At 70.0% G+C, this 56,225-nt stretch carries 50 protein-coding genes and 2 pseudogenes; 17 read left to right on the top strand and 35 right to left on the bottom strand.

Annotated elements, in window-relative coordinates:
• Positions 1–95 precede the first annotated feature (95 nt).
• The 4 genes from IG08_RS0127085 to IG08_RS0127100 are packed head-to-tail and all read right to left on the bottom strand — an operon-like array spanning position 96 to position 3,163.
• Complete coding sequence (locus IG08_RS0127085; RefSeq protein ID WP_030607625.1) at positions 96–500, bottom strand: tautomerase family protein; 405 nt, start codon at positions 498–500, stop codon at positions 96–98.
• Positions 501–548: 48 nt separating this feature from the next.
• On the bottom strand, positions 549–1,283 hold the full coding sequence (locus tag IG08_RS0127090) for an SIR2 family NAD-dependent protein deacylase (protein ID WP_030607628.1): 735 nt from the start codon (positions 1,281–1,283) through the stop codon (positions 549–551).
• 60 nt (positions 1,284–1,343) lie between these two features.
• Positions 1,344–2,012 carry a response regulator gene (locus IG08_RS0127095; RefSeq protein WP_030607631.1) on the bottom strand — a complete coding sequence of 223 codons (669 nt, stop codon included), beginning with the start codon at positions 2,010–2,012 and terminating at the stop codon, positions 1,344–1,346.
• The gene (locus tag IG08_RS0127100) at positions 2,009–3,163 is read right to left on the bottom strand and encodes a sensor histidine kinase (RefSeq protein WP_078655774.1); all 1,155 of its coding nucleotides are present in this window, start codon (positions 3,161–3,163) and stop codon (positions 2,009–2,011) included. Before IG08_RS0127100 ends, IG08_RS0127095 begins: the two co-directional genes overlap by 4 nt.
• A gap of 178 nt (positions 3,164–3,341) precedes the next feature.
• Between IG08_RS0127100 and IG08_RS0127105 the strand changes: the two genes are divergently transcribed.
• Positions 3,342–3,974 carry a hypothetical protein gene (locus tag IG08_RS0127105; RefSeq protein ID WP_030607639.1) on the top strand — a complete coding sequence of 211 codons (633 nt, stop codon included), beginning with the start codon at positions 3,342–3,344 and terminating at the stop codon, positions 3,972–3,974.
• 89 nt (positions 3,975–4,063) lie between these two features.
• On the opposite strand, the gene IG08_RS0127110 is transcribed toward IG08_RS0127105, so the two are convergent.
• From IG08_RS0127110 to IG08_RS0127120, 3 genes are read right to left on the bottom strand one after another with little or no spacing between them, the layout of a single operon-like run.
• Complete coding sequence (locus IG08_RS0127110; RefSeq protein ID WP_030607641.1) at positions 4,064–4,558, bottom strand: NUDIX domain-containing protein; 495 nt, start codon at positions 4,556–4,558, stop codon at positions 4,064–4,066.
• 22 nt (positions 4,559–4,580) lie between these two features.
• Positions 4,581–5,309 carry a hypothetical protein gene (locus IG08_RS0127115; protein ID WP_158812285.1) on the bottom strand — a complete coding sequence of 243 codons (729 nt, stop codon included), beginning with the start codon at positions 5,307–5,309 and terminating at the stop codon, positions 4,581–4,583.
• A gap of 26 nt (positions 5,310–5,335) precedes the next feature.
• Positions 5,336–6,211, bottom strand: a complete 876-nt coding sequence (locus IG08_RS0127120) for a helix-turn-helix transcriptional regulator (protein WP_052424901.1) — start codon at positions 6,209–6,211, stop codon at positions 5,336–5,338.
• Positions 6,212–6,307: 96 nt separating this feature from the next.
• Here IG08_RS0127120 and IG08_RS0127125 point away from each other — a divergent pair, with 96 nt between their 5' ends.
• On the top strand, positions 6,308–7,174 hold the full coding sequence (locus tag IG08_RS0127125; RefSeq protein ID WP_052424902.1) for an SDR family NAD(P)-dependent oxidoreductase: 867 nt from the start codon (positions 6,308–6,310) through the stop codon (positions 7,172–7,174).
• Here the strand turns inward: IG08_RS0127125 and IG08_RS0127130 are convergent.
• Positions 7,171–7,665, bottom strand: a pseudogene (locus IG08_RS0127130) (ADP-ribosylglycohydrolase family protein); the annotation flags it as partial. The gene IG08_RS0127125 and the pseudogene IG08_RS0127130 overlap by 4 nt on opposite strands.
• 103 nt (positions 7,666–7,768) lie before the next feature.
• Positions 7,769–8,005 carry a hypothetical protein gene (locus tag IG08_RS0127135; RefSeq protein WP_030607657.1) on the bottom strand — a complete coding sequence of 79 codons (237 nt, stop codon included), beginning with the start codon at positions 8,003–8,005 and terminating at the stop codon, positions 7,769–7,771.
• A 99-nt stretch (positions 8,006–8,104) separates the two neighbouring features.
• Between IG08_RS0127135 and IG08_RS0127140 the strand changes: the two genes are divergently transcribed.
• Positions 8,105–8,341: a GntR family transcriptional regulator gene (locus tag IG08_RS0127140; protein WP_030607660.1), complete on the top strand. Its 237-nt coding sequence runs from the start codon at positions 8,105–8,107 to the stop codon at positions 8,339–8,341.
• A 536-nt stretch (positions 8,342–8,877) separates the two neighbouring features.
• Here IG08_RS0127140 and IG08_RS0127145 read toward each other — a convergent pair.
• The 9 genes and pseudogenes from IG08_RS0127145 to IG08_RS0127185 form a co-directional block, all read right to left on the bottom strand.
• Complete coding sequence (locus tag IG08_RS0127145; RefSeq protein ID WP_052424903.1) at positions 8,878–10,293, bottom strand: phage major capsid protein; 1,416 nt, start codon at positions 10,291–10,293, stop codon at positions 8,878–8,880.
• A 272-nt stretch (positions 10,294–10,565) separates the two neighbouring features.
• Positions 10,566–10,763 carry a hypothetical protein gene (locus IG08_RS0127150; protein WP_158812286.1) on the bottom strand — a complete coding sequence of 66 codons (198 nt, stop codon included), beginning with the start codon at positions 10,761–10,763 and terminating at the stop codon, positions 10,566–10,568.
• Complete coding sequence (locus IG08_RS55980; RefSeq protein ID WP_052424904.1) at positions 10,760–11,671, bottom strand: helix-turn-helix domain-containing protein; 912 nt, start codon at positions 11,669–11,671, stop codon at positions 10,760–10,762. Before IG08_RS55980 ends, IG08_RS0127150 begins: the two co-directional genes overlap by 4 nt.
• Positions 11,668–12,837 carry a hypothetical protein gene (locus IG08_RS0127160; RefSeq protein ID WP_030607681.1) on the bottom strand — a complete coding sequence of 390 codons (1,170 nt, stop codon included), beginning with the start codon at positions 12,835–12,837 and terminating at the stop codon, positions 11,668–11,670. Before IG08_RS0127160 ends, IG08_RS55980 begins: the two co-directional genes overlap by 4 nt.
• A 75-nt stretch (positions 12,838–12,912) precedes the next feature.
• Positions 12,913–13,143: a hypothetical protein gene (locus IG08_RS0127165; protein WP_030607684.1), complete on the bottom strand. Its 231-nt coding sequence runs from the start codon at positions 13,141–13,143 to the stop codon at positions 12,913–12,915.
• A gap of 46 nt (positions 13,144–13,189) precedes the next feature.
• Positions 13,190–15,301 (bottom strand): bifunctional DNA primase/helicase, encoded by a 2,112-nt coding sequence (locus IG08_RS0127170; RefSeq protein ID WP_030607687.1) that lies wholly within the window; start codon positions 15,299–15,301, stop codon positions 13,190–13,192.
• A 278-nt stretch (positions 15,302–15,579) separates the two neighbouring features.
• On the bottom strand, positions 15,580–15,762 hold the full coding sequence (locus IG08_RS0127175) for a hypothetical protein (RefSeq protein WP_030607689.1): 183 nt from the start codon (positions 15,760–15,762) through the stop codon (positions 15,580–15,582).
• A 139-nt stretch (positions 15,763–15,901) separates the two neighbouring features.
• Positions 15,902–17,368: a recombinase family protein gene (locus tag IG08_RS0127180; protein WP_030607692.1), complete on the bottom strand. Its 1,467-nt coding sequence runs from the start codon at positions 17,366–17,368 to the stop codon at positions 15,902–15,904.
• Positions 17,369–17,420: 52 nt separating this feature from the next.
• Positions 17,421–18,005 (bottom strand): annotated as a pseudogene (locus IG08_RS0127185) (ADP-ribosylglycohydrolase family protein); the annotation flags it as partial.
• Between the two features lie 190 nt (positions 18,006–18,195).
• On the opposite strand from IG08_RS0127185, the gene IG08_RS0127190 reads away from it, so the two are divergent.
• The gene (locus tag IG08_RS0127190; protein WP_030607699.1) at positions 18,196–19,317 is read left to right on the top strand and encodes a glycerate kinase; all 1,122 of its coding nucleotides are present in this window, start codon (positions 18,196–18,198) and stop codon (positions 19,315–19,317) included.
• A gap of 10 nt (positions 19,318–19,327) precedes the next feature.
• On the opposite strand, the gene IG08_RS0127195 is transcribed toward IG08_RS0127190, so the two are convergent.
• Complete coding sequence (locus IG08_RS0127195; protein ID WP_030607702.1) at positions 19,328–20,524, bottom strand: PucR family transcriptional regulator; 1,197 nt, start codon at positions 20,522–20,524, stop codon at positions 19,328–19,330.
• A 180-nt stretch (positions 20,525–20,704) separates the two neighbouring features.
• On the opposite strand from IG08_RS0127195, the gene IG08_RS0127200 reads away from it, so the two are divergent.
• From IG08_RS0127200 to IG08_RS0127220, 5 genes are read left to right on the top strand one after another with little or no spacing between them, the layout of a single operon-like run.
• The gene (locus IG08_RS0127200) at positions 20,705–21,505 is read left to right on the top strand and encodes an ABC transporter ATP-binding protein (RefSeq protein WP_030607704.1); all 801 of its coding nucleotides are present in this window, start codon (positions 20,705–20,707) and stop codon (positions 21,503–21,505) included.
• A gap of 5 nt (positions 21,506–21,510) precedes the next feature.
• Positions 21,511–22,275 carry an ABC transporter ATP-binding protein gene (locus IG08_RS0127205; protein WP_052424905.1) on the top strand — a complete coding sequence of 255 codons (765 nt, stop codon included), beginning with the start codon at positions 21,511–21,513 and terminating at the stop codon, positions 22,273–22,275.
• On the top strand, positions 22,272–23,162 hold the full coding sequence (locus IG08_RS0127210; RefSeq protein ID WP_030607710.1) for a branched-chain amino acid ABC transporter permease: 891 nt from the start codon (positions 22,272–22,274) through the stop codon (positions 23,160–23,162). The genes IG08_RS0127205 and IG08_RS0127210 overlap by 4 nt, the downstream gene beginning before the upstream one ends.
• A complete protein-coding gene (locus IG08_RS0127215) occupies positions 23,155–24,246 on the top strand; it encodes a branched-chain amino acid ABC transporter permease (protein ID WP_030607713.1) in 1,092 nt (363 codons plus the stop codon). Before IG08_RS0127210 ends, IG08_RS0127215 begins: the two co-directional genes overlap by 8 nt.
• Positions 24,243–25,505: an ABC transporter substrate-binding protein gene (locus IG08_RS0127220; RefSeq protein ID WP_030607716.1), complete on the top strand. Its 1,263-nt coding sequence runs from the start codon at positions 24,243–24,245 to the stop codon at positions 25,503–25,505. Before IG08_RS0127215 ends, IG08_RS0127220 begins: the two co-directional genes overlap by 4 nt.
• Positions 25,506–25,559: 54 nt before the next feature.
• Here the strand turns inward: IG08_RS0127220 and pssA are convergent, their stop codons facing one another.
• From pssA to IG08_RS0127260, 8 genes are all read right to left on the bottom strand, one after another.
• Positions 25,560–26,378 carry a CDP-diacylglycerol--serine O-phosphatidyltransferase gene (gene pssA / locus IG08_RS0127225; RefSeq protein ID WP_030607719.1) on the bottom strand — a complete coding sequence of 273 codons (819 nt, stop codon included), beginning with the start codon at positions 26,376–26,378 and terminating at the stop codon, positions 25,560–25,562.
• A gap of 22 nt (positions 26,379–26,400) precedes the next feature.
• On the bottom strand, positions 26,401–27,057 hold the full coding sequence (locus IG08_RS0127230) for a phosphatidylserine decarboxylase (RefSeq protein ID WP_030607722.1): 657 nt from the start codon (positions 27,055–27,057) through the stop codon (positions 26,401–26,403).
• A gap of 170 nt (positions 27,058–27,227) precedes the next feature.
• Positions 27,228–28,433 (bottom strand): acyl-CoA dehydrogenase family protein, encoded by a 1,206-nt coding sequence (locus tag IG08_RS0127235; RefSeq protein ID WP_030607725.1) that lies wholly within the window; start codon positions 28,431–28,433, stop codon positions 27,228–27,230.
• A 3-nt stretch (positions 28,434–28,436) separates the two neighbouring features.
• Positions 28,437–28,949, bottom strand: coding sequence for a MaoC family dehydratase (locus tag IG08_RS0127240; protein ID WP_030607728.1), 513 nt, complete (start codon positions 28,947–28,949; stop codon positions 28,437–28,439).
• Between the two features lie 2 nt (positions 28,950–28,951).
• On the bottom strand, positions 28,952–29,911 hold the full coding sequence (locus IG08_RS0127245) for an HpcH/HpaI aldolase/citrate lyase family protein (RefSeq protein WP_030607730.1): 960 nt from the start codon (positions 29,909–29,911) through the stop codon (positions 28,952–28,954).
• Positions 29,908–31,956 (bottom strand): protein meaA, encoded by a 2,049-nt coding sequence (locus tag IG08_RS0127250; protein ID WP_030607733.1) that lies wholly within the window; start codon positions 31,954–31,956, stop codon positions 29,908–29,910. Before IG08_RS0127250 ends, IG08_RS0127245 begins: the two co-directional genes overlap by 4 nt.
• A gap of 17 nt (positions 31,957–31,973) precedes the next feature.
• A complete protein-coding gene (ccrA, locus tag IG08_RS0127255) occupies positions 31,974–33,311 on the bottom strand; it encodes a crotonyl-CoA carboxylase/reductase (RefSeq protein WP_030607735.1) in 1,338 nt (445 codons plus the stop codon).
• A 392-nt stretch (positions 33,312–33,703) separates the two neighbouring features.
• Positions 33,704–34,840 (bottom strand): CdaR family transcriptional regulator, encoded by a 1,137-nt coding sequence (locus IG08_RS0127260; protein WP_030607738.1) that lies wholly within the window; start codon positions 34,838–34,840, stop codon positions 33,704–33,706.
• Between the two features lie 159 nt (positions 34,841–34,999).
• Here IG08_RS0127260 and IG08_RS0127265 point away from each other — a divergent pair, with 159 nt between their 5' ends.
• Positions 35,000–36,349 carry an MFS transporter gene (locus IG08_RS0127265; RefSeq protein ID WP_030607739.1) on the top strand — a complete coding sequence of 450 codons (1,350 nt, stop codon included), beginning with the start codon at positions 35,000–35,002 and terminating at the stop codon, positions 36,347–36,349.
• Positions 36,346–37,575, top strand: a complete 1,230-nt coding sequence (locus IG08_RS0127270) for an NAD(P)/FAD-dependent oxidoreductase (protein ID WP_030607742.1) — start codon at positions 36,346–36,348, stop codon at positions 37,573–37,575. Before IG08_RS0127265 ends, IG08_RS0127270 begins: the two co-directional genes overlap by 4 nt.
• 108 nt (positions 37,576–37,683) lie before the next feature.
• On the opposite strand, the gene IG08_RS0127275 is transcribed toward IG08_RS0127270, so the two are convergent.
• Both IG08_RS0127275 and IG08_RS0127280 read right to left on the bottom strand, forming a co-directional pair.
• The gene (locus IG08_RS0127275; protein WP_030607744.1) at positions 37,684–38,493 is read right to left on the bottom strand and encodes a TetR family transcriptional regulator; all 810 of its coding nucleotides are present in this window, start codon (positions 38,491–38,493) and stop codon (positions 37,684–37,686) included.
• A 136-nt stretch (positions 38,494–38,629) separates the two neighbouring features.
• The gene (locus IG08_RS0127280; RefSeq protein ID WP_030607746.1) at positions 38,630–40,435 is read right to left on the bottom strand and encodes a 3-hydroxyacyl-CoA dehydrogenase family protein; all 1,806 of its coding nucleotides are present in this window, start codon (positions 40,433–40,435) and stop codon (positions 38,630–38,632) included.
• A 404-nt stretch (positions 40,436–40,839) separates the two neighbouring features.
• On the opposite strand from IG08_RS0127280, the gene IG08_RS0127285 reads away from it, so the two are divergent.
• A complete protein-coding gene (locus IG08_RS0127285) occupies positions 40,840–41,415 on the top strand; it encodes an adenylosuccinate lyase (RefSeq protein WP_030607748.1) in 576 nt (191 codons plus the stop codon).
• Between the two features lie 9 nt (positions 41,416–41,424).
• Here IG08_RS0127285 and IG08_RS0127290 read toward each other — a convergent pair whose 3' ends face one another.
• The 4 genes from IG08_RS0127290 to IG08_RS0127305 form a co-directional block, all read right to left on the bottom strand.
• Positions 41,425–41,949, bottom strand: coding sequence for a GNAT family N-acetyltransferase (locus IG08_RS0127290; RefSeq protein ID WP_030607751.1), 525 nt, complete (start codon positions 41,947–41,949; stop codon positions 41,425–41,427).
• Entirely contained in the window at positions 41,946–42,344 is a 399-nt protein-coding gene (locus IG08_RS0127295; protein ID WP_030607752.1) for a RidA family protein, read from the bottom strand. The genes IG08_RS0127290 and IG08_RS0127295 overlap by 4 nt, the downstream gene beginning before the upstream one ends.
• A gap of 60 nt (positions 42,345–42,404) precedes the next feature.
• On the bottom strand, positions 42,405–43,982 hold the full coding sequence (locus IG08_RS0127300) for an alpha/beta hydrolase (protein ID WP_030607754.1): 1,578 nt from the start codon (positions 43,980–43,982) through the stop codon (positions 42,405–42,407).
• 135 nt (positions 43,983–44,117) lie between these two features.
• Positions 44,118–45,155, bottom strand: a complete 1,038-nt coding sequence (locus tag IG08_RS0127305) for an Rv2578c family radical SAM protein (RefSeq protein WP_030607756.1) — start codon at positions 45,153–45,155, stop codon at positions 44,118–44,120.
• 148 nt (positions 45,156–45,303) lie between these two features.
• Between IG08_RS0127305 and IG08_RS0127310 the strand changes: the two genes are divergently transcribed.
• From IG08_RS0127310 to IG08_RS0127330, 5 genes are all read left to right on the top strand, one after another.
• Complete coding sequence (locus tag IG08_RS0127310) at positions 45,304–45,747, top strand: SRPBCC family protein (protein WP_030607758.1); 444 nt, start codon at positions 45,304–45,306, stop codon at positions 45,745–45,747.
• Positions 45,748–45,900: 153 nt separating this feature from the next.
• The gene (locus IG08_RS0127315; protein ID WP_030607760.1) at positions 45,901–48,291 is read left to right on the top strand and encodes an MFS transporter; all 2,391 of its coding nucleotides are present in this window, start codon (positions 45,901–45,903) and stop codon (positions 48,289–48,291) included.
• 128 nt (positions 48,292–48,419) lie between these two features.
• Entirely contained in the window at positions 48,420–50,915 is a 2,496-nt protein-coding gene (locus IG08_RS0127320; protein WP_030607763.1) for an ATP-binding SpoIIE family protein phosphatase, read from the top strand.
• Between the two features lie 157 nt (positions 50,916–51,072).
• A complete protein-coding gene (locus IG08_RS0127325) occupies positions 51,073–51,798 on the top strand; it encodes a class I SAM-dependent methyltransferase (protein WP_030607766.1) in 726 nt (241 codons plus the stop codon).
• A gap of 121 nt (positions 51,799–51,919) precedes the next feature.
• The gene (locus tag IG08_RS0127330; protein ID WP_030607768.1) at positions 51,920–52,858 is read left to right on the top strand and encodes an SMP-30/gluconolactonase/LRE family protein; all 939 of its coding nucleotides are present in this window, start codon (positions 51,920–51,922) and stop codon (positions 52,856–52,858) included.
• A 69-nt stretch (positions 52,859–52,927) separates the two neighbouring features.
• Here IG08_RS0127330 and IG08_RS54500 read toward each other — a convergent pair whose 3' ends face one another.
• Both IG08_RS54500 and IG08_RS0127340 read right to left on the bottom strand, forming a co-directional pair.
• A complete protein-coding gene (locus IG08_RS54500; protein WP_043455303.1) occupies positions 52,928–55,543 on the bottom strand; it encodes an immunoglobulin domain-containing protein in 2,616 nt (871 codons plus the stop codon).
• An 88-nt stretch (positions 55,544–55,631) separates the two neighbouring features.
• The gene (locus tag IG08_RS0127340; RefSeq protein WP_030607774.1) at positions 55,632–56,159 is read right to left on the bottom strand and encodes a hypothetical protein; all 528 of its coding nucleotides are present in this window, start codon (positions 56,157–56,159) and stop codon (positions 55,632–55,634) included.
• Positions 56,160–56,225 lie beyond the last annotated feature (66 nt).

Raw genomic sequence — 56,225 nt, forward strand, 5'->3', positions numbered from 1 at the left:
CCACCCGCTACGAGAAACGGGCCTACACCTACCTCGGCACCGTCACCCTTGCAGCCCTCATCATCTGGCTCCGCACATGATCCGAGAAACAGCGCCTAGAGCCCCCGTTGGGGATTCCCGCGCCGGTGGTCGAACTGCGTCACACCGTTGTATCCGTAGCTCTCCGGATGCATCTCGTACAGCGCCACGCCCGCCACGGGCGGCAGCAACCCCAGTGTGGTGCGCAGGAGTTCATAGGTCTCCCTGATGAACCGGGCCTTCTCATCGGCACTGTTGGTGCCGGCCGTGATGCTGACCTCGACATGCGCTCCGGTGGCCTCACCGACGGGCTCACCCGCGACGAAGTACCGCTCGGCGGGCACGAGGTTGAGATGCACGCTGGTCCGCTCGAGCGGCTTGTCGAGGACCGCGACCGACAGTTGGGTCAGGCCCTTGGCGAGGGTCTCCTGAGTGGCTCGGTCGAGGTGGGGGTCGCTGATCGTGGCGCGAATGAATGGCATGCGCACACACTGTCCGGGCCGGCCACGGAACGTCCACCGAAATTCACGCTAGCGGCTGCTCTCCCGAAGCCCCCGCAGCAGCTCCGGCAGAGCGGTTCCAATCGGCTCGCGGACGATTTCGTCGGCGATCTCGTCGTACGGCGTCGGCTCGGCGTTGACGATGACGAGCCGTGCCCCGTGGTCGGCGGCGACACCCGCGAGCCCGGCGGCGGGCTGCACCTGCAGACTGCTGCCGACGGCGATGAACACCTGGCAGGCCTTGGTGATCGCGACCGCCTCACCGAGCACGACCGGGTCGAGCCGCTCGCCGAACATCACGGTCGCCGACTTGAGGATCCCGCCGCACTCCAGACACGGCGGATCGTCCTCCCCGGCCTCGACCCGGGCGAGCGCATCCTCCATCGGCCCGCGCGCATGACACTTCGTACACACGAAACTCCGCGCGCTGCCGTGCAGTTCGAGCACCTTGCGGGCGGGCATCCCGGCGAGCTGGTGCAGCCCGTCGACGTTCTGAGTGATCACTCTGACAGGCACCCCGGACTGCTCCAGCTCGGCCACGGCAAGGTGCGCGGCGTTCGGCTCGGCCTTCAGCGTCCGATTCTTCCGCCGCATCTGCCACGACCGTCGCCGGATCTCGGGATCGCCCATGTAGTACTCGTACGTCACGAGCTTCTCGGCCCCTGGATCCCGTCGCCACAGCCCGTTGGGTCCTCGATAATCAGGGATCCCGGAATCGGTGGAGATGCCTGCGCCACTGAGGACGGCGACGAGAGGCTTGTTCATGGGCTGAGGGTAGGACGCCTGCGCGCTCGGACGCGAACGGATATCAGGGCACCGGCCCGGCTACGGGCGGCCTGCCTCCCCGGGGTGGACGAGGGCGTGTTCATAGGCGTACACGACGACTTGTACCCGGTCGCGGAGGCCGAGTTTGGCGAGGATGCGTGCGACGTGTGTCTTGACGGTGCCCTCTCCGATGAACAGGCCGGTGGCGATCTCCTGGTTGGACAGTCCGCGTGCCACCTGGCGCAGTACGTCGAGTTCGCGACTGGTGAGGGTGCTCAGCTCTGCCGGGCGAGAGGCGTGGGGCGGGGGGCTTGCGAGGAAGCGTTCAATGAGCCGACGGGTGGTATCGGGCCCGAGGAGGGCGTCTCCGGCGGCGACGACGCGGACCGCGTCCACGATGCGGTCCGGCGGATCGGTCTTGAGAAGGAACCCTGCTGCGCCGGCCCGCAGTGCCTCATAGACGTACTCGTCGATGCCGTATGTGGTCAGCACAAGTACCCGGGTCGGGTTGGGTAGTGCGGCAAGCCGGCGGGTCGCCTCGATGCCGTCGACCACAGGCATACGGATGTCCATCATGACGACGTCGGGTTTCAACGCTTTGGCGAGCGTCACCGCTTCGGCACCATCGGCTGCCTCGGCGATGACCTCCAGATCCGCCCGGGCCCCCAGGATGGTGCGCAGGCCCGCACGTACGACGGCCTGATCGTCGGCGAGGAGGAGGCGGATCATGACGTGGTGGGGAAGGAGGCGTTGACCTTCCAGCCTCCTCGTGGATCGGGCCCGGCCTCGAACCGGCCACCGAACACCGCGACGCGCTCTCGCAGTCCGATCAGGCCCCTGTGGGCGCCGGGGCCCGGACTGGCGCCGGTGCCGTCGTCGGCGATCTCCACCTCGACGCCGTCGTGGCAGTAGCGCAGGACGACCCGCACCTCGGCCCGGCCGGCGTGCTTGAGCACGTTGGTGAGTCCCTCCTGGACCACGCGGTACGCGTTGAGCTCGACGCTCGCGGGCAGGTCACGCTCCATTCCCTCGGTCCGGAGCCGCACCGCGAGCCCTGCCGTCCTCGTCGTGGCGACCAACCGTTCGACGTCGCTCAGGGTCGGCTGAGGGTGGAGTTCCGGCCTCGGCTCGTCGCGTATCAGCCCGACCAGTGTGCCCAGCTCCGCGATCGCCTCCTGCCCCGTCGTGCGGATCAGCCGGAGAGCCTCGCGAGCCTTGCCCGGGTCGACGTCGAGGACCTGCTCGGCCGCGCCGGCATGGAGGACGACCACCCCGAGTCCATGGCTGATGACGTCGTGCAGTTCGCGCGCGATACGGCGTCGTTCCTCGTCGGCGACAGCCTCGGCCAGCGCCTGCTGTTCCCGCTTCAGAAGGTCGGCGCGGCGCTCCGCGGTCTGGACCCGGCTGCGCAGCCGCTGCGCCGTCAGACCGACGGCGAGCGGGAGGGACAGGGCGGTGAAGGTCCACAACAGGTCGGGAACCGCCTCCTGCGCGGGCTGTCCGAGCCCCGTGGTCGCGGCGAACCCCGCGAGCAGGGCCAGCGCGAAGGGCAGGTTGCCGCCGTAGGCACCTGCGGAGTACGCGGCCACGAGTGCGACCAGCACCGATGAGCCCGTCTCGTAGTGCCCGAGGGCCACATACACGGCCGCCAGTGCCCCGAGGGCACCGGTGAACGAGATCAGCGGACAGACACGTCGTACCGCCAGGAACGCGGCGGACGTCATGGCCAGCGCCGCCGACGCCCACCGAGGCTCGGGCCAGTCCGAGGTGTGGAGCGCGTCGAGACCGACGTAGGCGGTCAGCAGGAGCGCCAGGACGACATCGAGCAACGGCGACCTCGCCACGCCCCGCACAGCGGAACCGAGCCCTTGGGCCTGCATGAGCGAACCATAGTCCTGGCCCGTCGGCGCCGCGTCTGCCCTGAGAGGGATCCGGCGTAGCCCGTGCGGCGCGACTGCCCCTGTCCGCGGACTGACGACACGTCCGGTCCCACTTTCCTACCGTCCATACCGGTGGCCCGAGCGGGCCGGAGCCGACCCAGGGCAAGGGAGCTCGATGATGGACCGATTCATTCGCGCAGGGACCGTTGCCGCAGTCCTGGGAGGTCTGCTGCTGGCCGTCGGGGCCTTCCTCCGGCTTCTGCCGCCGCACTACGAGCACTTCTCCGACGAGGTCGTCACCGGCACGTTCGCCGTCTCCTCGGCGCTCCGCTTCGCGGGGGCGATCCTCATGACGTGGGGGCTGGTCGCGATCCATGCCCGCCAGGCCGACCGGGCCGGCCGGCTCGGGCTCGTCGCCGTCGCCGCATGCCTGGCCAACATGGCACTTCAAGGGGGATGGATGTTCGCGGACCTCTTCATCGCGCCGACCTTCGCAAACGACGCGGCCCAGGTCCTCGACGGCGATACTCCCGGACGCCTGGCAGCGGCGGCCATAGCCGCGTGGTTCGCCAACTCCACCTTCGTCCTGCTGGGCATCGCGACCCTGAAGGCACGGGTCCTTCCCAAGATCTGCGGCATCGCACTGATCGTCGCCGGTGCGTGCGCCATGGTTCCCCTGCCGGTCGACGGGCCCGTCTTCGAGGTCACCATCGGAATCGCCTTCACCGTGGCAGGCGTTCGGGCACGCGCGGTCCGGGGGCCCGCACGACTCGCAGTTGAGACGCCCACCTTGAGCCATCCGGCTGCCTAGCCGCGGCCGGGGGCGTTGCCGGGGGATGGGAGCAGACCGCTCTTCGCGGCGGTCTGCTCCCCCAACTCCGGGGGAGTGTCGTCCGTGGGTCAGCCCACTCGGTGGCCGTTCTCCAGTTCCGCCGTCCCCGAGCCCTCAACGAGGACATCAAGGGCGGCCAGCACCCGGCGGCCCGACGAGCCCGGCAGGTACTCGGGGAGTTCCTCGCGCGGGACGAGTCGCCAGGACAGCAGTTCCTCCTCCTGCAACCGGATCGCCTTGAAGTCGTCCTCGGCGAGGACGCCGCCGTCGTACAGGTACGCCACCAGGGGCGGGCGGGCCGTCCCGTGCACCCAGTCCACCGCGAGCAGCCGGCCGAGTTCGCGGTCGAGGCCGATCTCCTCGGTGGTCTCGCGGCGCGCGCCCTGGCGCGGGGTCTCGCCCTCGTCGGACTCGATCGTGCCGCCCGGAAGTGCCCAGCCCTCACGGTAGTTGGGCTCGACGAGCAGGACGCGGCCCTCGGCGTCGCGGAAGAGGGCGGCGGCGCCGGCGAGGACGCGGGGGAGACCCGCGATGTACGTGGCGAAGTCTTGGGTGGTGGTCATTGAGGAAGGGTAACCAGGCCGTTCAGCACGTGGTCGCCGCAACGACGGTGGCGGAGTGCTCGCTGTCGTCGGGGTCGATGCTGCGGGTGAACCGGTAGCACTGCTCGACCGTCGCGGGCGGGTCGACGTCGTCGTGCACGAGGACGTCGACGGTGGCCGTCTCCCCTTTCCGCACCACCTCCCTGACGTCGAAGGTGGGACCGAGAGCCTGCCTCACCCCCGTGCGGGTCAGATCGGCGGCGTACATGTTCGTGATGCGTGTGCGCGCCAGTTCGGTCAGGCTGCGGATCCGTTCGCTCGGACGGCATACGGCGTCGTCCCGCACGGTCACCTTCGTTGTCCAAGTCCGGTCCGCGCGGCGGGTGTAGACGAACCCGAGGCAGCGCTGCACCTGGGTGGGGCCGCCGTGTACGAAGAGGAGCGCTTCCTCGTCGTACACGGCGGATCTGAACGCGGTCGCCGTGAACGCTCGGCGCGCCGAGTCGTACGTGATCAACGGAGCCTCGGTGTGCTGCCAGACCAGCCCGGTCAGCGCGTCCGTGCCGGTGCTACGGCTCGCGGCGAGCGCACGGGCCGTGCCGTCCCCGTCCTCGCGGGCGCCCTGGAGCACCGAGGCGAGGGCGTCCTCCTCGCGCTCGCTGTTCACGTGCCCCGCATGCCAGACCGTGTACCAGAAGTAGGCGACCAGGCACGCCGGGACGATCAGCAGGACGAGACAGCCGTTGGCCACGCGGCGGGTCGCACGCCCCATGGCCGAGGCAGTGTCGGTCGCGCCGGTCATCGGCTGCCCGTGACCAGTTCGCGCAGGCGTGCCTCCGCCTCGCTGCCCGGCTCGGGGAAGTGGCAGATCATGCTCAGCCAGGGCGCCTCCTCCAGCGCCATCCGGACATACGACACCTCGAACGCGCCCACCGCCGGGTGGTCGTAACGGCGGACCGAGGAGCGGAACTCGACGACGTCGTGGTCCTTCCAGAGGGCGGCGAACTCCGGGCTGGTGGCGAGGAGCTCGTCGACCAGTTCCGTGAACCGGGGGTTGTCGAGCTCGTACGCCGCCTGCTGCCGCAGGAGTCCGGCCAGCCAGCGCGCCTCCGCCTCCCACTCCGGCATCAGCCTGCGCAGCAGGGGCTCGCGGAACAGCATCCACACGCTGTTCCGCTCCCGGCGCGGCCGGTCGAGCAGGGCGCTGCCCAGGATCCGCTCCTGCGCCCGGTTCCAGGCCAGGATGTCGAAGCAACGGTCGATCACGAACGCCGGGTTGGGCATCAGCGTGTCCAGGAACGTGCGGACCGCGGCCGGCACGTCGAAGGAGCGTTCGGCAGGTTCGGGGACGGGCAGTCCGGCGAGGCGGAACAGGTGCGCGCGCTCCACCTCGTCCAGCTGGAGTGCACGGGTCAGGGCGAGCAGGATCTGCGGCGAGACGTTGATGTCGCGGCCCTGTTCGAGCCAGGTGTACCAGGTCAGGCTCACCCCGGAGAGCAGGGAGACCTCCTCTCGGCGCAGGCCCGGCGTACGGCGGCGGCCGCCCGGCGGCAGGCCGGTGTGCGCGGGGTCGGCGCGCTCGCGGCGGGAGCGCAGGAAGGCGCCGAGGGCCTTGCGGCCGTGGTCCTTGGTGGGCGGGGGCGGTGTCGTCTCCGGTGGTGGTGTCGTCGGCACCAGTAAATTCTGCACTCTTCAACCGGGCCGCGACCTGCCGGAGGGTGGGAGGGACAGCGACCTCCCAGGTCAACTCCCTGTTGAAAGGCGGCCCTTGTGGCTGAGCTCACCCCTCCCCGTACAGTCCTCGTCACCGGCGCCACCGGTGGTGTCGGGTCCGCCGTCGCCCGCAGACTGCACGCGGACGGCTGGATCGTGTACGCGGCCCACCGGAAGCCGACGGACGCGGCCGCGCTGCGGGACGCCGGATACACGCCCGTCCGCATGGAACTGACCGACGAGGAGTCCCTCGCCACCGCGGCCGAGACGGTCGGGCCCAGGCTCGACGGCCTCGTCAACAGCGCCGCCGTCATGGGGCAGGGGCCGGTCGAACTGACCCCCGCCGAGGCGTGGCGCCGCCAGTTCGAGATCAACGTGATCGGCCAGACGGCGGTGATCCGGGCGTTCCTGCCCGCCCTGCGGTCGGCGAGCGGCCGTATCGTCAACGTCGGCGCGGTCTCCGCGCGAGTCCCCCCGCCCTTCTTCGGCCCGATCGCCGCCTCCAAGGCCGCCCTCTCGGCGCTCACCCAGGCCCTGCGCATGGAGCTGCGGCACCAGGGCGTCAAGGTCTCCCTCGTCGAACCCGGCGCCATGGACACCCCGATCTTCGCCACCGCGGACAAGGCGAGCGCGGAGACGGGCTGGGCGGGATCGTCCGAGACCCAGCAGCTGTACGCCCGGGCCCTGGACGCCGTACGGACGACAGCCGCCCGCCAGACGCTCGGACCCGTCGACCCGGCCGTGACCGCGATCGTCCGGGCCCTGACCGCACGCCGCCCCGCCACGCTCTACACGACGGGCCGGGACGGCCGCGCCCTCGCCCTCCTGCGGTTCCTGCCGGACGGGGTGCGCGAGCGGCTGCTGTTGCGGGGGATGGGGGTGACGGCGGAGGCATTCGCCAAAACCCCCGTGCCGGTCGGCTAGACCTCCGTCTCCGCCAACCGCACCGTCCGCTCCGCCAGCTCGCTGATGTGCACCCCGTCGAAGCCGAACACCGCGCTGCGGACCCTGTCCTCCAGGGGCTCCTTCCACTGGGCCGGGATGGCGTCCGCGCCGGTCAGTACGCCGGCCACCGAGCCCGCGGTCGCGCCGTTGGAGTCGGTGTCCAGGCCCCCGCGGACGGTGAGCGTGATGGTGCGCGTGAAGTCGCCGTCGCCGTACAGCAGCCCGGCGGTGAGGACGGCGGCGTTCGGGATGGTGTGGATCCAGCCGAGCCCCGCGGTCTCCTCGGCAACCGTGGTGAGGGTGTCCTCCCAGGTCATCCGGGTGTCGTGGAGGGAGACCACCCGGCGGACGGTGCGGGCGAGGCGGCTGCTCGCGGGGATGACGGCCAGGGCCTGGTCCACGGCCTGCCGCACCGTGTCCGCCGTGAACGCCGCCGAGATCAGCGCCGCCGCCCACATCGCGCCGTACACGCAGAAGTTTCTAAGTGTGTGTAGATCTTGCCCAGGACCGATCCTAAGCGCGGACATGGGTGCGCCCCCGGCGGGGGGAAGCCGGGGGCGCGGTCTGTGGCGGTCAGAGGGCGCGGTACGCGGCCCACAGGGTCTGTTCGGTGCCGCATCCGCAGTCGGCGGAGCATGCCTCACAGGTGCGCAGGTGGATCTTCCAGGCGGCATACGCGGCGTGCTTCTCGGGTCCGTCACCGACCCAGATCGCGGTCTTCTTCAGGCCGATCGGGCCGGAGCCCGTGTCGGCCAGCTCGTCACGCAGGTCGTCGGCGGCGGTCCCGTAGACCGGTTCCCTGATGTCCATGGTCCGCTCCCTCGTTCGCTGGTCCTATGAACCGTACTACCCCCGGGGGTGGTATGGGGTAGCTATGGCAGGCCCGGGGTGGGCGGCTAAGACTGGATCATGAGCATCGACCGGGAGAGCCCCGTACCGCCGTACCGGCAGGTCGCCGACGACCTGCGCGAGCAGATCGCGTCCGGGAAGATCCCGCCGGGCAGGCGCATCCCGTCCATGGTCGAGCTGGAAGCCACGTACGGGGTGGCGCGGGACACGCTCCGCAAGGCGACCCAGGTACTCAAGGACGAAGGCCTGGTGGAGACGGTCAACGGGATGGGGAGCTACGTCGTCAAGCCGGAGTGATCACGGCCGGTGGGTGGCGGAACCTGGGAACATCCCCATGACCCAGGCCCCACCAGGAGGGCGCGCCCCACGATCCCTCGTGATCAGCGTACGGCATGCGAATTTGCAGCAATTCGCTTGCCTGGCGCAACGGCTTTGCGTTTGCTGGAGTGTAGTGGATCATTCCAATCTGTTAGCCGACACAGGCCTCTGACCTGCACGTTTGATGATCCGTTACAGCGAACCTTTGCTGAAGCGTAGAGTCGGAAGATGATCACAAGGGCTGTGTGGTCGACAAAGGATCATGCCCGTTCATGATCCACCCCCCTACCTCCGGACATAATCGCAGGTCAGAGGCATGATCAGCCCGGGGAGGGATTTACAGTCAACCCCCGCGATCTTGTTTGCACTGCAAATGGATCACTATAGGGTGGCAGAATCCTTGACTGCAAATTGCAAAGCAAACAGGCCCTGAACAATCACCGGGATCGAAGCGGTGATGATCAGGGCCTGTTGCCCACGGTACAGAGATCACATTACGCGATCACTGCTGCGGGTCACGCGGTCGTCGGGATGTCGAGCATGCGGAACGCACCATCGTTGACCGAGTCGGAGCCAGTGCGGAACCACAGCAACGCACCACGCTGACCAGTCGGAAGCCTGTTCGAGCCGAACATGTTGGGGATCAGTTCGAGAGTCGAGCCGATGCGATCGACGATCACGAAGTTCCTGAAGTCTCCATACACGGCCACGTAGTTGGACTGTGTGGCGGCCACGTTCAGCGTGGAGTCCATGTTGCTGTTCTCGTGGACCGGACGACCGAGCAGGTACGGCGGATTGCCGGTCAGCTCGGGGAACTTCAGCGCACCGGCCGTGGTCTCGTACTGACGGAAGGTGTTCATGGTGGGAAGACCCATGATCCACTGAGCGTTGGGCTGCCAGCGCGGACCGAGCGCGTTCTGAAGCGCGTACGCGTCACTCGACACCATGGCCTCGGAGCCGGTGGTGTTGATCTCACTGGCCGTACCTGCGAGGGCCGTCACGATGCCGGTGGGTGCGGTCGAGCCGGGGCCGGTCGTGAAGGCCGTGGCCTGCAACTGGTCCGCCGCGTCGGCAAGCACCATCTTCAGCTGCCCCAGGAGGTCGACAGCGTCCATGCCCACCTCGAAGGAGTACTGAGTGAACGCGTCACCCTTGTACACCGGGATGGGCGGCTGAGCGATCGTCGGCGTCACGTCGGCAACCTCGGTCGCCTCGGCGATCCACTGGGCACTCACGCCCGCGCTGGTCACGCCGCGCCACTCGTTGGTCACGGTCTGCACCACGCGGGAGATCCGGCGCATCGGGTTGTTGCTGCCGTCGTTCGTGAGGATCACGGCCGGGTCCAGCGTGAGGGGGATGAGGTAGCCCCCCGCGTTTCCGGTCGTCGACATGGCGCGCATCTCGGACTGCACGTTGACCGCGCGGCGGTACGCCTCGGACTCTTCCGGCGTCCACATCAGATGCCCGCGCTCGGGGTCGGCGGCCAGCCGGGCGAACGCGGTCGCGTAGTGCTCGTCACCGGCGGCCAGGGCCCACCGGGCGACCAGGTTGCGGGAGGTCGGGAGACCGGTGTTCAGCAGGCTCTCGACGCGCTCGGCACCGTACGCGGGGAGGTCTCCGGACCGCGTGAGGCTGTCCAGGACGCGCATGGCGCGGTTGTGGCTCTCGGTGCGGGCAGGGGTGCGGCGACCGCCCCCGGAGCCGAAGCCGGTACCGGCCTCAGTCGAGCCGGACTCAGCCATGGCGCGGATGTCTTCCTTCTTGATCGCGTTCGAGAGACCGAGGTAGAAGCCACCGGCGAGACCGCCGGGGATGTCACCGGCTTCGTCCATGCGCCGCTTCTCGGCGAGGATCTCGGGGTGGGTGGCGCCGGTCAGCCAGGCTTCCAGCTGAGCGCGCGTGGCGGTCTTGAGGTCGGGTGCAGCAGGCACGGAGGATCTCCAGGGTTCAGGCGGATGTGACCACGCGTGTCCCGGTGGCGGTCCCTGCGGTGCGCTCCGCGCCCCCGCTCGGGGTCCTGCCGGAGGTCAAGCGGTGGAATCGGCCCCCCTGGGGCGTATCCGGCCGCGACCTAGCATGATCAGTGTACGTGATCCGAAGCCCTGTACGCCTCTGTAGCGCGTCCGTACCCCGGGTCGGGTATCTGGGACACGGAATGCCCCCCAGGGCCGCAGAACGGCCGCCAGGGGGCGTCACGGGGCTGCTACATCGCCCCGAACATCGTGCCGATCGCGGCGAACGTGGCACCGAGGGCACCGGAGATCGTGGACCCGAGGGATACCCCCAGGGTGACGCCCCACAGGGCGCCGATGATCAGCCGGAGCTTGTCCTTGCCGCCGGAGACGAAGAACACCACCAGGGCGACGACGGTCATGATCAGGGACACCATGGCAGCAGTCATGATCCGCTCCCGTTCACTCGTACTGCGCTGAGATCACGCTTGGCCGTGGCCGGGCTGACCTTGAGGAGTTGGGCGGCCTGAGGGCCGGTCAGGTTCGGCTGGTCCACCAGGAGCTCACGGAGCCGCTCATGGCGCTCTGAGCGCTCAGGGCTTGAGCGCTCAGAGCCGCTCTCCGTCGGCTCAGGAGCGCTCGCGGTCGTGATCTCTTCCCGCAGGGCCTCGCTGAGCCGCTCGGGAGTGAGCCCGCCCCGGTCGTCGGTGCCCCACGTGACCCCGGTCAGTTCACCCGAGCCGCTCAGGGCCTGCGCCTCGTCCATGGCGAGCGCTCGTGAGCGCTGGAGCTGGCGCTGTACGGCCACCATGGCCCGCTGTCCGTCGACCACGGAGCGCTCAGCGCGCACCCAACCGGCCGTGGCCGGGTCGAGCCGCGCCTCAGTGGTCCGCATCATGATCGCCCAGAAGCCTTTTGCCACCAGGGAGACCCCGGCGCCCGCGATACCGATCCACAGGTTGCCGCTCAGGGACCCGTGGGCCGCGATCAGGGTCATGGACAGCACCAGGGCGCCCCAGCCCGCCCACCGGGGCAGGGCGGACCGCTCGGAGTCGTACCGGGCGATCCACTCCAGGGTCAGGCAGCCGATCCACGCGGCATCGAACACGGCCGCGATCCCGTAGCTGATCACCGGGTTGAACGCGGTGCTGAGCAGGGCGCCGATGGCAACCGTGCTCCACACGATGGCGCCGGTCAGGATGAACACGGCCAGCGCGGTCACGGCCTTCACGGCCTGCGCGTCCCGGTCCTTCGGGGGGATGCCGACCTGGACCTTGTGCACCTCGTCCACCAGGTGCGTCACACCGTCGATGGTCTTGGGGGCGCTGCGGGTGCGGTTCTCGGTACGGAACTTCATGACTGGCCGTCCTTCGGGGCGAGGGTGAAGAGCGCGGGGTAGTCGTCGGCGTCCTTGACCAGGACTCCCTTGCCGACCAGGGCCTTCAGGGCATCGGAGACGCGGTTCTGGGGCAGGCCGGTGGCGTCGATGACCTCTTTCGCCTCCATCGGGCGCTCGGCGATCTCCAGGGCGAGGCAGACAAGCTGCTGGTTGTCGCTCAGGGGCACCGGCTTGGGCACCGGCGCGGCCTCGGGGAGCTTGGAAAGCGTGATCGCCGGTACCGGGGCGGTAACCGGACCAGAGTCCGGCTCCGGGTACCCCAGGGGGGCATCGGGCAGGGCCACGAACCGCTCCGGGCTGAGCCAGAAGGCGGAGAGCTTGTGCGGCTTGCGCTTGGCCGCGTGGATCAGCAGGGCTCCCGCGCCGATCAGCTCATGCGGCATCCAGTCGGGGAGCGACGGGAACACGACGTCGGACTCAATCCGGGAGTGCACGCGGTGGGCCAGCGTGAGATCGATGTTGGCCTGGATCTCCGACGGCAGGTTGACCCTGGACGGGTGTTGGATCCCGAACCACAGCCTGATCTTGAAAATGCGCGCCATGTCGACCAGGGAGCAGAGTTCCTCGAACTGCTTTGTGGTCAGGTTCCGGACCACGGAGGACGTCTCGTCCACGATGATCACGAGTTCGGAGCCGTCACGGGCCGGGTCAGCCAGAAGCTCACGGATCCGGCTCACGAGCCCGTCCGGGCTGGTTATGCAGCGGGCCTTACCGGCGTACACGGCGGCCTCGGGACCCCCCGGCTTGAGGTCCCAAATCTCCAGCCCCGCACCGGACTTGAGGGCGTGAGCGCTCATCACGCGCATGGTTGAGCTCTTGCCCGAGCCGGTGAGCCCGGCGACCACGGCGTGCCGGTCGATCCGGATCTTCACCGTGAGCCAGAGGCCGCGCCGCGCGATCCGTACCGGGGTACGCATCGTCACGGGCGCCGTGGGCTCCTGCCACAGGAAGCGCCGCGCGAAGACCTTGTGCAGGGCCCACACGGACAGTCGGCGGCCGTACCGGTTCGGGTTGAGGGCTCGTACGCGGGCCCGCTCGGCCTTGCGGATCTTCCGCACCGACACCGCGTGCTTCGCCCACATGGTGAGGGCGATCAACGCGACGACGAATAGGATGCTGATCATGGGTGCGACTCCTTCGTAGTCGTTGATCCCTAGGCGCGTCTCCGGGCTTTGACCCCGGGGCGCGCCGCTTGATCTCTAGAGGTAGGTACCGGGGCGGAAGTCGTCCGGCTCGGGAGCGTTCGGGTGGATGATCGCGACGCCCTCGCGGGAGAACCCGAGAGCGGAGCGGCCCTCTACGAAGTCGTCCATGATCTCCAGGACGTCGGCGCCCCCGAGCAGGAGATCGAGGTTCTCGATCACGTGGGTACGGAGCTTTTCGACCAGGCGGGCGGTCAGTTCCTCGGTGATGGGGTTCGGGATGGTCATGGTGTTACTCCTTCGGGGATGATCAAGGTTTGCCGGCTGAGGTGGATCATGGATTTGGGGTGTCCCCCTCGGAGGGGTACAGAGGGGTGTCCCCCTCGGTCGGAGGGGTACAGGGGACAGCAGGGGGACACCCCCGGCTGACCTGGGCTTTAGCCGTCCCCCTCCAGGGGGACACCAGGGGGACACCCGGTGTCCCCCTCTCTCCGGGGGACGTAGTCCCCGGGGAGGGGGACAGGCGCAACTTCCTTGCAGAGATGGCCGTAGAGAAGTCATCCGTCTTGTGCTTGATCTCCACGTGGTTCAGGGCCAGGAAGCCCTTCGCGCCCCGGATGCTGGCGTCGTCGGGTACTCCGGCCGCGTCCAGCTCTCGGATGATCCGTTCGACGTTGTTGACCGGAGCAGGGGCCGACCGCTCTTCGTTGAAGGGGTCCGGCTCCTCGAACACCGTGGAGACCTTCCCGGGCTGCCCCTGCGCCGCCGTGGACGTCATCACCGCCGTGGCCACCGCCCGGTCCAACAAGTGCGCCATGGCGCCCCGGTTGTCCTTGCGCAGCACAAGCCGTGAGCGGCCCGTGGACCCCGGGCTGAGGGTGGCTACCTTCTGCACCTCGTACAGCGATCCCTGTACGGCCTGAGACTTGCGCACGGACCCGGCCTGACGGTCCTTGTCGCCGTGGCCCACGTGGTCGATGAAGACGCCACAGGCGCCGTGAAGGGTGAACTCCGCGAAGCACTCCTGAATGACCATGTCCACGCCGCTCGGGTGGTATGGGTCGAGCTTGCGGGATGTGATCGCGGAGTTCATGGCGTCCAGGGTGATCAGCTTGACGTTCGCCTTCACCTCGGGCGTGAGAGCGTCACGGTCAGCCGTGGTGCGCAGCACGTGGAAGCGGTGCCGGATGTCCTCCGCCCTGGCACCCGCGTTCAGGAGCCGGGTCAGGAGGGCGTACTGATCGTTGTTGTCGTACTCCCAGTGCACGACGATGCCGCCCTCGGTCAGGGTGCGGGCGTGAAGCTCCCCGAGCATCACGGATTTACCGATCGTCCCGTCGCCGTAGATGCCGTTCACATGGGCTTCGTAGAACAGGCCGTGTCCCATCCGGTGGCCCTCGATGAGTCCGACCGTGGGGGAGGCCGTGCGCGCCGTGCCGTTCAGGATGGCGTCCAGGGCATCGGACACCGACTCGACGGGGATCGTGTGCTCGCTGGCCTCGTACGCGTCCACCGTCTTGCGCACCATCCGGCGGACACGCTCCTGAGCGACCGCCTTCGCGTTGCCCTCGACTGCCATGAACGCGGCGATCTCGTCGGACATCCATGACTGACGACCGGCCGCGACCGTAGCCACCTCGGCGCCGGTCACGGGCACGGCGTCGGCCACGGACCATCCGGCCGCCAGGTGGTCGTACGCGTCGGCCTTCTCGTCCTCCACGCGGCTCATGACGACCCGGTACGGGATGCCACGGGCGGCCAGGGTCTCGCCCACCTTTGCGGAGCGCTTCTCTCCCGCCGCATCGCGGTCCCGCCACACGACGACCATGGACGCGCCCTTGAGCGTGTCGGCGTCGGCGTCCTTCCAGTTGGCCGCGCCCCCGAGGTTCGTGGTCGCCGTGACGCCCGCCAGGGTCAGCGCGTCGGCGTCCTTCTCGCCCTCGGCAAGGTGGATCTCGGCGCCGGTCTCCAGGGCCGCGAGCACCTCGGGGAGGCGGTACAGGACTCTGCGGGTGCCGTTCAGGCCCGGGGTGCCGTTGGCCGCGTAGACGGGGAAGTCTTTGCTGGGAGTTCGCTTCGTGGTGAACAGCGGGGTCCCGTTCTCGTTGACCCACGTGTAGGTGCACCGCGCCGGGTACGGCACGGGCAGGCCCTCAGGGACCCCTGCGGGGGCGCTGGGGGGCTCGTCAGCCTCGGGGGCGTACAGGTCGGCAAAGGAGAGACCGAGGGCGCTCAGCACGTCCACCGTCGAGCAACCGGCGCGGCAGTAGATCAGTACCTTGTCGTCGGTGTCCGTGATCACAAGGGAGGGGTTGTGATCGTCATGCGCCGGGCAGTGCGTCTCCTGCTCGCCGAACCCGCCCGTCTTGATCGTGTCCGCAAGCTCTTGGAGGTCAGGGGAGAGGTCAGGACCCATCAGCAGCGCGTCGGCGGCGGTGCCGGTCATCGCGACCGTCCCCGGTACAGGGCGCGCAATGCCGTCAGAGTTGCCGCACCGGGTATCCGGGCCGTCTCCGAGGGGCGCTTTTCTGCGCTATTCTTGGAACAGGTCATTACGGGTTCTGAAGAGTCCGCCTCGTCGGTCACGAGGCGGGCTTTTTGCTGTGCCATGTCGGCTCTTCCGAATGGTCATCTTTCGTTCTCCCTGGTCTCGGTCGTGGTGCCTTTGTGCAGGATCCGGGGCGGGGCTGTTGCGCTTACCGGTTCCTCGGTGCTGGGTGGATCTCAGGCGTCCGTGAGCATCTCGCTGGCCTCGCGCTCCAGCTCGTCGGCTTCGTCGCGGGCCTGCTTCGCGATGGCCCGCAGGTACGCCGCCCGGTGCTCGGGAACGTCCAGCCGGGCGACCGCAAGGCGGGCCCTGATGATTTCGGGGGTGCTGAGATTGATGTACTTCCGCACCTTGCTCACGGTGGTCTCCTCAGAACGTAAAAGACCGCAGTCCCGAATTCGGGTCCTGCGGTCTAGGTCGAGTTCCACTATATCTGAGGACAGAGGCTTTATCGGGCCTTTCCTCCCCCACTTGGGGGGGCTTTTGGTTTGTGTATTCCTACAGACTTTGTGAGTCGTGGGATTCCTGGTTCCAATAGAGCCTCTCGGCCTCGGACTGGCCCCGCCCCCGCCGTACCCGGACCTCACCCAGCAGGGCGGGCACCAGGAGCAGAGCGGCCACCGCGCGGCGCGTGGACACCTCTGCGCCCTTCCACCATCCGGCGACGTCATCGGCCGGAACTCCCACCAGGGCGGGGGGAGTTGACAGCTCGCGCTCCCGGATCTCCAGGGCCGCGATCTCCTCTTCCTTCGCTTCGATCATCCGGGCCAGTACGCGGCCCTCCGCGAGGGTCTCGGGGGTGGCCTCCTCCATCTCCGCGAGCTGCGGCCGTACGCGCGCCAACTCCGCCCGGACCGCGTGCAGTTCGGGGCTCTCACCGTCGTCGGCGGCCAGCTCCTTGTGGATCTCGGGGCGGGACAGGTACGCGATGATCTCGCCGGTCACGATCTCGTCGACCGCGTCCTTGTTGATCCGCGTGCAGCCCTTGCCGTGGCACTGATAGGCGGCGGGCTGGTCCTTGCCCCCTGCCCGGCGGTACGTGACCGTCATGGCCTCGGAGCACACGTCGCAGCGCAGCACGCTGGAGAACGCGTGGCGTGCCCCGCCGGGCCGGACGGTCCGCCGGGCCTGGTCCGTGATGATCGCCTGCACTGCCCAGAAGGTCCCTTCGAAGGCGGGGTCATCGGTGATCGCGGGCCAGGTCGCCTGAGTGGTCCGGCCGTGGTGCGAGCGCTGCCCGATGTACGCCACCTTGGTCGCCATGCCCCGCAGGGTGGCCGCACCGAACGGCGTGCCGCGTCGGCTGGCGATCCCGCGCGCTGCCCAGTCGGCCGCGATGGTGCGGAAGCTGTGACCGGCCCTGAGCCGCTCGAACAGCTCGACGACGTTGGGCGCGGCCTCGGGGTCGACGTACTGCCGGACCGGCTTCATGCGGCCTTTGATCATCTTGTACTCGCGCAGGTAGCCGTACGGGCACACGCCGTGCGGCTTGCCGTCGGCGGCGGCAGAGGTGACGTCCCGGAGTACCCGGCGGTGCGTCTTGTAGCTCTCGAACTCCGAGTCAACCGCGTCTTCCAGGAGGGACTTACGGTCGCGGCCGTTGGTCGGGTCGTAGGTCCGGCCGTGCGAGGTGACGTGGATCTTGTAGCCGCCCTCCTCGCAGAGGTCGATCAGGGTGCACCACTCGCCGGTCTTGCGGGACCCCCGGCTGTTCTCCCAGATCATCAGGACGTCACCGGCATCGCCGAAGGCGTGCGTCCGAAGATCGTCTGTCAGCCGGTCGAAGTCGTCGCGGCTCTTCTTCGCGTACCGGCTGGCGCTGCCGATGTCGCGGTACGGCTCACCCAGGACGGCATCGATCTCGTCGGCGGCGGCCAGGTTCTCCCGGTGCTGGTCCTCGGGGCTCTGCTCCTGGCCGCTGTGGTCGATGGAGACCCTGAGATACTCGCGCGCGGTCCTGGTCATGTGGTGCCCCCTCGTGTGCCGGAACCCCCATCCTGGCACCACTAAGGAATTTGTGCACGCCGTTGCCGGTGTGGGACAGCACCGCGTCCCGGCGGGCCAGGGAGGCGGCGCGGCGCGGGACGCCCGGGCAGGTCCAGCCGTAGATGTCGGCGCGGATCAGGGCGCCGATCCACTCCTGGTACGGATTGTCGTACGTCGCCGTCAGCGGCGGTTTCAGCCCGTTGGCGAGGTTGCGATAGGCGGCCCGCTCCGCCGTGAAGGTCTGCAGATACGGCAGCCGCAGCAGCCACAGGTCGCCCACCTGCTCCGTGCTGAAGGCGAAACCGTGGGTCTCCAGGAGGTCGAGGCCGAGGATGGCGTAGTCGACGTCGTCGTCGCGGCAGCTGCCGTGGATGCGGCCGCGGACGCACTCGCGCCACTCGGGGCGCAGTTCGAAGCCGTCGTTGTCGCCGACGGGCTCCGGAAGGTAGTCGGTGAGGGGGAGGGCGGCGGCCTGCCGCAGATAGCGGTCGATACGGTCCCGCGTCCACAGGTCGCCCTGCTCGACCGGCTTGCCGAGCATGTTGCCCGCGATCCGGCCCAGCCAGCCCCCGAGGATGCGGTCGGCGAGCTCTGGCTCAGTGCCCACAGGGGTCATAGGACCGGTTTACCCAATTCCGGGCACTCGCACAGAGGAGTCGCAGCGCGTTCTCAAGGTCCGGCGGTGCATGACGGCGGGGGCCACCTCCGGTTAAGGTCGCTGCGGCGCGACTGGCCTGACATGCGTGAGGCCTGGAGAGCAAGGGGATGGCAAGGTGGCGGACGCTGCAGGCAAAGGGGCCCAGAGGGTGCTCATCGCCGCGGACAAGTTCAAGGGGTCGCTGACGGCCGTGCAGGTCGCCGAGCGGGTGACGGCCGGGCTGCGCCGGGTCGTGCCAAACCTCGAGGTCGAGGCGCTGCCCGTGGCAGACGGCGGCGACGGGACCGTGGACGCGGCGGTCGCGGCCGGGTTCGAGCGGCACGAGATCAGGGCTGCCGGACCCCTCGGGCAGGAGGTGACGGCCGCCTTCGCGCTGAGCGGGGACACCGCGGTCGTGGAGATGGCGGAGGCCAGCGGGCTGCAGCGGCTGCCCAAGGGCGTCTTCGCGCCGCTCACCGCCTCCACCTACGGATCGGGCGAACTGCTGCAGGCCGCGCTCGACGCGGGCGCCCGCACGATCGTGTTCGGGGTCGGCGGCAGCGCCACCACGGACGGCGGCGCCGGCATGCTGTCCGCGCTCGGCGCACGCTTCCTGGACAAGGAGGGGGAGCCGGTCCCGCCGGGCGGCGGCGGTCTCGCCGAGGTGGCCTCGGCCGACCTGTCGGGCCTGGACCCGCGCCTCGCCGACGTGGAGCTGGTGCTCGCCAGCGACGTCGACAACCCGCTGACCGGCCCGAAGGGCGCACCCGCGGTCTACGGCCCGCAGAAGGGCGCCTCCCCGGACGACGTGGAGACGCTGGACGAGGCACTCGCCCACTACGCGCGCGTGCTGGAGGGCGCGGTCGGCGCCAAGGCGGCCGAGCTCGCCGCGGCACCGGGCGCGGGCGCCGCGGGCGGCATCGGATACGGCGCTCTGCTGATCGGCGCCCGCTTCCGCCCCGGCATCGAGGTCATGCTCGACGTCCTGGGCTTCGGGCCCGCGCTGGAGCGGACGACGACGCTGGTCATCACCGGCGAGGGCTCCCTCGACGAGCAGACCCTGCACGGCAAGGCCCCGGCGGGCGTCGCGGCCGCGGCCCGCGCCGCCCACAAGGAGGTCGTCGCCGTGTGCGGACGCCTCGCCCTGCCGCCGGAGGCCCTGGGCAGGGCCGGCATCCGGCGCGCGTACCCCCTGACCGAGGTCGAGCCGGACGTGGCGAAGTGCATCGCGGAGGCCGGGCCGATCCTGGAGCGGGTGGCAGAGCAGATCGCGCGGGATTTCCTGACCTGATCCCGGCTGATCATCTCCGGGCGCCCGACAACCGGTACGCGTCCAGCGCCAGCGTCATCTCGATCAGGTCCCTGGGCCGGGCCAGGGACCGTGACGTCAGCTGTTCCAGCCGCCGCAGCCGGTTGAAGACCGTGTTGCGGTGGCAGTACAGCCGTCCGGCGGCCCGGCCCGCCGAGCCCTCGCAGGCCAGCCACACGTCGAGGGTCTCCAGGAGCACCGCCCGGTCGGCGCACTCCAGCTCGAGGAGCGCGCCGAACACGTCCGCCACCAGCCGGTCGGCGAGCTCCGGCTGACTCACCACGAGCGCGGTCGGCATCCGCTGGTCGAGCCGTACGACCGCGGTCGCGTCCGGTGTGCAGGTGCGCAGGGCCAGCTCGGCGAGCCGCCGGGCCTGCCCCAGCTCGGCCAGCCCGGGCACCACCGGACTGATGCCACCCGGCCCCGAGCACCGCCCGTCCAGCGCCCGCGCCACGCCGTCCAGGCCCTGGCCGGGCGTGAGCGCGACGACCCCGACCTCGCAGTCCGCCCGCATCCGCCAGATGAACCGGAACCCGGCGCCCCGCACCGGCCGCCCGCACGCCTCCCGCCGCTCGGCCCGCAGCACCACGACCGCATACGGCCCGTGCTCCGGCAGATCGAGCCCCGCGGCCGCCCGCGCCGCGAGCCCCGGCGTTGCCTGCCCCTCAAGGAGCGCGTCGAGCAGCGCCTGCAACTGCTCGTCCGTGCGCCGCCGCAGCTCCGCCTCCGTGGACCGGTATGCCTCCGACGCCGCCTGCGCCTGCGCGTCCACCGCCGACCACACCATCGTCGTCGAGCGCATCAGCGCGGCGAGCCGCTCCGGTTCCCGCCCGGCCGCCCCTTCCACGAGCGCGTCCCACACCAGGTAGCCGGCACTCCGGTACGCGTGCACGAGGAGGTCCAGGGGCAGCCCCTGCTGGGCCCGGCGGCGGCCCGCGTCCTCGGCGTACTCCAGGTCGCGGCGCGGCGAGTCCCGGGGCGCGGAGATCGTCTCGATGCCGATCCGCATCGCCTCCTCCGCCTCGCGCCACTGCTGGTCGTGCGGGAGCACCCGCCCGTAGACGGGGGAGTACTCGGTGAGTTGCCGCAGGTGCTCGTCCACCAGCTCCGGCACTCGTTCCAGCAGAGCCGTGCAGGACTCCGCGAGCAGCTTCCAGTCATGACCGGTCCGCGGTCGGCGCCCTCCCATGTCCGGAGGATGCCACCGGGTCACGGCCGCGCACAGGCCCCTGACACGGGGTGTTGTGCGCGTGCACAACGTGCGGCCCGGCCCGCTGGTCACCCGCAGCGATTCGGCCGCGGGCCGTGGACGGACGCCCCCGCCGGTGCTGGGGTGAGCGCCACACCGAGTCAGGACAGGGGGAAGTCCATGGGCGGTTCCGGACTGGTCGTACAGGACCTGTCGGTCGGATACGGACCCGTGCGGGCACTGCGCCGGGTGTCCCTGGAGGTGCCCGAGGGAGCCGTGGTGACGGTCCTCGGCTCCAACGGCGCGGGCAAGTCCACGCTGCTGCGGGCGATCAGCCGGACGCTGTCCTTCCACGGCGGCGCGGTCACCGAGGGCAGCGTGAACCTGAACGGCAGACGCCTCGACGGACTCGCCCCGGACCGGGTGGTCGCCGCCGGGGTGTCCCAAGTCCCGGAGGGGAGAAGGGTGTTCGCGCGGATGACGGTCGCCGACAACCTGCGCGCGGGCGCCCTCGGAGGCGACCGCTCAGGTCGAACCACGGCCCTCGACCGCGTCCACGAACTCTTCCCCGTACTCGCGGAACGCTCCGGGCAGCGCGCCGGCCTGCTCTCCGGCGGCGAACAGCAGATGCTCGCCGTCGCCCGCGCCCTGATGGCCACTCCGAGAGTGCTGCTCCTCGACGAGCCGTCCCTCGGCCTCGCCCCGCTCATGGCGGAGCGGATCGCCGACACCGTCCGGGAGATCAACGCCCAGGGCACCTCTGTCCTCCTCGTCGAACAGAACGCCGCCCTCGCCCTGCGGCTCGCCACGCGCGCGTACGTCCTCGAAGTCGGCGAGGTGACCTTGTCCGGCCCCGCCGCGGAACTGGCCGCCTCCGACGAGGTCCGCCGCCGCTATCTGGGAGTGGTCGACGAGGACGCGGCGGCGGACGCCGAACAGACCGGCGCCACCAGGCGGACGCTCACCCGGTGGAAGGGGTGACGCCCATGGAGGCCCTCGAAGTGCGCAACCTGACCGTCCGATTCGCCGGGCTCACCGCCCTCGACGACGTGAGCTTCACGGTCCGCCCCGGCACCGTGCACGCCCTCATCGGCCCGAACGGCGCCGGCAAGTCCACCTGCTTCAACGTGCTCTCCGGCGTCTACCGGGCCACGCAAGGCAGCGTCCGCTTCGGCGCGCACGAGCTGACCGGCATGCCTCCGCACCGCATCGCCGGCCTCGGCGTCGCCCGCATCTTCCAGAACCTCGCGCTGCCGCCCCGCGCCACGGTCGAGGACAGCCTGCTCCTCGGCCGGCACCGGCTCACCCGGACCGGCTTCCTGGCCGCCGGACTGCGGCTGCCCTCGGCGGCCCGCGAGGAGCGGCTGCACCGTGAACGAGTCCGCGAGATCGCGGAGTTCGTCGGCATAGCGGACTGTCTGGACCGCCTCGCGGGCTCCCTCCCGTACGGGCAGCAGAAGCTCGCCGAGCTCGCCCGCGCCCTGTGCATGGAGCCACGTCTGCTGCTCCTGGACGAGCCGGTCGCGGGCATGACCGCCGACGAACGGCGCCGTACGGCCGCCGTGATCGCGGGCGTCCGGGACGGCCTCGGCATCTCGATCGTGCTGGTCGAACACGACATGGGGGTGGTGATGCGGCTCGCGGACGCGGTGACCGTACTGGACTTCGGGCGCCGGATCGCCGACGGCGCCCCCGTCGACGTACAGAACGATCCGGCCGTCGTACGCGCGTACCTGGGGGCCGGATCATGAGCACCTTCGCCGAAATCCTCCTGAACGGCGTCTCGTTGGGGTCGGTTTACGCGCTCATCGCGCTCGGCTTCGTGGTGATCTTCCGGGCCACCGAGGTCGTCAACTTCGCCCATGCCTCACTGCTGTTGGCGGGGGGCTACGTCACCGCCACCCTCCACGACGACATCGGCTTCTGGCCCGCGCTGCTCGCCGGGATCGCAGGTGCCGCGCTGGTCGGTGCCGCCGTGGAGTTCCTGGTCATGCGGCGCTACCGGGGTGCCGACCACAGCGTCCTCGCCATCGTCACCATCGGCGTCGACATCCTGCTGACCACGGAACTGACCCGCCGTATCGGCACGGATGTCCTGGTGATGGGGGACCCGTGGGGCGACGCGGTGCTGAAGCTCGGGTCGATCTCCCTCGCGCACACGCGGATCGCCGCGTTCGTGGCCGCGGCGCTGCTCATCACCGCGTTCCTGCTTGCCTTCCGGTACACCTCGTGGGGCGTGGCGATGCGCGCGGCGGCGGAGAGCCCGGAGACCGCCGCGCTGATGGGCGTACGTCTGGGGCGGGTGTCGCTGGGGGCTTGGGCCGTGGCAGGGGGGCTTGCGGCCGTGGCCGCGCTGTTCCTCACCGTCTTCCCGACGCCGGGCCTGGAGCGGGCCACCTCGCTCGCCGCGCTGAAGGCCTTCCCGGCCGCGATCCTCGGCGGGCTGGACTCCACGACGGGCGCGCTGGTCGGCGGGCTCCTGGTCGGCATCACGGAGTCGCTCGCCACCGGCTACCAGAGCGATCTGACGTTCCTGGGCCGTGGTCTCGGCGACCTGGCGCCGTATCTGGTCATGGTGGCGATCCTGCTCATCCGGCCGGCCGGGCTGTTCGGGACGAAGGAGCTGGCCCGTGTCTGAAGCCCTGGTGAAGCCGTTGCGGCTCGTTCGGACACGGAGGACACGGACGTACGTCTGGACCGCCGCAGCCGTCCTCCTCCTCGCCCTGCCCTTCTACCTGGACCGCTTCTGGCTCCAGGCAGGCCTGTTCGCCATGGCCGCCGCCATCGGCGCGATCGGCATCAACCTCCTCACCGGCGCGACCGGACAGCTCTCCATGGGGCACGCCTTCTTCCTCGCCGTCGGTGCTTATGGGTACTGCGTGTTCGCGGCCGACGGCGGAGACGGCCTGACCGGGCTCGGACTGCCGACCTGGCTCGCGGCCGTGCTCGCCGTGCTGGTCGCGGGCGTCGCGGGCGGGCTGTTCAGCCCCATCTCGGGCCGGCTCAGCGGCGCCTATCTCGGCATCGCCACGCTCGCGCTCGTCTTCATCGGCCAGCACGTGATGTTCAACGCGCACGACCTGACCGGCGGTGCCAACGGCCGTGACGTACCGCCTCTGAACCTGTTCGGCCTGACCTTCGACGACCGTGAACTCCTCGTCGCCGCCGTGCCGTTCGGGTCGGCGGAGAAGCTCTGGTACGCCGGTCTGGTCGTCCTCCTGGCCGGCGCCCTGTTCGCCCGCGGGGTGTTGCGCGGCCGCCCGGGACGGGCCATGAACGCGATCCGCGACCACCGCATCGCCGCAGGCGTGATCGGTGTGCCCGTCGCCCGCCACCGTGCCGCCGTCTTCGTGCTGTCGTCGATGTACGCGGGCCTCGCGGGCGTCCTGCTCGCGCTGGTCTTCCAGCGGACGGTGCCCGACTACTTCGGCATCACGCTGTCCCTGGAGTACCTCGCCATGATCGTCATCGGCGGGCTCGGCTCGGTCTCCGGCGCGGTGGCCGGGGCCGTGTTCGTGTCGCTGCTGCCGCAGCTGCTGACCCGCTACAGCGATGCGCTGCCCCTGGTCTCCGCCCCCGGCACGGGCGGGATCGCACCGGGCGAGGCATCCCGGTACCTCTACGGCGCCGCCGTCGTGCTGGTGGTGCTGTTCCTGCCCGGCGGCCTGGTCAGGGTGGCCGCCCGGCGTCGCGTCACAACCCACCCAGGGGAGGAACGATGAACACGACGTATGCGGCCAGGGCCGCCGCGGGCGCCCTAGCGGCCCTGCTCGTGCTGGCCGGATGCAGTTCCAAGGCCAAGGACGACGACGGCGACAAGGCGGCCGCGGGCGGGGTGAAGACCGGCGACGGCATCTCCGGCAAGACGATCACCCTCGGCGCGCTCACCGACATGACCGGCGTCTACGCCACCCTCGGCAAGAGCGTCACCCAGGCCCAGCAGCTCTACGTGAAGCAGCTGAACGCCGCCGGCGGCGTCTGCGGCTACAAGGTCCGGCTGTCGATCCGTGACCACGGCTACGACCCGCAGAAGGCCGTGTCCGGGTACACCGAACTGGAGCCGAAGGTGCTGGGCTTCGCCCAGTTCATCGGGTCCCCGTTCGTCGCCGCGGTCAAGCAGCGCATCGACGGCCAGGACAAGGGGCTGGTGCTGCCGCAGGCGTGGTCGGCCGCGCTCCTCGGCAGCCCGTACATCCGGGTCATCGGCTCCACCTACGACATCGAGACGATCAACGCCGTCGACTTCCTGATGCAGGAGAAGGGGATCAAGAAGGGCGACAAGATCGGTCACGTCTACTTCGAGGGCGACTACGGCGAGAGCGCCCTCGTCGGCTCCCGGCACGTCGCGCAGGAGGAGGGGCTGACCGTCGTGGAACAGAAGATCAAGCCCACCGACAACGACATGACCGCTCAGGTCGCCGCCCTCAAGCAGGCCGGCGTCAAGGCGATCGTCATCAGCGCGGGCCCGCGCCAGGCGGCCTCGCTCGTCGGCGTCGCCGCGGCTGGCGGCTTCAATGTGCCGATCATCGGCAACAACTCAGCCTTCGCACCCCAGCTCCTCGCCACCCAGGCGGGACCGGCCCTCATGAAGAACTACTACGTGTCCTCGCCCTCGCTCCCCATCGGCGCGGACACCCCGGAGGCGAAGAAGCTCGTCGCCGACTACCAGGCGGCCTATCCGAAGGACGCCCTCGACAACGGCATCGTCGCCGGCTGGACCGCGGTGTCGGCCTTCGGCGAGGCCCTGAAGAAGGCCTGCGCGAGCAAGGACCTCACCAGGGAGGGTGTCGACAAGGCCCTGCTGTCGATCGACTCCTTCGACGTCGGCTTCGGCATCGCCCAGGACTTCACGGATCCCAAGTCCGCGTCCTCCAAGCAGAGCGTCATCCTGCAGCCGGACAAGAGCGTGACGGGCGGCATGAAGGTCGTACGGGAGGCCGAGGCGTCCGAGATGGCCGAGGCGTACACGCCAGGGGCCTGAGACAGCCGAGAGGGCCCGAACCGGTTACGGTTCGGGCCCTCTCGAAAGTCGCGATTACGGGAGCTGCGCCGCCCGCGCCTCACGCCGGTTGTCGCGGAAGTTGTTCACCCGGCGGGCCGTGGCGAACAGCGGGATGACCGCGCCCATGACCAGCTGCAGTGCACAGCCCGTCTGCAGGAGCAGCTGTCCGCTCGGGGCGTCGAACGCCCAGGCGGCCAGGAGGCCCATCGACAGGACGATCCAGGAGAGCATCGCCACCGCGAGGCGGCCCCGCGGCTTCGGGTACTCCACCCGGCTCACCATCAGCCACGCCGTCCCCAGGATGGCCAGCAGCGTCGCCACGAAGGGCAGCTCGAGCAGCACGATCGAGACCACCGTCAGCGCGCCGAACGGCGACGGCATGCCCTGGAAGGTGCCGTCCTTCACCGTCACGCACGAGAACCGCGCCAGTCTCAGCACCACCGCCAGGAGCACCACGATCGCCCCCACCGCCGCCACCCGCTGGGACGCGTCGTCCGCGACCATGCCGTAGACGAGGACGAAGTACGCCGGTGCCAGGCCGAAGCTGACCAGGTCGGAGAGGTTGTCCAGCTCCGCGCCCATCGGCGACGAGCGCAGCTTGCGCGCCACCAGTCCGTCGAACAGGTCGAAGACGGCCGCGCACAGCATCAGGATGACCGCGGTGGCCGCGCTGTTGCGCGCCATCCCGGACTCCTGGCTGTCGGTCAGGTGCGGGATCAGGATGCCGGTGGTGGTGAAGTACACCGCCATGAAGCCGCACGTGGCGTTGCCGAGGGTGAGGGTGTCCGCTATTGAGAGGCGGAGAGAGAGGGGCATCTCCTCCTCTTCGTCCACCTCGTCGGCCTCGGGCACCCAGCCCGCCTGGGTCTCCGGATCAATCACGGTCAATGCGAGTCACCCCAGCCACGGTCTTCTGACCGACCTCGACCGCGACCTCAACGCCTTCCGGCAGGTAGATGTCGACGCGCGAGCCGAAGCGGATCAGACCGATGCGGTCGCCCTGCTCGACCTTCGTCCCCTGGGGGACGTAGGGAACGATGCGACGGGCCACCGCGCCGGCAATCTGGATCATCTCGATGTCACCGAGTTCGGTGTCGAAATGCCAGACTACGCGCTCGTTGTTCTCGCTCTCCTTGTTGAACGCCGGAACGAACCCACCCGGGACGTGCTCGACCGACGCCACCGTGCCGGAGAGCGGCGCGCGGTTGACGTGGACGTTGAGCGGGCTCATGAAGATCGCGACGCGGGTGCGGCCGTCCTTCCACGGCATGATGCTCTGCACCACACCGTCGGCGGGCGAGATGACCCGGCCCTGGGCGATCTCGCGCTCGGGGTCGCGGAAGAACCACAGCATGCCCGCCGCGAGCGCGGTGGCGGGCACGGCGACGGCCTTGGCGGCACCCGAGCGGCGGGCGCGGACCAGGCTGAGGGCTGCGGTGGCGACGGTCGGGAGAAGCCACGGCGATGCTCCGCGCGCGAGGCGTACGCCTGCCAGGCTGTCGCGTGGTGCAGAGGTTTGGCTGTGGGGCATGGATGACCTTCGTAGCGGATGATGCCGCGCTGTGACGGGGGACGGCGGCTTTCCCGGGATCGTACCGGTCGCGGGCCACAACTGGGTAAGCCAGGAAGCCGAGTCGGCGGCTGAACCGTGTTGACGGGGTGTGATCTTCTTCTCGAAGAAAACACCCCGAACTCGGACATCTAGCCTTGGAATCGATACTCTTCGAGCAGCCTGCGACCGATGATCATTTTCTGGATCTCGGCGGTACCTTCACCGATCAGCAGCATCGGGGCCTCGCGGTAGAGGCGCTCGATCTCGTACTCCTTGGAGAAGCCGTAGCCGCCGTGGATCCGGAAAGCGTCCTCCACGACCTCCTTGCAGTACTCGGAGGCGAGGTACTTCGCCATCCCTGCTTCAAGGTCGTTTCGTTCACCGGAGTCCTTTTTGCGTGCCGCGTTCACCATCATCGCATGGGCGGCCTCGACCTTGGTAGCCATCTCGGCGAGCTTGAACTGGATGGCCTGGTGCTGGGCGATCGGCTTGCCGAAGGTGTGACGCTGCTGGGCATACGAGACGCCCAGCTCGAACGCGCGCTGAGCGACGCCGCAGCCACGCGCCGCGACGTTGACGCGGCCGACTTCGACCCCGTCCATCATTTGGTAAAAACCTCGGCCGGTGACCCCGCCGAGCACGCGATCGGCCGGAAGTCGCAGGCCGTCCATGATCATCTCGGTGGTGTCGACACCCTTGTAGCCCATCTTGTCGATCTTCCCGGGGATGGTGAGGCCGGGGCGGACCTCTCCGAAGCCGGGCTCCTTCTCGATCAGGAAGGTCGTCATCGACTTGTGAGGCGCCGTGCCCTCGGGGTGTCCTTCGTCACTTCGGACGAGTACGGCGACCAGACTTGACGTTCCGCCGTTCGTCAGCCACATCTTCTGGCCGTTGAGGACGTACTCGTCGCCGTCCTTCACCGCCTTCGAGGTGATGGCCGACACGTCCGAGCCCAGGCCCGGCTCCGACATCGAGAACGCGCCCCGGATGTCGCCGGCCGCCATGCGCGGCAGGAAGTGGTCCTTCTGCTCCTGCGTGCCGTGCTGCTTGAGCATGTACGCCACGATGAAGTGGGTGTTGATGATGCCGGAGACCGACATCCAGCCGCGGGCGATCTCCTCGACACACAGCGCGTACGTCAGGAGCGACTCGCCCAGACCGCCGTACTCCTCCGGGATCATCAGGCCGAACAGGCCCAACTCCTTGAGGCCGTCGACGATCTGCTGCGGGTACTCGTCGCGGTGCTCCAGCCCGGTGGCGACCGGGATGATCTCCTTGTCCACGAAGTCGCGGACGGTGGAGAGGATTTCCTGCTGGATGTCGGTCAGACCGGCGGTCTGGGCAAGTCGCGCCATGGCTTACTTCTCCTGCTGCTTGAGCTCCGGGCGGCCGGGCTGCTCGCCGCCGCGCTCCTTGATGTACGTCTCGGTCGGCACCAGCACCTTGCGGCGGAACACGCAGACCAGCGTGCCGTCCTGCTTGTAGCCCTTGGTCTCGACGTGGACGATGCCGCGGTCGTTCTTCGACTTGGACGGCCACTTGTCGAGCACGGTCGTCTCGCCGTAGATCGTGTCACCGTGGAAGGTCGGCGCCACGTGCTTCAGCGACTCGATCTCCAGGTTGGCGATCGCCTTGCCGGAGACGTCCGGCACGGACATGCCGAGCAGCAGGGAGTAGATGTAGTTCCCGACGACGACGTTCCTGCCGAAGTCCGTCGTCTTCTCCGCATAGTTGGTGTCCATGTGGAGCGGGTGGTGGTTCATGGTGAGGAGACAGAAGAGGTGGTCGTCGTACTCCGTGACCGTCTTCCCGGGCCAGTGCTTGTAGACCGCCCCGACCTCGAACTCCTCGTAGGTGCGCCCGAACTGCATGCTCACGCCTCCGGAATCTCGAACTTGCTGGTGCGCTGCATGCCGGCGGCGCGGCCCTTGCCGGAGATGACCAGGGCCATCTTGCGGCTGGCCTCGTCGATCATCTCGTCGCCGAGCATCGCCGAGCCCTTCTTGCCGCCCGCCTCGGACGTGCAGTAGTCGTACGCGTCCAGGATCAGCTCGGCGTGGTCGAAGTCCTCCTGCGAGGGCGAGAAGATCTCGTTGGACGCCTCGACCTGGCCCGGGTGCAGCACCCACTTGCCGTCGAAGCCGAGGGCCGCGGCGCGCTGGGCGACCTCGCGGTAGCCGTCGATGTTGCGGATCTGCAGGTAGGGGCCGTCGATCGCCTGGAGGTCGTTGGCGCGGGCGGCCATCAGGATCTTCATCAGGATGTAGTGGTAGGCGTCCGCCGGGTAGCCGGGCGGCTGCTCACCCACGACGAGCGACTTCATGTTGATCGACGCCATGAAGTCGGCCGGGCCGAAGATGATCGTCTCGACGCGCTGGGACGCCGTGGCGATCTCGTTGACGTTGTTGAGGCCCTGGGCGTTCTCGATCTGCGCCTCGATGCCGATCTTGCCGACCTCGAAGCCCATCGTCTTCTCGATCTGCGTCAGCAGGAGGTCGAGGGCGACGACCTGCTGGGCCGTCTGGACCTTCGGCAGCATGATGCAGTCGAGGTTCTGGCCGGCACCCTCGACGACCGTGACGACGTCGCGGTACGTCCACTCGGTCGTCCAGTCGTTGACGCGCACGACCCTCGTCTTGCCGGTCCAGTCACCCTCGTTGAGGAACTTGACGATGGTGTGCCGCGCCTCGGGCTTGGCGAGCGGGGCGCACGCGTCCTCCAGGTCGAGGAAGACCTGGTCCGCCGGGAGGCCCTGCGCCTTCTCCAGGAAGCGGGGGTTGCTTCCCGGCACCGCGAGACACGAGCGGCGGGGACGCAGACGGTTGACGGTCATGCGGGGACCTCCAGGGGGTCGAGCTTGTTCGCTTTCCGGATCTCGTCGACGATGCGGCCGATGATTCCGGTGATGTCGAAGTCCTTCGGGGTGAAGACCGCGGCCACGCCCGCAGCCCTGAGCTGCTCGGCGTCACCATTGGGGATGATCCCACCGGCGATGACAGGTATATCTGTGGCACCGGCCACACGGAGCCGCTCCAGCACGTCCGGCACCAGCTGGGCGTGCGAGCCGGACAGGATGGACAGGCCGACCGCGTGCACGTCCTCCGCGATGGCCGCGTCCACGATCTGCTCGGGCGTCAGCCGGATGCCCTGGTAGACCACCTCGAAGCCCGCGTCACGCGCGCGTACGGCGATCTGCTCGGCGCCGTTGGAGTGTCCGTCCAGGCCCGGCTTGCCGACCAGGAAGCGCAGCTTGCCGACGCCCATGTCCTTCGCCGTCAGGTCGACCTTGCGGCGGACGTCGGCCATGGCCGAGCCCTCCTCCGCCGGGACCGCCACCGGCGCCGACGAGACGCCGGTCGGGGCGCGGAACTCGCCGAACACCTCGCGCAGGGCCCCGGACCACTCGCCGGTCGTGACACCGGCGCGGGCGCACTCCAGGGTGGCCTCCATGAGGTTGCCGGTGCCCTTGGCGGCCTCCTTCAGCTTCTCCAGCGCCTTGCAGGGGCGCGGGTGGTTGAAGGGCGGCTGGTAGCGGGTGTCGCGCCAGTGCTGGAGTCCCGCGATCACCCGGGCCTCGACGGCCGGGTCGACCGTCTGGATCGCGGTGTCCAGGTCGGACGTCAGCGGGTTCGGCTCGGTCGTCTCGAAGATGTTGACGCCGATGATCTTCTCCTGGCCGGACTCGATACGCGCCCGGCGCTCGGCGTGCGAGGAGACGAGCTGCGACTTGAGATAGCCCGACTCGACGGCGGCCATCGCGCCGCCCATCTCCTGGATCCGGTCGATCTCGGCGAGGGACTCCTCGACCAGCTTCTCGACCTTCGCCTCGATCACCTTCGAGCCCTCGAAGATGTCCTCGTACTCCAGCAGGTCGCTCTCGTGGGCGAGCACCTGCTGGATGCGCAGCGACCACTGCTGGTCCCAGGGGCGGGGCAGGCCCAACGCCTCGTTCCAGGCCGGGAGTTGGACGGCACGCGCGCGTGCGTCCTTCGAGAGGGTCACAGCCAGCATCTCGAGGACGATCCGCTGGACGTTGTTCTCCGGCTGCGCCTCGGTCAGTCCCAGGGAGTTGACCTGGACGCCGTACCGGAAACGGCGCTGCTTGGCGTTCTCGATGCCGTAGCGCTCGCGCGTGACCTTGTCCCAGATGCGGCCGAAGGCGCGCATCTTGCACATCTCCTCGATGAACCGGACGCCCGCGTTCACGAAGAAGGAGATGCGCGCGACGACGTCGCCGAACTTCTCCTCCGGCACCTGACCGGAGTCGCGGACGGCGTCCAGCACCGCGATCGCCGTCGACATCGCGTACGCGATCTCCTGGACCGGCGTGGCGCCCGCCTCCTGCAGGTGGTAGCTGCAGATGTTGATCGGGTTCCACTTCGGGATGTGGGAGACCGTGTACGCGATCATGTCGGTCGTCAGACGGAGGGAGGGTCCCGGCGGGAACACGTGCGTGCCGCGGGACAGGTACTCCTTGACGATGTCGTTCTGGGTCGTGCCCTGGAGCTGGGTGATGTCCGCACCCTGCTCCTCGGCGACGACCTGGTAGAGCGCCAGCAGCCACATGGCGGTGGCGTTGATCGTCATCGAGGTGTTCATCTGCTCCAGGGGGATGTCCTGGAACAGCCGGCGCATGTCACCGAGGTGCGCGATCGGCACACCGACCCGGCCGACCTCGCCGCGGGCGAGGATGTGGTCGGAGTCGTAGCCGGTCTGTGTCGGCAGGTCGAACGCGACCGACAGACCGGTCTGGCCCTTGGCGAGGTTGCGCCGGTACAGCTCGTTGGACGCCTCGGCCGTGGAGTGACCGGCGTACGTGCGCATGAGCCACGGCCGGTCCTTCTCCCGCTTGCCTTCGGCGGGCTGACGCTCAGTCATCTATGACCCCGGGTGTCTCAGATGTTGCGGAAGCGGTTGATGCCGTCGATGTGCTTGGCGCGCATCTCCTCGTCGCGCACGCCCAGGCCCTCCTCGGGGGCCAGGCACAGCACGCCGACCTTGCCCTGGTGGAGGTTGCGGTGCACGTCGTAGGCGGCCTGGCCGGTCTCCTCCAGGGAGTACACCTTGGACAGAGTCGGGTGGATCTTGCCCTTCGCGACGAGCCGGTTGGCCTCCCAGGCCTCGCGGTAGTTGGCGAAGTGCGAGCCGATGATCCGCTTCAGGGACATCCACAGGTAGCGGTTGTCGTACTCGTGGTTGAAGCCCGAGGTCGAGGCGCAGGTGACGATCGTGCCGCCCTTGCGCGTCACGTACACGGAGGCGCCGAAGGTCTCGCGGCCCGGGTGCTCGAAGACGATGTCGACGTCCTCGCCGCCCGTGAGCTCGCGGATGCGCTTGCCGAAGCGCTTCCACTCGCGCGGGTCCTGGTTGTGCTCGTCCTTCCAGAACTTGTAGTCCTCGGCGTTGCGGTCGATGATCGCCTCCGCGCCCATCGCGCGGCAGATGTCCGCCTTCTGAGGGCTGGAGACGACGCAGATGGGGTTGGCGCCGCCGGCCAGAGCGAACTGCGTGGCGTACGAGCCGAGGCCGCCGCTCGCGCCCCAGATCAGGACGTTGTCGCCCTGCTTCATGCCGGCGCCGTTGCGGGAGACCAGCTGCCGGTACGCGGTCGAGTTCACGAGCCCCGGAGCGGCGGCCTCCTCCCAGCTGAGGTGGTCCGGCTTGGGCATCAGCTGGTTGGACTTGACGAGCGCGATCTCGGCGAGGCCGCCGAAGTTGGTCTCGAAGCCCCAGATGCGCTGCTCGGGGTCGAGCATCGTGTCGTTGTGGCCGTCGGAGGACTCCAGCTCGACGGAGAGGCAGTGCGCGACGACCTCGTCACCGGGCTTCCAGGCGTTGACGCCCGGGCCGGTGCGCAGGACGACGCCCGCGAGGTCGGAGCCGATGATGTGGTACGGCAGGTCGTGCCGCTTGGTGAGCTCGCTGAGCTTGCCGTAGCGCTCCAGGAACCCGAAGGTCGACAGCGGCTCGAAGATCGAGGTCCACACGGAGTTGTAGTTGACCGAGGAGGCCATCACGGCCACCAGGGCCTCGCCCGGGCCGAGCTCGGGCAGCGCCACCTCGTCGAGGTGGATCGACTTGCGCGGGTCCTTGTCGCGGGTCTCGAGACCCGCGAACATCTCCGTCTCGTCCTTGTGCACGGTGATCGCGCGGTACGACTCGGGGAGCGGCAGAGCGGCGAAGTCGGCCGGAGTCGAGTCCGGCGACTGGATCGCGTCCAGGATGTCCTTCACGGTCACGGTGTTGCCTCCGGCGATACGCGTCCTGAGGGAGGGACGCTGAGGGTTACGTCGGTGTGCTGCTGAGGGTTTTGAGAAATGCCGTCGGTTCGGCGGTGGTGCTGTTCGGCAGCGCTTTGTGGCGCGGGAGGTTGCCTGTGACGCAGGCGTCCGGGCGCTCGGGCTGGGGGTCCCCCAGGCCTTTAGGGGGCACTGGGGGAGGCCTGAGGGGACAGCCGACGTGCGAATGGTCTCTGCACGCCGGCCGCCCGGACTCCTTCAAGGTATGACACCGCGTGTCACCCTGCAAGGCACTGAGTGCCAGAGATTGCTCTCAGATGAAATCTTTACGTAACAAATGAGCGATGATCGATCAAAGCTACCGGTGAGTAGGGATCAATCGGACGCTATAGGACATCGGCCAGACAGGCCAGGTAGAGCGCCATCGCCGTACGCGGTTCGCGCACTCCGCGCCCGCTCAGCTCCTCGATCTTCGTCAGCCGGTACAGCAGCGTGTTGCGGTGGACGGCGAGCCGTTCGGCCGTACGGACGAGGTGGAAGCCGCACTCGGCCCACGCGACGAGCGTGTCCCGCAGCACCGGCCAGTCCTCGCGCTCGCGCAATCCGGACAGCAGGGCCGCCGCGTACCGGACGCGTTCCTGGCGCACCGCCGCGGCGACCAGTTGCGGCACCCGCAGCTCCGCCACGGCGAAGACACGCCGGTCCGGCTCCAGCCGGGTCCCGGTACGCAGTGCCATCGCCGCGTCCCGGTAGGAGCCGTGCATCCCGGCGACGCCCCGTCCCGGCTCGCCCACTCCCACGCGCGCGTCCAGCCCGTGCCGCTCGCGGACGCGGTCGACCAGCGCGGAGCACCGCTCGGCCGGCCCGTGCGCGGATCTCGGCGAGGCGTGCAGCACCGCGTACCGTCCGGCGGCGAGCTCCCCGGCCACGTCCTGCCCGCCGCCGAAGACCTCCCGCACGGTCCGCATCAACGACATCCGCGAGACCCCGCCCGCCCGCACGTCCAACACCACACAGGTGCGGGGCAGCCGCGGGTCCAGACCCAGCTCGGTGAGCCGCGCCTCGACCGTCTCGGCGTCGACGACCTCGGGGTCGTAGAGCGCGATGTCCCGTACGCAGTCGTCGACCGCCCGCTCGTGCAGCAGCCGGGAGCGCAGCAGGGCCGCCTCCTCCAGGAGGATCTCGGTCTGCCGCTGCACCACGAGCCCGAACCGGCGTACCTCGTCCGGGTCGCCGGTCAGGCACACCGTGCCCACCGCCGCCGCGCCGACGATGATCGGCAGACTCATCCCCGACAGCACCCCGCGCAGCCGCCGCGCCTGTTCGGCGGTGTGCGTGGCGGAGCGCCGGGTGCGCAGCACTTCGTACGAAGCCTCGTGGACGGTGCCGAGCCGGCCGGCGTCCCCGCAGCCGATGACCACCGCCTCGCGGTCGGTGATCAGCACGTTGAAGCCGGTGATCCGCCCGATGTCGCAGGCGATCTCCTGGGCCAGTTCAGGGGTGAGCACGTCGCCGACTGCCATGTACGGAACGTACAGGCGGCGGGCGTGAACACGGGAGACCGATCGTGCACTTCGTACGATGACTCCGAGCTCCGGGATCTCTACCTTCTCTGGTCAACGGGCGGCCCGCACCCACCCCTCCACCACAGTCCCCCTCCCCAGGATCCCCAGGAGACGGTCATGCCCGCTTCACTGGAGAAGTCCCGCCCCACCAGAACCAGTTGGCTCATCACCCTGTACGCCGGCGGCGGCGAGTTCTGCGACGGCTACATCCTCAGCATCATCGGCGTCGCCCTCCCGCTCATCACCGGCGACTTCGGCCTCGGCTCCACCATGTCGGGGCTCGTCGGATCGGCCTCGCTGATCGGCATGTTCGTCGGCGGACTCGTCTTCGGATACGTCACCGACCGCATCGGCCGGCAGAAGGTCTACCTCCTCGACATCATGGCGTTCATCGTGCTGTCCGCCGCCCAGTACTTCGCGCCCGACCCCTGGACGCTCACGCTCCTGCGGTTCGCCATGGGCATCGCGATCGGCGCCGACTTCGCGATCGCGGGCACCATCGCCTCCGAGTTCGCGCCCCGGAAGTCCCGTGGTCCGCTGCTCGTCGTCATGGTCACCATGTGGTCGGTCGGGGCGGCCACCGCGTACGTCGTCGGCTGGCTGATGATGCGCTCCGGGCACGACGACTGGCGCTGGATGATGGCCAGCAGCGCGATCCCGGCCGCGCTGATCCTGCTGCTGCGGTTCGGCACGCCCGAGTCCCCGCGCTGGCTGATGAGCCAGGGGCGGACGGCGGAGGCCCAACAGGTCGTCCGCCAAATGCTCGGCCCGGACGCCGACTTGAGCGACCTGGAGGCCGAGACCACCACCCGCAGCCGCTACACCGACATCTTCCAGGGCGTCTATCTGCGCCGCACGGTCTTCGTCGGCGTCTTCTGGGCCTGCCAGCTGCTGCCGATCTACGCCATCACGACCTACGAGCCGACCATCCTGACCTCGCTCGGACTGGAGCACGGCAACACCGCGTACCTGGGCGCGGTGGCGCTGCAGATCTTCTACATCATCGGTTCGCTCTCCGGGATCCTCTTCGTCAACAAGGGCCGCAGGCCCCTGCTGTTGTGGAGCTTCGCGCTGTCGGCCGTACCGCTGCTCGGACTCTCGCTGCTGGCCGACCCGAGCCCGGCCGCAGTCCTGGTGCTGTTCGCGGTGTTCGGCGTGGCGTCCTTCTCCAGCCAGTGCCTGCAGGCCATCTACCCGTCCGAGCTGTTCCCGACCGGCGTACGGGCCACCGCCAACGGCTTCGCGACCGGCGCCAGCCGTATCGGGGCCGCCATCGGCACCTGGGGCGCCCCCGTGGTCCTCGCCCACAGCACCCGTCTCGCCATGCTGCTCGGCGCGCTGATCTGCGGGGTCGGCTGGCTGGTGTCGTACCGGCTCGCCCCCGAGACCAGCGGCAAGAGCCTCGCGGAGTCGAGCGGCGACGGGACCACCGCCCCCTCCCTGCCTGCCGTGAAGGAGCTTTCGTGAGGCCTGCTTCCGTCCTCGTCGTCGGCGGCGGTGTCGTCGGCCTGGCCTGTGCGCACTATCTCGGCCGGGCCGGGCTGAAGGTCACCGTGCTGGAACGGGACCGGCTCGGCAGCGGGGCCTCCCGCGGCAACGCCGGCGAGGTCTGCCCCGACCTCGTCGAACCGCTGGGAGCGCCGGGCGTCGCGGTCAGGGCACTGACCGGGATGGTCAAGCCGGCCAGTCCCCTGTGGATCAACCCGGTACCGAGCATCCAGCTGGTCCGCTTCCTGGCCCGCCTCGGACTGCGCAGCACCGCCCGCCACTACGGCGCCGGGGCCGCGTCGCTCGCCGCGCTCGCCGAGGACACCTTCGAGCTGTTCGAGGAGTTGGAGGCGCTCGGTGTGGACGGCGGGGCCGAGAAGGACGGTTTCCTGTTCGCGTATCCGTCGTACGAGGACGCGGCGCACGGGCTGGCGGGCTTCCGCCGGCTCGGTGCGCCGGTCGGCGGTCTGCTGCGGGGGCCCGCCCTGTCCGAACGGGAACCGGCCCTGGGCCCTGCCGCCCACGCCGGGTTCCTCGTGGAGCGCCAATGGTCCCTGGATCCGGGGCAGTTCGTGGACACGCTCGCCGAGCGGCTGCGGCGGGACGGGGCCGAGCTGGTGGAGGGCGCGCGGGTCACGGGGGTCCGTGAGGACGGGCGAGGTGTTCAGGTGCGCACGAGCGCGGGGACGTACGGCGCGGACGCCGTCGTGATCGCGGCCGGGGTCTGGTCCCGCGAGGTGTGCCGCTCGCTGGGTGTACGGATCGATCTCGCCCCGGGCAAGGGGTACAGCTTCTCGGTCCTGGCCGAGCCGCTGCCGCGCCGCCTGGTGCACCTGGGCTCGGCCAAGGCGGTCCTCACGCCGCTCGGCAAGAGGGTCCGGGTCGCCGGGACGATGGAGTTCGACCGCGACCCGGACCGCTTCCGGCAGGGCCGCGTCGACGCCATCGTCACGGCCGCGCGGCCGTATTTGCCGGGCGCGGACTGGGACCGGCGCGAGCAGGAGTGGATGGGCCCGCGCCCGATGACCCCGGACGGCCTGCCCCTCATCGGCCCGCTGCCCGGCCGCCCGCGCATCCTCCTCGCCACCGGCCACAACATGCTGGGCCTGATGCTGGCCCCGGCAACGGGCCGCCTGGTGACGGGCTTGGTGACGGGGGAGGGGGGCGGGGAGCTGGCGGCGCGTTTCACGCCTATGCGGAGGTAAGCGGTACTGGCGAACTCCGAGCGCGACAAGCGCCCCTCAGGGGCGCGGGGAACTGCGCGACCAGCCACGAACGGCGCCGCACCCGATTGACGACCCATCACGGCACTTTCAACGGTCCTTCAGGGCCTGCTCAATCGTGCGCATCACTTCGTCCAGCGGCGCATCGGTCCGAGCCACCGTCACCAGAACCTCCCCGTGCGTCGTGGCGGAGGCGGGCGCCGGCCGGGGCGTGCTCTCCCGGCCGGCCCCGATCCCCGAGATGAACGCCTTCCGCACGATCGAGAACGCGTGGTCCAGCTGCGTCTCCACGTCCCCCTGCCCCCCGGCCCGCAGCCAACGCCGCAGGACGTGGTTGTGGGCGGTGACCACGGCGGACGCGGCGACCTCCGCCAGCAGCGGATCGTCGTTCGCGTCATCGTCATGCGCGTGCTCGTCGAAGTGACCGAGGAGATACCGGGTGAAGAGACGCTCGTAGCGGGCCACCGACGCGATCTCCGCCTCGCGCAGAGTCGGCACCTCGCGCGTGAGCTTGTAGCGGGCGACCGAGATCTCCGGCCGGGCCGCGTACATCCGCATGACCTCCTTGATGCCCCGGCACACCGTGTCGAGCGGGTGCTCGTGCGCCGGGGCGGCGTTGAGCACGGCCTCCGCGCGGATCAACGTGTCGTCGTGGTCGGGGAAGATCGCCTCTTCCTTGGACCGGAAATGGCGGAAGAACGTGCGGCGCGCGACCCCGGCCTGGGCCGCGATCTCGTCGACGGTGGTCGCCTCGTACCCCTTGGTCGCGAACAGCTCCATCGCCGCGGCCGCCAGTTCTCGGCGCATCTTGAGCCGCTGCGCGGCGGCGCGACTGCCTGCGGCACTTTCCGGCGCGTCGGGCGTGGCTGGTGTACGTGAGGACTTGGCGGGCTGGGACATGACCCGAACGTACTGCATGTGCGCAGGGTAGTGCGCATGTCCGGGGGTCCCCCCGCCCTGTGCGGGCGGGGGTCCTCCAGCGGGGTCGAGCAGTCCGCCCCACTCCGCGTCGTCTCTCAACCAGTCGCCCGTACGCTCAGCGCCGGGCATATTCGCGGAAGCCACGGCCCGTCTTCCGGCCGAGGCAGCCCGCGGCCACCAGGTGCTCCAGGAGCGGGGCCGGGGCGAGGCCCGGGTCGCGGAACTCACGGTGCAGGACCTTCTCGATCGCGAGGGAGACATCGAGCCCGACGACGTCCAGGAGCTCGAAGGGCCCCATCGGGTAGCCGCCGCCCAGCTTCATCGCCGCGTCGATGTCGTCGAGGGTCGCGTAGTGCTCCTGGACCATCTTGATCGCGTTGTTGAGGTACGGGAAGAGCAGGGCGTTCACGATGAAGCCCGCACGGTCACCGCAGTCGACCGCGTGCTTCTTGATCTTGACGCAGACCTCGCGGACCGTCGAGTGGACGTCCTCCGCCGTCAGCACCGTACGGACGACCTCGACCAGCTTCATCGCCGGCGCCGGGTTGAAGAAGTGCATGCCGATCACGTCCTGCGGACGCGAGGTGGCGCGGGCGCAGGCGACGACGGGCAGCGAGGAGGTCGTGGTGGCCAGGACCGCGCCCGGCTTGCAGACCTTGTCCAGCGCCTGGAACAGCTGCTGCTTGATCTCCAGGTCCTCGGCGACGGCCTCGACGGCCAGGTCGACGTCGGCGAAGGCGTCGTAGGAACCCGCCGCGGTGATGCGGTCCAGGGTCTGCGCGGCCGCCTCGGCGGTCAGCCGCCCCTTGTCGACGGAGCGCGCGAGCGACTTGCCGATACGGGCCTTGGCGACCTGCGCCTTCTCCTCGCTGCGGGCGGCGAGCACGACCTCGTACCCGGCCTTGGCGAAGACCTCGGCGATGCCGGACGCCATGGTGCCGGAGCCCGCGACACCGACGGAGCGGACCGGACGGGCGGGGGTCCCGGTGCCGCCGGCGACGGGCGTCAGGGTGTCCGGCACGACCGTCGCGCTGCCCGGAGCCTCGTACGTGTAGAAGCCGCGGCCCGACTTACGGCCGCTCAGGCCCGCCTCGCTGAGCTGCTTGAGGACCGGGGCGGGGGCGTGCAGCCGGTCGTGGGACTCGGCGTACATGGCCTCCAGGACCGTGCGCGCGGTGTCGATGCCGATCAGGTCGAGCAGGGCGAGCGGCCCCATCGGCAGCCCGCAGCCGAGCCGCATCGCGGCGTCGATGTCCTCGCGGGAGGCGTACTTCGCCTCGTACATCGCGGCCGCCTGGTTGAGGTAGCCGAACAGCAGCCCGTCGGCGACGAATCCGGGCCGGTCGCCGACCGCCACGGGCTCCTTGCCGAGGTCGAGGGCGAGGTTGGTGACCGCGGTGACCGCGGTCGGCGCGGTCAGCACCGAGGAGACGACCTCGACCAGCTTCATCGCCGGCGCCGGGTTGAAGAAGTGCATGCCGAGCACGCGCTCGGGACGGGCCGAGTCGGCGGCCAGGCGCGTGACGGAGAGGGCGTTGGTGCCGGTCGCCAGGATCGTCTCGGGGCGCACGATCCCGTCGAGCTCGCGGAAGATCTGGTGCTTGATCTCGTACGACTCCGGAACCACCTCGATGACCAGGTCGGCGTCGGCGGCGGTGCGCAGGTCGGTGGAGGTGCGGACGCGGGCGAGGACGTCCGCGCGCTCCTGCTCGGTCAGCCGGCCGCGCTCCACGGCGCGGGCGGTCGAGGCCTCCAGGGCGGCGACGGCCTGGGCGGCCGCGGCCTCGCTGATGTCGATGCCGACGACCTCGCGGCCGGCCTTGGCCAGGACCTCGGCGATGCCGGTGCCCATGGTGCCGAGACCGACGACGGCAATGGTCTTGAGCGGGGACAGAGGGGTGTCGGACAGGGGAGTGGCCATCGCGGACTCCAGGAATGAGGGTGACGACTGGGAACGCGCCCGGGTGCGCCGGGGGAGTCCGACCGAGGCCGAACCGGTCCGAAAGGCGCACCGGGTGCGTGAGAAGGAGTGCGGGTGTTGCCGGGCTGCGAGCGCACACGCCCGGTGCCGTCGGTGCGGGCGTGCACACGCCCGAAGAGAACGGCGGAGATCGACCGGCCCTGTCCCAAAGCCGGGTCGTACTGCGGTACGTGAGGTACCGAACCGACCAACACTCGCGGTGGCTGCGTCACCAGGCCACCACAAGCAAATCCGCGAGTGGGTAACTCGCTCGTCTGAGCTTAACCCGTGGGTAACGAGCGCGCCAGCCCCCGAGTTTGTGATGTAGGTCCCGCGCCCCGGACGACACGCCTAATCTCGGCTTCATGGACGAAGAGTTGCGATCACTCACGGAGCGTTTACGGCAGGAGTCGGGAGCGACGGCCGCCTACGACCGTCTCGCGGCGACGGAGGACCTCGACGAGCTGGCCGGAATACTGACCGAGCCCGGACAGCCGCTGTGGGCACGCGAACTGGCCGCGTTCCGGTTGGGGTTCGCCGGTGACCGACGCGCCTTCGAGTCCCTCGTACTGTTCCTGAACCACCGTGACCCGCAGCGCTGCGCCTCCGCCGCCCAGGCCCTGGCCCGCCTCGGTGACCCGCGCACCGCCCGTGCGGCCGCCGCCCTCGCCACCAACGAACTGCGCGTCGCCTACGCCCTGCACCCGGTCCGGCTCCTCGCCGACCTGCGCGCCCCCGAGTCCGTACCCGCGCTGATCACCACTCTGGAACGCCGGCTGCGTCCGTACGACCCCCACCGGCGGGTGGCGCTCGCCTGCGTGGAAGGGCTCGGCTCGCTCGGTGACGCCCGCGCCAGAGCCGTACTCAACGAGGCACTCGCGCACCCGGTGCTGGCGGAAGCGGCCGTGCACGCGCTGGCGCGGATTCCGAAGCCGCGGTGAGGTGAGCCGTCAGCCCGGCAGCTCCCGCGCATACCGCACCTCGGGCACCGGAACGCCGTCCACCTCGAAGGGCTCCTCGGCGCCGTCGGCGTGGAACCCCGCCCGCTCGTAGAAGCCGCGGGCGGGGGCGTTGCCCTTGAGGACCCAGAGGTACATGCGTTGGTGCCCGGCGGTCGTGCAACGCCGTAGGGACTCCTGGAGCAGGGCGTGACCGATGCCGCTGCCGAATCGGTCCGGATCCACGTAGATGGCGTACAACTCGGCGTCCTCGGTGCGCAGTTCACCGTCCCGGTACAGCCCGTGGCAGGCCCAGCCGAGAATCTCGCCGCCCTGTTCGGCGACGAGGTTCAGCACGCTGCCGTCGCCCTGCCCGAACCGGGCGCGGTGGTGCTCGGCATCCTCGGCCGCACTGAGCGCGTCGAGGAACGGCTGCGGCATGAGGCCGCGGTACGCGGTCTGCCAGCCACGGATGCGGATCTCGGCCACGGGGCCGCAGTCGGCGATCGTCATCTCCCGGACCCGGAGTCCGGTCATGGACCCACCACCGCGAACGCCTCGATCTCCATCAGGAACTCGGGTCGCACCAGCGAGGCGACCTGCACCGCCGAGGCGGCCGGCAGGCGGTCGTCGGGTATGTGCTCGGCGCGGGCCGCGCGGATCGCGGGCATGTGCGCCATGTCCGTGACGAAGTAGGTGAGTTTGACGACCTCGTCGAAGGTCGCGCCGGCGGCGGCCAGGCAGCGCCGGAGGTTCTCGAAGACCTGGCGGGCCTGGGCGGCCGGGTCGCCCTCGCCGACGAGCTTGCCGACCTCGTCCAGGGCGAGCTGGCCGGAGATCGCTACGAAGCGGCCGGTGCCCATGACGACGTGGGTGTACGCGGCGGCGGGGGCGACTCCGTCGGGGGCGGGGATCCTCGTCAGCTCACTCATGCGTCCATGGTGGACCATGGGTCCGACATCGCCCCCGACGGGCCGTCAGTCACTCACTGCTCAGCCGCGGAAGCCGAGCAGCCCGTGCAGCGCCGAGCCGCGCGCCGATGTCGACGCCGCCTTCGAGGTCAGCGGTTTCGGATCGGGCATCGCCTTGCACACGGCGTCGACCTCGCCGCCGCTGCGCGGCACCGAACCGTCGGTCAGGTACGCCGTCAGGTACTTGTCCAGGCAGGCGTTCCCGCTCAGCGTGATGCCGTGGTTCCCGCCGCCCTGCTCGACGACGAAGCTGGAACCGGCCAGCAGACGATGGACCGTCGCGCCGCCCTCGTACGGGGTGGCCGCGTCGCCCGTCGCCTGGAACAGCAGCGTCGGCGGCAGCTTGCCGTTGGCGATGTTCACCGGCTGCAGCGACTCCGTCGGCCAGAACGCGCACGGCGCGTTGTACCAGGCGTTGCTCCAGGCCATGAACGGCGCCTTCTCGTACACCGCCCAGTTGTCCTTCCGCCACTGGCTCCAGTCACGCGGCCAGGAGGCGTCACGGCACTGGACGGACGCGTAGATGCTGTAGCCGTTGTCCCCGGACGCGTCGACGGCGGCGAAGGCCTCGTACGCCTCGACCAGCGGGTCGGCGTTCTTGTCGTTGACGTACGCCGCGAACGCCTCGGCCAGGTAGGGCCAGTACCCGTTGTAGTAGCCGCCGGGGCCGAAGGTCTCCTCGAACTCGGAGGCACCGACCTTCCCGCCCGCCGGCTTCTTGGCGAGCGCCGCCCGCACCGCGTACCACTTGGCCTCGACCTTGGCCGGGTCGGTGCCGAGCTTGTACGTGGAGTCGTACTTGGCGATCCACGCCATCAGCGCCCGGTGCCGGTCGTTGAAGGCGTAGTCCTGGGTGATGTTGTCGTCGTACCAGACACCGGTCGGGTCGACGATCGAGTCCAGGACCAGGCGCCGCACCCGCTCCGGGAAGAGCTTGGCGTAGACCGCGCCCAGGTACGTGCCGTACGAGTAACCGAAGTAGTTGATCCGCTTCGCACCCAGCGCCGCGCGGATCGAGTCCATGTCCTGCACGGCCTGGACCGTGTTGATGTACGGCAGCACGGTCGCGTACTTCTTGCCACAGGCGTCGGCGAAGGACTTGACGCGCTCGAGGTTGGCCTTCTCGAGCGCGGGCGTGCTCGGCACGGAGTCCGGGCGCCCCGGGTTGAAATGGCCGGGCTTGCAGTTCAGTGCGGGCTTGCTCGCGCCCACTCCGCGCGGGTCGAAGCCGATGACGTCGTACTGGGCCGCGACGGCCTTGGACAGGCCGGAGGCGATGAACCCGGCGAACGTCACACCGCTGCCGCCGGGGCCGCCGGGGTTGACCAGCAGCGGGCCCTGGTACTTCTTCGCGGTGTGCGGGACGCGGGACAGCGCGAGCGTGATCTGCTTCCCCTGCGGGTTCGCGTGGTCCAGCGGCACCTTGAGGGACGCGCACTGGAGCGTCGGATAGTCGGTGGTGCCGCACTTCTTCCAGCTGAGTTTCGCGGCCTGAACGCTTTCCGTGGTCTGCGGAGCGCTCGCGCCGGCGGGGACGGCCGTGACGGTCCCGGCCACGACGACGACGGCGCCGCACAGCACTGCTGCGCGTTTTCTCATGGGGTCCTCCCAGGACGGAGGGTTTCGGACCGCGAGGGTCACGGTCCACGCCGCATCGTCCCGGAAAGCGCGCCCGGAAGAACCAGTTCTGGCAATACTTGACCCGATTGAGCCGCCGGATGCGCTCGAACGCTCTCAGATCAGGGTGAGTTGGGTCGGTTCAGACATCGGGGGATCGGCTGGCTCGGGCTCCCGGATCCGGCGGGGCATCCCGTCGCCCGCGGGGCCGATGCCGTACTCCTGGGCCAGTTCGTGGACCTGACGGGTGATCCGGCGCTGGTACCACTTCGGGGCGTAGGAGCCGTCCGCGTACAGCCGCTCGTACCGGCGCACCAGGTGGGGGTGGTGGTGGCCCAGCCAGGCCATGAACCACTCGCGGGCCCCGGGCCGCAGATGCAGCACCAGCGGGGTGACGGACGTGGCCCCCGCGGCGGCGATCGCCCGCACGGTGGCCCGCAGTTGGGCCGGATTGTCGCTCAGGAACGGGATCACCGGCGCCATCAGGACCCCGCAGCCGATGCCGTGCTCACCGAGGGTCCGTACGACGTCCAGGCGCCGCTCCGGGGCGGGCGTGCCCGGTTCGACGGTGCGCCACAGCTCGGGGTCGGTGAAGCCGACCGAGACGGAGATGCCGACGTCCGTCACCTCGGCCGCCTGCTTCAGCACATCGAGGTCGCGCAGGATCAGTGTGCCCTTCGTCAGGATCGAGAAGGGGTTCGCGTGGTCGCGCAGGGCGGCCAGGATCCCCGGCATCAGCCGGTAGCGGCCCTCCGCGCGCTGGTAGCAGTCGACGTTCGTGCCCATCGCGATGTGGTCGCCCTGCCAGCGGCGCGAGGCGAGCTGGCGGCGCAGCAGCTCCGGCGCGTTCACCTTGACCACGATCTGCGAGTCGAAGTCGATGCCCGTGTCGAGGTCCAGGTAGGTGTGCGTCTTGCGGGCGAAGCAGTACACGCACGCGTGCGAGCAACCCCGGTACGGGTTGATCGTCCACTCGAACGGCATGCGGGAGGCTCCCGGCACCCGGTTGATGATCGAGCGGGCCCGGATCTCGTGGAACGTGATCCCGGCGAACTCGGGCGTGTCGAACGTACGGCTCGTCACCGCGTCGGCGCCGAACAGGGCGGCGTCGGCCCGGCTGTGGTCGGCGGACTCGGTGAGGTTCTCCCAGCGCATGAGGCCTCCTCGGTAGCACTGACCCCAAGAATAGAACATTTGTTCCCTTGATCGTGCGACCCTGCGTGCGACCCCGATTTGGGCGGCCGGGGACCGGGGTGGTTGGCTTGACCGAACCCCCCGAGAATTCAGGTCCTGGAGGAAGTCAATGGCGCAGGTCGAGGCCACTACGGAGCGGATCGTCGCGGCGGACGCGGAGAAGGTGTTCGACGCCCTCGCCGACTACAGCGGCACGCGCGCGAAGCTGCTGCCCGAGCAGTACAGCGAGTACGAGGTGCGCGAGGGCGGCGACGGCGAGGGCACCCTCGTCCACTGGAAGCTCCAGGCCACCAGCAAGCGGGTCCGCGACTGCCTCCTGGAGGTCAGCGAGCCCACCGACGGCGAACTCGTCGAGAAGGACCGCAACTCCTCGATGGTCACGACCTGGCGGGTCACCCCGGCCGGCGAGGGCAAGTCGCGCGTCGTCGTGAGCACCGTCTGGAACGGCGCCGGCGGCATCGGCGGCTTCTTCGAGAAGACCTTCGCCCCCAAGGGACTCGGCCGGATCTACGACGCGGTGCTGGACAAGCTCGCCACCGAGGTCGAGAAGTAGGTCCAACCGGTAGACCTTCCAGGGTCGTTGGCCCCCTCACCGGTTCGAGTGGATCTCCGTTCGGTCCGGCATGATGCCGTAACTCGTCGCGCTTGCTCGTAGTTGTCGCTTAATGCGGGAAATGTACGGCAGGTGCGACGAGGGGAGCGGTACGTGGGCGGGACGACTCTGGTGCAGGACGAACCGGTCACGGCACCCCCGGAGGAACGCGCCCCGGCCGCGGACGGGGCCGTCGAACTCGGCCCGCGCCGCGTGCGGTTGGTCTTCTTCGCGCTGATGCTGGCGCTGCTGCTCGCCGCACTGGAGCAGATGATCGTCGCCACCGCGCTCCCGAAGATCGTCGGTGAGCTGCACGGCCTGGACAAGATGTCCTGGGCGATCACGGCCTACCTGCTCACCGCCACGATCGGACTGCCGATCTACGGCAAGCTCGGCGACCTGCTCGGCCGCAAGGGCGTCTTCCAGTTCGCGATCGTCGTCTTCGTGGTCGGCTCCGCGCTCGCGGGCCGCGCGCAGACCATGGACCAGCTGATCGCCTTCCGCGCGGTCCAGGGCGTCGGCGCGGGCGGCCTCATGATCGGTGTGCAGGCGATCATCGCCGACATCGTGCCGCCCCGGCAGCGCGGCCGCTTCATGGGCCTGATCGGCGCCGCCTTCGGACTCGCCTCCGTCGCGGGCCCCCTGCTCGGCGGCTACTTCACGGACCACCTCTCCTGGCGGTGGTGCTTCTACATCAACGTGCCCTTCGGCATCGTCACGCTGGCCGTCGTCACCGCCGTGCTGAAGCTCCCGAAGCCCGCCGCGAAGCCCCGGTTCGACGTCCTCGGCGCGCTGCTGCTCGCCGTGGCCTCCACCTGCCTTGTGCTCCTGACCAGTTGGGGCGGCACCGAGTACGCGTGGGACTCGCGCGTCATCGTGGGTCTCGGCGCGGGAGCGGTGGCAGCCTGCGTCCTCTTCCTCGTCGCCGAGCACTTCGCACCCGAACCCCTCATCCCGCTCCGGCTGTTCAGGGACTCCGTCTTCAACATCACCGGCCTGGTGGGCCTCGTGATCGGCGTCGCCTTGTTCGGGGCCGCGAGCTACCTGCCGACCTTCCTGCAGATGGTCGACGGGGCGAGTGCCACCGAGTCCGGGCTGCTGATGCTGCCCATGATGGGCGGCATCGTCGGCGCCTCGGTCGTCTCCGGACAGCTCATCAGCCACACCGGCCGCTACAAGATCTGGCCGGTCCTCGGCGGCGGCCTCTCCGTCGTCGGCATGTGGCTGCTGTCCCGCCTCGAAGTCGACACGCCCCGGCTGCACTACAGCATCTGGATGGCCGTCCTCGGTGCCGGCATCGGCATGGTGATGCCGGTTCTGATCCTCGCCGTGCAGAACTCCGTGCGCCCTGCCGACCTCGGCACTGCGACGAGCGCCAACAACTATTTTCGCCAGATCGGTGGAAGTGTCGGCGCGGCGATCTTCGGCACCCTGTTCGCCGGCCGGCTTGCGGACGCACTCGAAGAGCGCCTGCCCACGCGCACGGGTGCCGGGCTCCCGGACCCCGAGTCCATCACCCCTCAGCTCGTGCACGCACTGCCTGCGGAGCTGCGAGACGCATACATCCGCGCGTACGCCGACGCCATGCCGCGGATCTTCCTCTACCTCGTGCCGGTCCTCGTCCTGGGCCTCCTGATCGCCTTCTTCCTCAAGGAGAAACCGCTGGTGTCCCACAACGCCCCCGCCGAGCCGACGGAGACCGTGCCCGTGAACGCCCCGATCCCGCAGGCCCGTTCGCCGTACGCCGCCGGAATCCCGGTGTGCGGCACGGTGCAGCACCCCGACGGGACCGTCGTGCCCCGCGCGGCCCTCACGCTGATCGACGCCGTCGGACAGCAGATCGGGCGGGGCGCGAGCGGCGAGGACGGGCGGTACGCGCTGTCGACGCCCGGCTCGGGGGCGTACGTTCTGATCGCCGCGGCAGGCGGTCACCAGCCGCAGGCCGTCTCCGTGACCGTCGGCGAGCGCCCCGTCGAACTGGACGTCGTCCTCGGCGGCGCCGGCCGCCTCGCGGGCAGTGTGCTGACCGCGGACGGCTCGCCCGTGCGGGACGCCATCGTCACGCTCACCAACGTGCACGGCGAGGTCGTCGCCACCACCCGCAGCGGGCGCGAGGGCGGTTACGTCATCACCGAGCTGGTCGCCGGCGAGTACACCCTCGCGGCCAGTGCGCCCGCTTTCCGCCCGGCGGCGCTCCCCGTCACCGTCCAGGCCTCCCGGGAGACCCGCCAGGACGTCGAACTCGCGGGCGGCGCGGTCCTGCGCGGCACCGTGCGCGCCGGTGGCGGACGACCCGTCGAGGACGCGCGCGTGACGCTGCTGGACGCGGCCGGCAACGTCGTGGACACGCTCACCACCGGCCCGGACGGGACGTTCCGGTTCGTCGACCTGTCCTCCGGCGAGTACACCGTCATCGCCGCCGGCTACCCCCCGATCGCCACCGTGCTCCAGATGGCGGGCGGCGGACGGACGGAACGGGATCTTCAACTGGGGCACGAGGACTGACGTAGCGTCAGAATTACCGATCGGCCTCCTGGAATTCCCGCATTGCTGCACATCCCCGACCGTCACCGCCGTACCGTGGAACAAGCGGCACAGATCTCGCGGAGCCGTGGGGAGAGAGGGCCTGGGCCATGGACCGTGGCACCGAGAGGGACGCACCTCCCAGCCGCGGAGCTGGGAACGGCGCGGGGGAGTACGCCGCGGCCGGTCGCATCCCGCTGGCCGTGGTCGTGGTGGACCGCGACGGCCTGGTGTCCCACTGGAGCAGGGGCGCGCGACGACTGTTCGGCGCCGCCAAGGAGGAGGCCATCGGACGAGCGGCGGTCGACCTGCTGCCCGTCTCCGGCGCGCTGCCCGACGAGACCGACGACGGGGGCGCCCCGGCGTACGGGACGTACGCGGCCTACGACGGACTCGGTCCCGACCTCGAATCCTCCCTCGACGGCAGGCTGTCCTACCCGGCTGCCGGCCGCGCCCGCCTCACCGTGCCCGAGGACGACCGCATCGACGTCCTGTGGTGGGCCTACCCGCTGGTGGGACCGGGACGGGAGCGGCTGCTGGTGCTGGCCGCCGACGCGGGCGGGTTACGGCAGGACTCCGCCGAGGAGGACGCCGAGGACTTCGCCGTCGAGCGCATCGCGCCCGCCTTCGCCCTGCACACCGACTTCCCCGGCGCCGACGAACTCGCCCGCCGGCTCCCCGAGATCCTGCCCAGCATGAGCGTCGAGGAAGGCGCCCGCATCGTGGCGCAGGTCCTCGAACTGGGCTATCCCGTCCTGGAGTTCAGCCAGAACGACCGGGTGCCCGTCACCCCCGACTGGGGCGTGCCCCGGCGCGCCGAGCGCAGGGCCCGCCGCGAGCGGGCGGCCAGGGCGGCGGCCGAGGGGCTGCCCGTGCAGCAGGACACCGCCGACGAGGGCGAGGACCTCGAGTACGCCGCCGTACGCGAGCGTCTGGAGTTCCTCAACGAGGTCAGCGGCCGCATCGGCACCTCCCTCGACCTGTCGCGGACCATCATCGAGGTCAGCAAGGCCGTCGTCCCGCGCTTCACCGACGTCGCCGGCACCTATCTGCGCGAACAGGTCGTCGCCGGTGAGGGGTTCCCCGACGGCGTGCCGGACACGACGACCATGTGGCACCGGGTCGCCCTCGAGCACACCGACGAACCCGGCCGCTGGGACGACGTCGTGCCGGTCGGCGAGGCCATGCCGTTCCCGGCGCACACACCGTTCTTCCAGTGCATGACCACCGGCGACCCCGTCCTCGTGCCGCGCATCAGCGAGCAGATGGGGCACGCCATCGCCTCGCAGTTCGAGAAGCGGGACATCCGGCCCCTCATCACGGGCCGCTCCATGCTGGTCGTACCGCTGAAAGCCCGCAATGTGGTGCTCGGCTTCATGATCCTGCTGCGCCACCCGGAGCGCGTCGAGTTCAACGACATGGACCGGGTCACCGGCGCCGAACTCGCGGCCCGCGCGGGCCTCGTGCTCGACAACGCGCGCATGTACACCTTCCAGGAGAGCGTCGCCGAGACCCTCCAGGACAGCATGCTGCCGCACATCCCGCCGCACATGGCGGGCTGCGACATCGCCACCCGCTATCTGCCCGGCACGCTGCTGGGCCGGGTCGGCGGCGACTGGTTCGACTCCGTCAAACTGCCCGGTGCCCGCACCGCCCTGGTCGTCGGCGACGTCATGGGCCACGGCCTCAACTCGGCCGCCATGATGGGCCAGTTGCGTACGGCCGTACAGACCATGGCCGCCCTCGACCTGCCGCCCGCGCAGCTCCTGCGCAACCTCGACGACCTCGCCCAGCGGCTCGGCGACACCTACCTCGCGACCTGCCTGTACGCCGTCTACGACCCGATCGCGAGCGAACTCCACATCGCCAACGCCGGCCACATCCCGCCGGTGGTCGTGCGGGCCGAGGACGGCCGCAGCGAACTGCTCGAACTGCCCACGGGCGCGCCCATCGGCGTCGGAGGGGTGCCCTTCGAGGCGGTACGCGTGCGTGTGGAGCCCGGCGACCGGCTCCTGATGTGCACCGACGGGCTGGTGGAGGTGCGCGGGGAGGACATCGGCGTGGGCCTCGCGACGCTGTGCGAGTCCGCCGCGCATCCGGCCGCCTCCATGGACGACGCCTGCGACACCATCATCCGCTCCCTGGCCGCGACCTTCTCGGAAGCGGGCCGCGGTGGCCGCAAGGACGACGTGGCCCTGCTGATGGCCCGCCTCAACGGCATCGAGCCGGACGACGTGGCCGAATGGCGCCTCTCCCTCGATCCGATCGAGGCCGGCCGGGCGCGTGCGGTGGTGCGTGAACAGCTCCACGACTGGGGGCTGGCCCAACTCGCGCACACCACCGAGCTGCTGGTCAGCGAACTCGTCACCAATGCGGTACGGCACTCCCACAGCAGCCCCGTCGCGCTGCGCCTGGTGCGCGGCGACACCCTGCTGTGCGAGGTGGACGACGACGACCACGAACTGCCGACCCTGCTCAGCACGGGCCCGGCCGACGAGTTCGGGCGCGGTCTGCGGGTGGTCAGCACCCTCGCCCGCGAGTGGGGGACCAGTCGCACGAAGACCGGGAAGACCGTCTGGTTCGAACTGACCCTGCCGCGGCGCTGAACCGCGCCTGGGGCGCGAGGGGCGCACGACGGCGTGCCGGCGTCGAACGAGCCGTGAAGGAATGCGCCACGCGCTTGTAGCCGTCACCGGAGCGCGATACACCGTACTGGCCCGTCAACTGCGGCGGGCAGATGTGTTGCATCCTGGGGAGTTGGGCATGAGCGTGACGAGTCGATACCGGGAGGCCTGGGAGGGCTTCTGGCGTGAGGCCCCCGGCGAACAGGGGGCCGTGTTCTGGGATGCGGAGCCGGTGCTGACCGTCGGCGTCCATCTCGCCCTCTTCGAGCCGCTCCTGGTCGACCCAGGGCTGCCGATGCTGGACCTCGGCTGCGGCAACGGCACCCAGACCCGTTTCCTCGCCGACCGCTTCCCCCGCGTCATCGGCGCCGATCTGTCCGCGGCCGCCCTCGACCACGCCCGGCGCGCCGATCCCGCGGGGCAGGCGACGTACCGGCTGTTGGACGCCGCCGAGAAGAGCGAGCCGGAGACGCTGCACGCGGAACTCGGCGACGTCAACGTCTATATGCGGGGCGTGCTCCACCAGGCCGCGCCCGAGGACCGGCAGCCGATGGTGGACGCGCTCGCCACGCTCGTCGGCGACCGCGGCCGGGCCTGCCTCGTCGAACTCTCCGAGGCCGCCAAGCCCGTTCTGCTGGACCTGGCCCAGAGTCCTGACGGCCCGCCCGCCAAGCTGGCGCCGATCTTCCAGCACGGCATCGCACCCGGCGAGGTCGCCGACGACGCGGTCCCCGTCTACCTCGGCGCGGCCGGCCTGACCGTCCTGGCCGGCGGTGAACTGCCGCTCACCACCACGGAGTACCGCTTCGACGGCACCCGGATCGAGCTGCCGTCGAAGTGGTGGGTGGTGGGGCGCGCCGTGTGACGCCCGTGGAGGCCGGGGCACAGGGAACTCAAGGACACGCAAAGACGTTGCCAAGTCGCGGCAGTGTCAACGTAATTGTTCTCGTGGTTGCCAACGAAGCCGACTTCATGGAGGCCCCACCATGACCCCGACCCACCCGACCCGGCGCGCCGTGCTCGGCGGCGCCGCCCTGACCGCCCTCGCCGTGACGGCCGGTGCCGGCACGGCGGGCGCGACCCCGCAGGCCACCTGGCCGACGGAGTTCCCGCTCCCCAACGGCTGGCTCCCCGAAGGCATCGCCATCGGCCGCAAGCCGTACGCCTACATGGGTTCGCGTGCCAACGGCGCGATCTACCGCACCGACCTGCGCACCGGCGAGGGTTCCGTCCTCTTCGCGGGCGGCACCGGGCTCATCGCCGTCGGCCTGAAGATCGACCACGACGGTCTGCTGTACGTCGCCGGGAACACCGGCGTCGCGCGCGTGCACGACTCCCGCACCGGTGAGCTCCTTGTCACCCACCAACTCTCCGAAGCCACCGGCCACTTCATCAACGACGTCACCCTGCTCGGCGACCGCGCGTGGTTCACCGACTCGCGCGCGGCGGCCCTCTACGCCGTCCCGCGCGGCGGCAAGGAGGGCGACATCCGCACCCTGCCGCTCACCGGCGACTGGGTGCAGCTGCCCGACGTCAACAATGCCAACGGCATCGTCGGCACGCCCGACGGCCGTGGGCTGATCGTCGTCAAGAGCACGCCGGGCGAGCTCTACAACGTGAACACCAGGACCGGGTACGCCACGAAGATCACGCTCGTCGGTCAGGACACCGTGGTCAACGGCGACGGCCTGTGGCGCATCGGCCGCACGCTGTACGTCGTACAGAACCGCCTGAACCTGATCAGCGTCTGGGACCTCGACGCCAAGGCCACCACCGCGACCCTGCGGAAGACCATCACCGACCCGCGCTTCGACGTGCCCACCACGGCCGCCCGGTTCGGTGACCGCCTCTATCTGGTCAACGCGCGCTTCACGACCACCCCGACGCCCGACACGACGTACAACGCGGTCGCGGTGTCCATATGAGCCAACGGTGAAGTGCCCTCCGACGCTCGCTCGAGCGTCGGAGGGCACTTCACCGTGCTTCGGCCGCTGTCAGCCGGCCGTGCGGCCGCGGCGGTACGCCACCCAGCCCGCGCCCGTCAGGGCGGCCGCGAGTGCGGCGACGGAGAGCACGGTGACCCCGGTGGAGGCGAGGCTGCCGCCCGTGGTGCCTCCAGCGGTGCTGCTGGTGCCTCCCGTGGTGCTGCCGGTGGTGCCCGAACCGCCGCCGGTCGTCGTGCCGGAGGAGCCGGAGCCGCCACTGCCACTGCCGCCGTCGTCGCTGTCACCGGTGCCGGGGTCGGTGTCCACCGGGTCCTGGCCGACGAAGGCGACCGGGACCTTCACGTCCTGGGAGCGGTCGCCGGAGAGGGTGTGGTCGGCCCGGGTGGCGAGCACACATGTGGCCTTGAAGCAGTCGGTGAACTCGTCCTTGGCGTCGACGGTCAGCTCGACCTCGAAGGAACCGCCGTCCTCGTACGGGGTCGCCAACTCCTCCCCGTAGTCCGGCGGGTTGGAGGAGATCCACGCGGAGGAGTGCGACTCGCCGCTCATGTCGACGCCGCCGATGCACGGCGTGGGCAGTTCGCCGTCGCCGTTGTCGACGCACAGGGCCACGTAGACGCCCTTGTCCTCGTCGTAGCCGGAGCCGGAGATCTTCAGGGTCTGGTTCTCGGTGGCGAGGTGGTTGACCGGGGTGACGGTGAGCTTCTGGCCCTCGGGGCCGGTGACGGTCTTCGAGCCGGACGGCTCGGTGTCCTCTCCGTCGCCCCCGTCACCACCGCCGTCGTCGCTCCCGGCCTCGGTGACCGTCAGCGTGATCGGCGAAGTCCGGGTCGTGCCCACCGAGTTGGTGAACTCGGCACGGTACTCGTAGCCGTTCTGCGCGGCCTTCGCCGTGAAGGAGTACGCGTTCTTCGTCGCGCCCTCGATCGTGTTCCAGGTCTGGCCGCCGTCCGGGCTGACCTGCCAGCGCACGGTCGGCTCCGGGGTGCCCTCGGCGGCGGCGACGAAGGTCACCTCGTCACCCGGGGCCACCGACTGGTCGGTGGGGGACTGGGTGACCTTGGGGGACATGCGCAGGTCGAACTTGAGGACCTTGCTCTCCGCCTGCCGGGTGACGTAGACGGAGGTCGCGTCCGGGGTCACGGCGACGCCCGCATAGCTGTTCACCACACGGCTGCCCGGCAGCGAGACCGGCTCGGCCGCCTGCTCGAAGGTCGTGCTGTCGAGGATCTGGAGGGAGCCGTTGTTGTCCGCGCCCTCCTCGGCCGTGCCGTAGTCCTCGCGGAGGACGAAGGCGCGCCCGGAGGTCTTGTCGAAGGCCGCGGCCAGGGGCCGGTCCTTCCCGGCCAGCGTGGCCAGTGGTTTGGCGTCCTTGTCGAAGACCAGCACGGTGTCCCCGCTGCTCAGCCAGACGTTGCCGGTCGCGGGATCCGCCTCGACGAAGAAGACGGAGCTGTCGGCGGGGAGTTCGGCCGTGGCGGTGACCTCGAAGGAACCGGTGTCGACCCGGCGCAGCACCTTCTTGCCCTCGGCGGTGCCGACGGACCAGGCGGCGGAGTGGGCGGAGTCCACGGCGAGCAGGCTGCCGCCCTCAAGGGTGGCGGAGCGCTTGACCGTGCCGGTGGCGGTCTCGATCTCGGAGAGGGTCGCGCCCTGCGCGACCAGGGTGGTGGAGGTGTCCGTACCCGGCCCGACGCCGGTGACCGTGGAGCCCGTGAGCCAGACGCCGGCGGCGGTGGTGTCGCCGTCCTTGGCGGTGCCTATGCCGCGCAGCGGGAAGTGGAAGACGACCCCGTCGCCGGACAGGGGCGCGACGATCTGCCGGACCACCCGGTTGGCCAGGGCGCCGCCCGCGCCGGGGGCCTGGGCGATGTGGCCGAGGAGCTTGCCGTCCTTGGGGTCGAGGACATACAGGCCCTGCTCGGCGATGTCCGCGGTGTCGACGATGTTGTCCGAACCGATGTACAGCTTCCCGGAGTCGGGGTGCAGCAGGAGGTCCAGGGGGCGGCCCGCGGTGGTGAACTCGGCCGCCTGCACATAGCTGACGGTGCCCGCCGGGACGTCCACGCCGTCGCCCTCCCCGTCACCGGGGTCCTGGCCCTCGAAGGTGATCGGGATGCGGACGTCCTGGGAGCGGTCGCCGGTGCCGTTGTGGTCGACGCGGGTGATCACCGAGCAGGCGACCTGGAGGCAGTCGAGGCCGCTGTCCTTCGCCTTGACGCCGAGCTCGACGTCGAAGGTGCCGCCCTCGCCCCACGGAACGGCGACCTGGCCCGCGCCCTCGTCGTCGGCGCCCTCGGGGATGATCCACACCGAGGAGCCGCTGCTGCCGCTCTGGTCGGCGCCGCCGAGACAGGGGGTGGGGATGCGGTTGTCGCCGTTGTCCTTGCAGACGGCGACGTAGATGCCCTTGGTGTCGTCGTAGCCCTCGCCGGTGACGCGGAGGGTCTCGCCGTCCGGGTCCAGGTTCGCGGAGGCGGAGACGGTGAGTTTCTGGCCGTCCTTGCCGAGTGCCGTCTTCGGAGTGTCGGCGGCCTGGGCGGCCGAGCCGAGGGTGACGGCCGCGGCCAGCAGGGCGGTTGCGCCCAGCAGCGCCGCCGGGCGTCTGAGGCGGAGTCCGCCCGCACGGACCGGGCGCTGCCGGTCCGGCGTGTCGTCTGTCATGAAGAGTTCCTCAACTGGTCGGGTGCGCCCGGCACTCCGGTCGCGCGAGAGCCGGGCCCCCGCGTGAGGGGCCCGGTCCGACGGGCGCTTACTGGAAGGTGATGGGGACGTGCACGTCGTACCTGCGGTCGTCGGTGTCGAAGTGGTCCGCCCGCGTGACCACGGCGCACTCGACCGTCTGACCGCAGACGCTGCCGTCGTCCAGGGTGGCCTTGACGTAGATGCTCACGTTGAACGTGCCGCCGGTGCCGAACTTGGAGCTGTTGGCGAACGTGCCGCCGAAGGTGTTGTTCACCCAGTGCGAGGCACCGGTGGAGCCGGTCTCGTCCTGGCCGCCCAGGCACGGGGTGGGCTTGTTCACGCCCGGGTCGCCGTCGATCACGCACAGGCCGACGTAGATGCCCTGGCCGGTGTTGAAGCCGGAGCCGGTGACGTTGATGACCTGGCCGGAGGCGGCGGCCGTGTCGGGGGCGGTCACCGACAGGTTGTACGTGGTGGTGCCGTCGACGATCGTGCGCGTCGAGGTGGCGGCGGAGGCCGAGGTCGCGAGGCCCAGGGTGAGGGCGGCGGAGGCGGCGACGGCGAGGCCCGTGCGGGCGGTGAGAACGGATCTCATGGTGAGGGGTACACCTTTCTGGTGTGCGACAACCCCAGACGGGGGTTAGGTAAGGCAAACCTAAAT

Source organism: Streptomyces fulvoviolaceus (assembly GCF_000718165.1).
Lineage (GTDB): Bacteria > Actinomycetota > Actinomycetes > Streptomycetales > Streptomycetaceae > Streptomyces > Streptomyces fulvoviolaceus.

Coding starts and splice junctions, on each gene's coding strand:
- IG08_RS0127085 (WP_030607625.1), bottom strand. CDS start 500: ATGCCATTCATTCGCGCCACGATCAGCGACCCCCACCTCGACCGAGCC.
- IG08_RS0127090 (WP_030607628.1), bottom strand. CDS start 1,283: ATGAACAAGCCTCTCGTCGCCGTCCTCAGTGGCGCAGGCATCTCCACC.
- IG08_RS0127095 (WP_030607631.1), bottom strand. CDS start 2,012: ATGATCCGCCTCCTCCTCGCCGACGATCAGGCCGTCGTACGTGCGGGC.
- IG08_RS0127100 (WP_078655774.1), bottom strand. CDS start 3,163: ATGCAGGCCCAAGGGCTCGGTTCCGCTGTGCGGGGCGTGGCGAGGTCG.
- IG08_RS0127105 (WP_030607639.1), top strand. CDS start 3,342: ATGGACCGATTCATTCGCGCAGGGACCGTTGCCGCAGTCCTGGGAGGT.
- IG08_RS0127110 (WP_030607641.1), bottom strand. CDS start 4,558: ATGACCACCACCCAAGACTTCGCCACGTACATCGCGGGTCTCCCCCGC.
- IG08_RS0127115 (WP_158812285.1), bottom strand. CDS start 5,309: ATGGGGCGTGCGACCCGCCGCGTGGCCAACGGCTGTCTCGTCCTGCTG.
- IG08_RS0127135 (WP_030607657.1), bottom strand. CDS start 8,005: ATGGACATCAGGGAACCGGTCTACGGGACCGCCGCCGACGACCTGCGT.
- IG08_RS0127140 (WP_030607660.1), top strand. CDS start 8,105: ATGAGCATCGACCGGGAGAGCCCCGTACCGCCGTACCGGCAGGTCGCC.
- IG08_RS0127150 (WP_158812286.1), bottom strand. CDS start 10,763: ATGACTGCTGCCATGGTGTCCCTGATCATGACCGTCGTCGCCCTGGTG.
- IG08_RS55980 (WP_052424904.1), bottom strand. CDS start 11,671: ATGAAGTTCCGTACCGAGAACCGCACCCGCAGCGCCCCCAAGACCATC.
- IG08_RS0127160 (WP_030607681.1), bottom strand. CDS start 12,837: ATGATCAGCATCCTATTCGTCGTCGCGTTGATCGCCCTCACCATGTGG.
- IG08_RS0127165 (WP_030607684.1), bottom strand. CDS start 13,143: ATGACCATCCCGAACCCCATCACCGAGGAACTGACCGCCCGCCTGGTC.
- IG08_RS0127170 (WP_030607687.1), bottom strand. CDS start 15,301: ATGACCGGCACCGCCGCCGACGCGCTGCTGATGGGTCCTGACCTCTCC.
- IG08_RS0127180 (WP_030607692.1), bottom strand. CDS start 17,368: ATGACCAGGACCGCGCGCGAGTATCTCAGGGTCTCCATCGACCACAGC.
- IG08_RS0127195 (WP_030607702.1), bottom strand. CDS start 20,524: ATGGGAGGGCGCCGACCGCGGACCGGTCATGACTGGAAGCTGCTCGCG.
- IG08_RS0127200 (WP_030607704.1), top strand. CDS start 20,705: ATGGGCGGTTCCGGACTGGTCGTACAGGACCTGTCGGTCGGATACGGA.
- IG08_RS0127205 (WP_052424905.1), top strand. CDS start 21,511: ATGGAGGCCCTCGAAGTGCGCAACCTGACCGTCCGATTCGCCGGGCTC.
- IG08_RS0127210 (WP_030607710.1), top strand. CDS start 22,272: ATGAGCACCTTCGCCGAAATCCTCCTGAACGGCGTCTCGTTGGGGTCG.
- IG08_RS0127220 (WP_030607716.1), top strand. CDS start 24,243: ATGAACACGACGTATGCGGCCAGGGCCGCCGCGGGCGCCCTAGCGGCC.
- IG08_RS0127230 (WP_030607722.1), bottom strand. CDS start 27,057: ATGCCCCACAGCCAAACCTCTGCACCACGCGACAGCCTGGCAGGCGTA.
- IG08_RS0127235 (WP_030607725.1), bottom strand. CDS start 28,433: ATGGCGCGACTTGCCCAGACCGCCGGTCTGACCGACATCCAGCAGGAA.
- IG08_RS0127240 (WP_030607728.1), bottom strand. CDS start 28,949: ATGCAGTTCGGGCGCACCTACGAGGAGTTCGAGGTCGGGGCGGTCTAC.
- IG08_RS0127245 (WP_030607730.1), bottom strand. CDS start 29,911: ATGACCGTCAACCGTCTGCGTCCCCGCCGCTCGTGTCTCGCGGTGCCG.
- IG08_RS0127250 (WP_030607733.1), bottom strand. CDS start 31,956: ATGACTGAGCGTCAGCCCGCCGAAGGCAAGCGGGAGAAGGACCGGCCG.
- IG08_RS0127260 (WP_030607738.1), bottom strand. CDS start 34,840: ATGGCAGTCGGCGACGTGCTCACCCCTGAACTGGCCCAGGAGATCGCC.
- IG08_RS0127265 (WP_030607739.1), top strand. CDS start 35,000: ATGCCCGCTTCACTGGAGAAGTCCCGCCCCACCAGAACCAGTTGGCTC.
- IG08_RS0127275 (WP_030607744.1), bottom strand. CDS start 38,493: ATGTCCCAGCCCGCCAAGTCCTCACGTACACCAGCCACGCCCGACGCG.
- IG08_RS0127280 (WP_030607746.1), bottom strand. CDS start 40,435: ATGGCCACTCCCCTGTCCGACACCCCTCTGTCCCCGCTCAAGACCATT.
- IG08_RS0127285 (WP_030607748.1), top strand. CDS start 40,840: ATGGACGAAGAGTTGCGATCACTCACGGAGCGTTTACGGCAGGAGTCG.
- IG08_RS0127290 (WP_030607751.1), bottom strand. CDS start 41,949: ATGACCGGACTCCGGGTCCGGGAGATGACGATCGCCGACTGCGGCCCC.
- IG08_RS0127295 (WP_030607752.1), bottom strand. CDS start 42,344: ATGAGTGAGCTGACGAGGATCCCCGCCCCCGACGGAGTCGCCCCCGCC.
- IG08_RS0127300 (WP_030607754.1), bottom strand. CDS start 43,982: ATGAGAAAACGCGCAGCAGTGCTGTGCGGCGCCGTCGTCGTCGTGGCC.
- IG08_RS0127305 (WP_030607756.1), bottom strand. CDS start 45,155: ATGCGCTGGGAGAACCTCACCGAGTCCGCCGACCACAGCCGGGCCGAC.
- IG08_RS0127310 (WP_030607758.1), top strand. CDS start 45,304: ATGGCGCAGGTCGAGGCCACTACGGAGCGGATCGTCGCGGCGGACGCG.
- IG08_RS0127320 (WP_030607763.1), top strand. CDS start 48,420: ATGGACCGTGGCACCGAGAGGGACGCACCTCCCAGCCGCGGAGCTGGG.
- IG08_RS0127325 (WP_030607766.1), top strand. CDS start 51,073: ATGAGCGTGACGAGTCGATACCGGGAGGCCTGGGAGGGCTTCTGGCGT.
- IG08_RS0127330 (WP_030607768.1), top strand. CDS start 51,920: ATGACCCCGACCCACCCGACCCGGCGCGCCGTGCTCGGCGGCGCCGCC.
- IG08_RS54500 (WP_043455303.1), bottom strand. CDS start 55,543: ATGACAGACGACACGCCGGACCGGCAGCGCCCGGTCCGTGCGGGCGGA.
- IG08_RS0127340 (WP_030607774.1), bottom strand. CDS start 56,159: ATGAGATCCGTTCTCACCGCCCGCACGGGCCTCGCCGTCGCCGCCTCC.